General features: G+C 73.3%; 55 protein-coding genes. 28 read left to right on the top strand and 27 right to left on the bottom strand.

Going from position 1 to position 54665, the window contains the following annotated elements; genetic code table 11:
• The first annotated feature begins 110 nt into the window (after positions 1-110).
• Both FGF04_RS32320 and FGF04_RS32315 read left to right on the top strand, forming a co-directional pair.
• The gene (locus FGF04_RS32320; RefSeq protein ID WP_188114326.1) at positions 111-1493 is read left to right on the top strand and encodes an MFS transporter; all 1383 of its coding nucleotides are present in this window, start codon (positions 111-113) and stop codon (positions 1491-1493) included.
• A 103-nt stretch (positions 1494-1596) separates the two neighbouring features.
• Positions 1597-2505, top strand: a complete 909-nt coding sequence (locus FGF04_RS32315; protein ID WP_149514924.1) for an NAD(P)-dependent oxidoreductase — start codon at positions 1597-1599, stop codon at positions 2503-2505.
• A 34-nt stretch (positions 2506-2539) separates the two neighbouring features.
• Here the strand turns inward: FGF04_RS32315 and FGF04_RS32310 are convergent, their stop codons facing one another.
• A complete protein-coding gene (locus tag FGF04_RS32310) occupies positions 2540-2983 on the bottom strand; it encodes a MarR family winged helix-turn-helix transcriptional regulator (protein WP_149514923.1) in 444 nt (147 codons plus the stop codon).
• Positions 2984-3068: 85 nt separating this feature from the next.
• Between FGF04_RS32310 and FGF04_RS32305 the strand changes: the two genes are divergently transcribed.
• Positions 3069-4589: an MFS transporter gene (locus FGF04_RS32305; protein ID WP_149514922.1), complete on the top strand. Its 1521-nt coding sequence runs from the start codon at positions 3069-3071 to the stop codon at positions 4587-4589.
• A gap of 90 nt (positions 4590-4679) precedes the next feature.
• Positions 4680-4964 carry a DUF6332 family protein gene (locus tag FGF04_RS32300; protein WP_149514921.1) on the top strand — a complete coding sequence of 95 codons (285 nt, stop codon included), beginning with the start codon at positions 4680-4682 and terminating at the stop codon, positions 4962-4964.
• On the opposite strand, the gene FGF04_RS32295 is transcribed toward FGF04_RS32300, so the two are convergent.
• The 3 genes from FGF04_RS32295 to FGF04_RS32285 form a co-directional block, all read right to left on the bottom strand.
• A complete protein-coding gene (locus FGF04_RS32295; protein WP_149514920.1) occupies positions 4925-5590 on the bottom strand; it encodes a response regulator transcription factor in 666 nt (221 codons plus the stop codon). The genes FGF04_RS32300 and FGF04_RS32295 overlap by 40 nt on opposite strands.
• Positions 5587-6882 (bottom strand): sensor histidine kinase, encoded by a 1296-nt coding sequence (locus FGF04_RS32290; protein ID WP_149514919.1) that lies wholly within the window; start codon positions 6880-6882, stop codon positions 5587-5589. The genes FGF04_RS32295 and FGF04_RS32290 overlap by 4 nt, the downstream gene beginning before the upstream one ends.
• A 197-nt stretch (positions 6883-7079) precedes the next feature.
• A complete protein-coding gene (locus tag FGF04_RS32285; RefSeq protein ID WP_188114325.1) occupies positions 7080-8306 on the bottom strand; it encodes a geranylgeranyl reductase family protein in 1227 nt (408 codons plus the stop codon).
• A 172-nt stretch (positions 8307-8478) separates the two neighbouring features.
• Between FGF04_RS32285 and FGF04_RS32280 the strand changes: the two genes are divergently transcribed.
• Positions 8479-9834, top strand: a complete 1356-nt coding sequence (locus FGF04_RS32280) for a dipeptidase (RefSeq protein ID WP_149514918.1) — start codon at positions 8479-8481, stop codon at positions 9832-9834.
• A gap of 60 nt (positions 9835-9894) precedes the next feature.
• Here the strand turns inward: FGF04_RS32280 and FGF04_RS32275 are convergent, their stop codons facing one another.
• Both FGF04_RS32275 and FGF04_RS32270 read right to left on the bottom strand, forming a co-directional pair.
• Positions 9895-10935: an NUDIX hydrolase gene (locus tag FGF04_RS32275; protein ID WP_149514917.1), complete on the bottom strand. Its 1041-nt coding sequence runs from the start codon at positions 10933-10935 to the stop codon at positions 9895-9897.
• A gap of 156 nt (positions 10936-11091) precedes the next feature.
• Complete coding sequence (locus FGF04_RS32270; RefSeq protein ID WP_149514916.1) at positions 11092-11286, bottom strand: hypothetical protein; 195 nt, start codon at positions 11284-11286, stop codon at positions 11092-11094.
• A gap of 326 nt (positions 11287-11612) precedes the next feature.
• Between FGF04_RS32270 and FGF04_RS32265 the strand changes: the two genes are divergently transcribed.
• Entirely contained in the window at positions 11613-13691 is a 2079-nt protein-coding gene (locus tag FGF04_RS32265; protein WP_149514915.1) for an NPCBM/NEW2 domain-containing protein, read from the top strand.
• 76 nt (positions 13692-13767) lie between these two features.
• Here FGF04_RS32265 and FGF04_RS32260 read toward each other — a convergent pair whose 3' ends face one another.
• Entirely contained in the window at positions 13768-14718 is a 951-nt protein-coding gene (locus FGF04_RS32260) for an ROK family protein (RefSeq protein WP_149514914.1), read from the bottom strand.
• A gap of 322 nt (positions 14719-15040) precedes the next feature.
• Between FGF04_RS32260 and FGF04_RS32255 the strand changes: the two genes are divergently transcribed.
• On the top strand, positions 15041-16075 hold the full coding sequence (locus tag FGF04_RS32255; protein ID WP_149514913.1) for a LacI family DNA-binding transcriptional regulator: 1035 nt from the start codon (positions 15041-15043) through the stop codon (positions 16073-16075).
• 171 nt (positions 16076-16246) lie between these two features.
• Here FGF04_RS32255 and FGF04_RS32250 read toward each other — a convergent pair whose 3' ends face one another.
• Positions 16247-17569 (bottom strand): DUF6986 family protein, encoded by a 1323-nt coding sequence (locus FGF04_RS32250; RefSeq protein ID WP_149514912.1) that lies wholly within the window; start codon positions 17567-17569, stop codon positions 16247-16249.
• 232 nt (positions 17570-17801) lie between these two features.
• Between FGF04_RS32250 and FGF04_RS32245 the strand changes: the two genes are divergently transcribed.
• Positions 17802-18704, top strand: a complete 903-nt coding sequence (locus FGF04_RS32245) for an endonuclease/exonuclease/phosphatase family protein (RefSeq protein ID WP_149514911.1) — start codon at positions 17802-17804, stop codon at positions 18702-18704.
• Between the two features lie 74 nt (positions 18705-18778).
• Here the strand turns inward: FGF04_RS32245 and FGF04_RS32240 are convergent, their stop codons facing one another.
• The 4 genes from FGF04_RS32240 to FGF04_RS32225 form a co-directional block, all read right to left on the bottom strand.
• On the bottom strand, positions 18779-19741 hold the full coding sequence (locus FGF04_RS32240) for an electron transfer flavoprotein subunit alpha/FixB family protein (RefSeq protein WP_149514910.1): 963 nt from the start codon (positions 19739-19741) through the stop codon (positions 18779-18781).
• A 55-nt stretch (positions 19742-19796) separates the two neighbouring features.
• The gene (locus FGF04_RS32235) at positions 19797-20582 is read right to left on the bottom strand and encodes an electron transfer flavoprotein subunit beta/FixA family protein (protein ID WP_149514909.1); all 786 of its coding nucleotides are present in this window, start codon (positions 20580-20582) and stop codon (positions 19797-19799) included.
• A 225-nt stretch (positions 20583-20807) separates the two neighbouring features.
• Positions 20808-21317, bottom strand: coding sequence for a flavin reductase family protein (locus FGF04_RS32230; RefSeq protein ID WP_149514908.1), 510 nt, complete (start codon positions 21315-21317; stop codon positions 20808-20810).
• Between the two features lie 230 nt (positions 21318-21547).
• The gene (locus FGF04_RS32225; protein WP_149514907.1) at positions 21548-21970 is read right to left on the bottom strand and encodes a TlpA family protein disulfide reductase; all 423 of its coding nucleotides are present in this window, start codon (positions 21968-21970) and stop codon (positions 21548-21550) included.
• A 75-nt stretch (positions 21971-22045) separates the two neighbouring features.
• Here FGF04_RS32225 and FGF04_RS32220 point away from each other — a divergent pair, with 75 nt between their 5' ends.
• Together FGF04_RS32220 and FGF04_RS32215 are read left to right on the top strand one after the other, a co-directional pair.
• Positions 22046-22462, top strand: coding sequence for a DUF4395 domain-containing protein (locus tag FGF04_RS32220; RefSeq protein WP_149514906.1), 417 nt, complete (start codon positions 22046-22048; stop codon positions 22460-22462).
• Between the two features lie 189 nt (positions 22463-22651).
• Positions 22652-23380, top strand: coding sequence for a lysophospholipid acyltransferase family protein (locus FGF04_RS32215; protein WP_149514905.1), 729 nt, complete (start codon positions 22652-22654; stop codon positions 23378-23380).
• Positions 23381-23422: 42 nt separating this feature from the next.
• Here the strand turns inward: FGF04_RS32215 and FGF04_RS32210 are convergent, their stop codons facing one another.
• The 4 genes from FGF04_RS32210 to FGF04_RS32195 all read right to left on the bottom strand — a co-directional run bounded on the left by FGF04_RS32210 (position 23423) and on the right by FGF04_RS32195 (position 27570).
• Positions 23423-24115 (bottom strand): B3/B4 domain-containing protein, encoded by a 693-nt coding sequence (locus tag FGF04_RS32210; protein ID WP_149514904.1) that lies wholly within the window; start codon positions 24113-24115, stop codon positions 23423-23425.
• A gap of 169 nt (positions 24116-24284) precedes the next feature.
• Positions 24285-25355: a threonine aldolase family protein gene (locus FGF04_RS32205; protein WP_149514973.1), complete on the bottom strand. Its 1071-nt coding sequence runs from the start codon at positions 25353-25355 to the stop codon at positions 24285-24287.
• A 17-nt stretch (positions 25356-25372) separates the two neighbouring features.
• Positions 25373-26134, bottom strand: a complete 762-nt coding sequence (locus FGF04_RS32200) for an SDR family oxidoreductase (protein ID WP_188114324.1) — start codon at positions 26132-26134, stop codon at positions 25373-25375.
• A 38-nt stretch (positions 26135-26172) separates the two neighbouring features.
• Positions 26173-27570 (bottom strand): DUF6421 family protein, encoded by a 1398-nt coding sequence (locus tag FGF04_RS32195; protein ID WP_149514902.1) that lies wholly within the window; start codon positions 27568-27570, stop codon positions 26173-26175.
• 410 nt (positions 27571-27980) lie between these two features.
• Here FGF04_RS32195 and FGF04_RS32190 point away from each other — a divergent pair, with 410 nt between their 5' ends.
• On the top strand, positions 27981-28664 hold the full coding sequence (locus FGF04_RS32190) for a glycerophosphodiester phosphodiesterase (RefSeq protein ID WP_149514901.1): 684 nt from the start codon (positions 27981-27983) through the stop codon (positions 28662-28664).
• A 51-nt stretch (positions 28665-28715) separates the two neighbouring features.
• On the opposite strand, the gene FGF04_RS32185 is transcribed toward FGF04_RS32190, so the two are convergent.
• A complete protein-coding gene (locus FGF04_RS32185; RefSeq protein WP_149514900.1) occupies positions 28716-29255 on the bottom strand; it encodes a GNAT family N-acetyltransferase in 540 nt (179 codons plus the stop codon).
• A 69-nt stretch (positions 29256-29324) separates the two neighbouring features.
• Between FGF04_RS32185 and FGF04_RS32180 the strand changes: the two genes are divergently transcribed.
• Entirely contained in the window at positions 29325-29711 is a 387-nt protein-coding gene (locus tag FGF04_RS32180) for a VOC family protein (protein ID WP_149514899.1), read from the top strand.
• Positions 29712-29732: 21 nt separating this feature from the next.
• Here FGF04_RS32180 and FGF04_RS32175 read toward each other — a convergent pair whose 3' ends face one another.
• A complete protein-coding gene (locus tag FGF04_RS32175) occupies positions 29733-30695 on the bottom strand; it encodes a helix-turn-helix domain-containing protein (RefSeq protein WP_149514898.1) in 963 nt (320 codons plus the stop codon).
• Positions 30696-30761: 66 nt separating this feature from the next.
• Here FGF04_RS32175 and FGF04_RS32170 point away from each other — a divergent pair, with 66 nt between their 5' ends.
• Complete coding sequence (locus tag FGF04_RS32170; protein ID WP_149514897.1) at positions 30762-32261, top strand: alpha/beta fold hydrolase; 1500 nt, start codon at positions 30762-30764, stop codon at positions 32259-32261.
• Positions 32262-32285: 24 nt separating this feature from the next.
• Positions 32286-32777: a methyltransferase family protein gene (locus FGF04_RS32165; protein ID WP_149514896.1), complete on the top strand. Its 492-nt coding sequence runs from the start codon at positions 32286-32288 to the stop codon at positions 32775-32777.
• A 51-nt stretch (positions 32778-32828) separates the two neighbouring features.
• On the opposite strand, the gene FGF04_RS32160 is transcribed toward FGF04_RS32165, so the two are convergent.
• Together FGF04_RS32160 and FGF04_RS32155 are read right to left on the bottom strand one after the other, a co-directional pair.
• Positions 32829-33197 carry a VOC family protein gene (locus FGF04_RS32160; RefSeq protein WP_149514895.1) on the bottom strand — a complete coding sequence of 123 codons (369 nt, stop codon included), beginning with the start codon at positions 33195-33197 and terminating at the stop codon, positions 32829-32831.
• A gap of 58 nt (positions 33198-33255) precedes the next feature.
• Positions 33256-34221, bottom strand: coding sequence for an LLM class F420-dependent oxidoreductase (locus FGF04_RS32155; protein WP_149514894.1), 966 nt, complete (start codon positions 34219-34221; stop codon positions 33256-33258).
• 139 nt (positions 34222-34360) lie between these two features.
• Between FGF04_RS32155 and FGF04_RS32150 the strand changes: the two genes are divergently transcribed.
• Positions 34361-34912, top strand: coding sequence for an isochorismatase family cysteine hydrolase (locus FGF04_RS32150; protein WP_149514893.1), 552 nt, complete (start codon positions 34361-34363; stop codon positions 34910-34912).
• 116 nt (positions 34913-35028) lie between these two features.
• Positions 35029-36075, top strand: a complete 1047-nt coding sequence (locus FGF04_RS32145; protein ID WP_149514892.1) for a Ppx/GppA phosphatase family protein — start codon at positions 35029-35031, stop codon at positions 36073-36075.
• A gap of 63 nt (positions 36076-36138) precedes the next feature.
• Here FGF04_RS32145 and FGF04_RS32140 read toward each other — a convergent pair whose 3' ends face one another.
• Together FGF04_RS32140 and FGF04_RS32135 are read right to left on the bottom strand one after the other, a co-directional pair.
• On the bottom strand, positions 36139-36729 hold the full coding sequence (locus FGF04_RS32140) for a MarR family winged helix-turn-helix transcriptional regulator (RefSeq protein WP_149514891.1): 591 nt from the start codon (positions 36727-36729) through the stop codon (positions 36139-36141).
• A complete protein-coding gene (locus tag FGF04_RS32135; protein ID WP_149514890.1) occupies positions 36726-38417 on the bottom strand; it encodes an FUSC family protein in 1692 nt (563 codons plus the stop codon). Before FGF04_RS32135 ends, FGF04_RS32140 begins: the two co-directional genes overlap by 4 nt.
• A 190-nt stretch (positions 38418-38607) precedes the next feature.
• Here FGF04_RS32135 and FGF04_RS32130 point away from each other — a divergent pair, with 190 nt between their 5' ends.
• The 7 genes from FGF04_RS32130 to FGF04_RS32100 all read left to right on the top strand — a co-directional run bounded on the left by FGF04_RS32130 (position 38608) and on the right by FGF04_RS32100 (position 45284).
• Positions 38608-39165, top strand: coding sequence for a DUF5134 domain-containing protein (locus FGF04_RS32130; protein WP_149514889.1), 558 nt, complete (start codon positions 38608-38610; stop codon positions 39163-39165).
• 172 nt (positions 39166-39337) lie between these two features.
• Positions 39338-40270, top strand: a complete 933-nt coding sequence (locus FGF04_RS32125; protein WP_149514888.1) for a M56 family metallopeptidase — start codon at positions 39338-39340, stop codon at positions 40268-40270.
• 110 nt (positions 40271-40380) lie between these two features.
• Positions 40381-41064 carry a phosphatase PAP2 family protein gene (locus tag FGF04_RS32120; RefSeq protein ID WP_149514887.1) on the top strand — a complete coding sequence of 228 codons (684 nt, stop codon included), beginning with the start codon at positions 40381-40383 and terminating at the stop codon, positions 41062-41064.
• A 139-nt stretch (positions 41065-41203) separates the two neighbouring features.
• Positions 41204-41992 carry an SAM-dependent methyltransferase gene (locus tag FGF04_RS32115; protein ID WP_149514886.1) on the top strand — a complete coding sequence of 263 codons (789 nt, stop codon included), beginning with the start codon at positions 41204-41206 and terminating at the stop codon, positions 41990-41992.
• 213 nt (positions 41993-42205) lie between these two features.
• Positions 42206-43525 (top strand): GDSL-type esterase/lipase family protein, encoded by a 1320-nt coding sequence (locus FGF04_RS32110; protein ID WP_149514885.1) that lies wholly within the window; start codon positions 42206-42208, stop codon positions 43523-43525.
• A 216-nt stretch (positions 43526-43741) separates the two neighbouring features.
• The gene (locus FGF04_RS32105) at positions 43742-44530 is read left to right on the top strand and encodes a hypothetical protein (protein WP_149514884.1); all 789 of its coding nucleotides are present in this window, start codon (positions 43742-43744) and stop codon (positions 44528-44530) included.
• 52 nt (positions 44531-44582) lie between these two features.
• Entirely contained in the window at positions 44583-45284 is a 702-nt protein-coding gene (locus FGF04_RS32100; protein ID WP_149514883.1) for an HAD family hydrolase, read from the top strand.
• Positions 45285-45317: 33 nt separating this feature from the next.
• Here FGF04_RS32100 and FGF04_RS32095 read toward each other — a convergent pair whose 3' ends face one another.
• Positions 45318-45563, bottom strand: coding sequence for a DUF2630 family protein (locus FGF04_RS32095; protein WP_149514882.1), 246 nt, complete (start codon positions 45561-45563; stop codon positions 45318-45320).
• A gap of 195 nt (positions 45564-45758) precedes the next feature.
• Between FGF04_RS32095 and FGF04_RS32090 the strand changes: the two genes are divergently transcribed.
• The gene (locus tag FGF04_RS32090) at positions 45759-46508 is read left to right on the top strand and encodes a TetR/AcrR family transcriptional regulator (RefSeq protein WP_149514881.1); all 750 of its coding nucleotides are present in this window, start codon (positions 45759-45761) and stop codon (positions 46506-46508) included.
• Here the strand turns inward: FGF04_RS32090 and FGF04_RS32085 are convergent.
• Positions 46496-47998 carry an LVIVD repeat-containing protein gene (locus FGF04_RS32085; protein WP_149514880.1) on the bottom strand — a complete coding sequence of 501 codons (1503 nt, stop codon included), beginning with the start codon at positions 47996-47998 and terminating at the stop codon, positions 46496-46498. The two genes, FGF04_RS32090 and FGF04_RS32085, sit on opposite strands and share 13 nt — an antisense overlap.
• A 225-nt stretch (positions 47999-48223) precedes the next feature.
• Between FGF04_RS32085 and FGF04_RS32080 the strand changes: the two genes are divergently transcribed.
• The gene (locus tag FGF04_RS32080; RefSeq protein ID WP_149514972.1) at positions 48224-48856 is read left to right on the top strand and encodes a DUF305 domain-containing protein; all 633 of its coding nucleotides are present in this window, start codon (positions 48224-48226) and stop codon (positions 48854-48856) included.
• A gap of 82 nt (positions 48857-48938) precedes the next feature.
• On the opposite strand, the gene FGF04_RS32075 is transcribed toward FGF04_RS32080, so the two are convergent.
• Complete coding sequence (locus FGF04_RS32075; protein ID WP_149514971.1) at positions 48939-49412, bottom strand: DUF6214 family protein; 474 nt, start codon at positions 49410-49412, stop codon at positions 48939-48941.
• A gap of 224 nt (positions 49413-49636) precedes the next feature.
• On the opposite strand from FGF04_RS32075, the gene FGF04_RS32070 reads away from it, so the two are divergent.
• Positions 49637-50992 (top strand): FAD-dependent oxidoreductase, encoded by a 1356-nt coding sequence (locus tag FGF04_RS32070; protein ID WP_149514879.1) that lies wholly within the window; start codon positions 49637-49639, stop codon positions 50990-50992.
• 103 nt (positions 50993-51095) lie between these two features.
• Here FGF04_RS32070 and FGF04_RS32065 read toward each other — a convergent pair whose 3' ends face one another.
• Positions 51096-51455 (bottom strand): ArsR/SmtB family transcription factor, encoded by a 360-nt coding sequence (locus tag FGF04_RS32065; protein ID WP_408055696.1) that lies wholly within the window; start codon positions 51453-51455, stop codon positions 51096-51098.
• A 158-nt stretch (positions 51456-51613) separates the two neighbouring features.
• On the opposite strand from FGF04_RS32065, the gene FGF04_RS32060 reads away from it, so the two are divergent.
• On the top strand, positions 51614-52693 hold the full coding sequence (locus FGF04_RS32060) for an NADH:flavin oxidoreductase/NADH oxidase (RefSeq protein ID WP_149514878.1): 1080 nt from the start codon (positions 51614-51616) through the stop codon (positions 52691-52693).
• Positions 52694-52729: 36 nt separating this feature from the next.
• Here the strand turns inward: FGF04_RS32060 and FGF04_RS32055 are convergent, their stop codons facing one another.
• Complete coding sequence (locus FGF04_RS32055; protein ID WP_149514877.1) at positions 52730-53299, bottom strand: Rv1733c family protein; 570 nt, start codon at positions 53297-53299, stop codon at positions 52730-52732.
• A 233-nt stretch (positions 53300-53532) separates the two neighbouring features.
• On the opposite strand from FGF04_RS32055, the gene FGF04_RS32050 reads away from it, so the two are divergent.
• A complete protein-coding gene (locus tag FGF04_RS32050) occupies positions 53533-54618 on the top strand; it encodes a WD40/YVTN/BNR-like repeat-containing protein (RefSeq protein WP_188114322.1) in 1086 nt (361 codons plus the stop codon).
• Positions 54619-54665: the final 47 nt, after the last annotated feature.

The following is a 54665-nucleotide window of genomic DNA, read 5'->3' as shown; positions in this document are numbered from 1 at the left end:
ACTCGTCGGCCTTCCCCCGATCTTGCTCAATCATGGGCACGCGTTGGTCAATCATGAGCAGACGTTGAACTTTTCTTGGCAAGGCCATCGATACGACCTAGCCTCATTTTGTGCCGCTAATAAACAAAGCCCGCAAGCACAACGCCGTGCCGGGCCGCCGGAACCACCACAACCGTGACGACGCGGACCTCTCCCGGCTCCGTACCGCCCTCACCGTCTTCTTCGCCCTGGACGGCTTCGTCTTCGCGGGCTGGGTCGTCCGCATCCCCGCCGTCAAGGAGCAGACCGGCGCGTCCGCCAGTGCGCTGGGCCTCGCGCTGCTCGGGGTGTCCGCCGGCGCCGTGGTCACGATGATGCTCACCGGGCGCCTGTGCCGCCGCTACGGCAGCCACCCGGTGACCGTCGTCTGCGGCGTCCTGCTCTCGCTCAGCATCGCACTGCCCCCGCTGACCCACTCCGCCCTCGCGCTCGGTGCCGTCCTGCTGGTCTTCGGCGCGGCCTACGGCGGGATCAACGTCGCCTTCAACAGCGCCGCCGTCGACCTGGTGGCCGCGCTGCGGCGTCCGATCATGCCGAGCTTCCACGCCGCCTTCAGTCTGGGCGGCATGGTCGGCGCGGGGCTCGGCGGACTGGTCGCGGGCTCCCTGTCCCCCACGCAGCACCTGCTGGGCCTGACGGTGATCGGGCTGCTGGTGACCGCAGGCGCGGGCCGCGTCCTGCTCCGCTGCCCGGTCCCGGTACCGCCGGACACGGCGGCCGGGACGGACACGGCGGCCGGGACAGGTACGGCAGCCGGGGAAGGGGCCCCGCGCCGGCCGGACGCGCGGACCCGGCGGCCGGACGTCCGGACCCGGCGGCTGGTCGTCGTCTTCGGGCTGATCGCCCTCTGCACGGCGTACGGCGAAGGCGCCCTGGCCGACTGGGGCGCGCTGCACCTGGAACAGGACCTGGGCGCCCACCCGGGTGTCGCCGCGGCGGGCTACACCTGCTTCGCGCTCGCCATGACGATCGGCCGGCTGACCGGGACCAGGCTCCTGGAACGGCTCGGGCTGAGCCGGACCGTCGTCGCCGGAGGCACCATGGCCGCGGCCGGGATGCTGCTCGGTTCGCTCTCCCCTTCCGTGTGGGCGGCCCTGCTCGGGTTCGCCGTCGCCGGACTCGGACTCGCGAACCTCTTCCCCGTGGCCGTCGAACGGGCCGGCGCGCTGGCGGGTCCCAGCGGTGTCGCCACCGCCTCCACCCTCGGATACGGCGGCATGCTCCTGGGACCGCCCGCCATCGGGTTCATGGCGGACTGGTTCTCGCTGTCCACCGCCCTGACCAGCGTGGCCGCGCTCGCGGCGGTGGCGGCGGCCATCGGCTACGGCACACGACGGGTGACCGGGACCGACAGCGGCACGGGCGACGCTGCGGACGGCGGCGCGGACGGCAACAGCGGTGCGCGCAGCGGCAGCGGCGCGAGCAACGGTGCGGACGGCGTTCGCGACACCTGAGGCGCGCCCGCCCCCGTGGCGCCCCCGCACCGCCGCACACGGCACAGTGGTGTGCACCCCGCAGTGGAATCCACCGCACCGAACGGATCAGGAAGTCGATGTCATGACCGACAAGCTCACCGTCAGCGTCCTGGGCACCGGAATCATGGGCGCCGCGATGGCCCGCAACCTCATCGCCGCCGGACACACCGTCCGGGTCTGGAACCGCAGTCGCGACAAGGCCGAACCGCTCGCCGCCGACGGCGCGCACGTCGCCGGCACGCCCGCCGAGGCCGTCGAGGGCGCCGACGCCGTCCTGACCATGCTGTACGACGGTCCGGCCGTGCTGGACGTGATGCGGCAGGCCGCGCCCGCCCTGCGCGCCGGCACCGCGTGGGTGCAGTCGACGACCGCGGGCATCGAGTCCGTCGGCGAACTGGCCGCGTTCGCCCGCGAGAAGGGCCTGGTCTTCTACGACGCGCCCGTGCTCGGCACCCGGCAGCCCGCCGAGGCGGGGCAGCTGACCGTCCTGGCCGCCGGTCCGGAGGAGGGCCGGGACGCCGTGGCCCCGGTCCTCGACGCGGTCGGCGCCCGTACGGTGTGGACCGGGGAGGACGGGGCGGCGGCGAGCGCCACCCGGCTCAAGCTCGTGGCCAACAGCTGGGTCATCGCGGCCACCAACGCCACCGGCGAGAGCCTCGCCCTGGCGAAGGCGCTGGGCGTGGACCCGCAGAGCTTCTTCGACACCATCGCCGGCGGCCCGCTCGACATGGGGTACCTGCACGCCAAGAGCGCCCTCATCCTCGAAGGACGGCTGTCACCGGCGTCCTTCGCCGTGGCGACCGCGGCCAAGGACGCCCGGCTGATCGTCGAGGCGGGCGAGCGGCGCGGGGTACGCCTCGACGTCGCGGCGGCGAGCGCGGAGCGCTTCGACCGGGCCGCCGCGCAGGGGCACGGCGACGAGGACATGGCCGCCGCCTACTTCGCGAGCTTCGACGAAGACGCTGAGGGCACCGAGGGCACCGAGGGCTGAGCCACCCGCGGACCCGGCGGGGCCACGGCGCCCGTCAGGTCCGCGGACCGTCCGTCAGCGTCCGCTCCAGCACCGCCCGCTGGAGCGGCAGCACCCGGCCGTGCAGGTCGCGCCCTCTCTCCGTGAGCGACACGCGTACGCCCCGCCGGTCCTCGGGACACAGGCAGCGCTCCACGAGGCCGTCCCGGTCCAGGCGGGCGATCAGCCGGGACAGGGCGCTCTGGCTCAGGTGCACCCGCTCGGCGATCTCCTGCACGCGGTACGCCGGCCCGCCGTCAGCGGACGTGCCCGCGGCCAGCACGCCGAGGACCTCGAAGTCGCTCGCGCCGAGGCCGTGCCGGTGAAGGGCGCGGTCCAGTTCGCACACGGTCCGCGCATGCACCGCGAGAAGGTCGCGCCACCGCTCCACGAGCCCTTGTCCGGCCCCGTCCCCGGCCGTCTCCCCGATCCCGTCCCCCGGCTTCTCAGCCGCCGTCATAGCCGCACCTTAACAAGACAGCGAAATTATTGCACCGGAATTAAGTGCGCTTGCAATCAATGCACACGCATGTACTGTGAGCCGCATGACCTCTCCGCTCACCGCTCCCGCGTCCCCGGGACACTGGACGCCCCGCCTGTGGGGCACTCTCCTGGTGCTGTGCGCCGCCATGTTCCTGGACGCGCTGGACGTGTCGATGGTCGGCGTCGCCCTGCCGTCCATCGGCTCCGAACTCGACCTCTCCACCTCGACCCTGCAGTGGATCGTCAGCGGCTACATCCTCGGCTACGGCGGCCTGCTGCTCCTCGGCGGCCGCGCCGCCGACCTCCTGGGCCGCCGCCAGGTCTTCCTGGTGGCCCTCGGCGTGTTCGCCCTCGCCTCGCTGCTCGGCGGACTCGTCGACTCCGGACCGCTGCTCATCGCGAGCCGGTTCATCAAGGGGCTGAGTGCCGCGTTCACCGCTCCCGCCGGCCTGTCGATCATCACCACGACGTTCCCGCAGGGCCCGCTGCGCAACCGCGCCCTCTCGATCTACACCACCTGCGCCGCCACCGGCTTCTCCATGGGCCTCGTCCTGTCCGGGCTGCTCACGGAGGCCAGCTGGCGCCTGACCATGCTGCTGCCCGCGCCCATCGCGGTCGTCGCCCTGGTCCTCGGCCTGAAGCTGATCCCGCGCAGCGAGCGCGACCGGACCCACCGCGGCTACGACGTCCCCGGCGCCGTCATCGGCACCGCCTCGATGCTGCTGCTCGTCTTCACCGTCGTCCAGGCACCCGAGGCCGGCTGGACCTCGGCCCGTACGCTGCTGTCGTTCCTCGCGGTAGCGGTCCTGCTCACCGTCTTCGTCCGCGTGGAACTGCGCAGCGCGAGCCCGCTGATCCGGCTGGGGGTGCTGCGCTCCGGCAACCAGGTCCGGGCCCAGCTCGGCGCCATGATGTTCTTCGGCTCGTACGTCGGCTTCCAGTTCCTCGTCACGCTGTACATGCAGTCGCTGCTGGGCTGGTCCGCGCTGCACACCGCCCTCGCCTTCCTGCCCGCGGGCGCGCTGGTGGCGCTCTCGGCGACGAAGATGGGCGCGCTCGTCGACCGGTTCGGGACGCCGCGCCTCCTCGTGCTGGGCTTCGCCCTGATGGTGGTGGGCTACGCGCTGTTCCTGCGCGTCGACCTCGACCCGGTGTACGCGGCGGCGATCCTGCCGTCGATGCTGCTCATCGGCGCGGCCTGCGCGCTGGTCTTCCCCTCGCTCAACATCCAGGCCACCGACGGCGTCGACGACCACGAGCAGGGCATGGTGTCGGGTCTGCTCAACACCTCGGTGCAGGTGGGCGGCGCGATCTTCCTGGCGGTGGTGACGGCCGTCGTGACGGCGAACTCCAGCGACGGCTCCTCGCCGCAGGCCGTCCTCGACAGCTACCGGCCCGGTCTGCTCGTGGTGACCGCGGTCGCCCTGGCGGGCCTGCTCGTCACGGCCACCGGGCTGCGCCGGCGGCGTACACCGCAGACGACGATCCTGGTCGCCTCGTCCGACGCCCCGGTACCGGCACCGCAGCGTGCGGCCGACGAACCCGTGGCGGCGGCCGACGGACAGGTGGCCGTACGCGACTGACCCCGCGCCCCGGCCGGCTGTACGTCCGGCCGGCTGTGCGCCCGGCGGGCTGTGTTGCCCCGCCGGGCGCACGGCTGTGACACTGCGCGTATGGGACACACCAGGGGGCGGCGGACGCAGTCCGAGCGGGACGAGATCACCGTCGAGATCGGGTACGCGCTGGCCAGCGCCCTGTTCGCCGCGGCCGTGGTGTTCGGGGTCCTCGCCGGCCCCGCGCTGCTCTTCGACCTGCCGCGGGCCGTCGAGAAGGCCCTCCTGGGCACCGGGACCGCGCTCGCCGCCGTCCTCTTCCTCGTCCGTGTGGTCTCGGTGCTGCTCCGCTTCCGGCGCGGGACTCAGCCCAGCCAGCCCGGCCGCACCAGCCCCGACTCGTAGGCCAGCACCACCAGTTGGGCCCGGTCCCGGGCGCCGAGTTTGACCATCGTGCGGCTGACGTGGGTCTTGGCCGTGAGGGGGCTGACCACCAGCCGCCGCGCGATCTCGTCGTTCGACAGCCCGATGCCGACCAGCGCCATCACCTCCCGCTCCCGCTCGGTGAGCGCGGCCAGCGCACCGGCCGCCGCCGGCTCCTTGGAGCGGGCCGCGAACTCGGCGATCAGGCGGCGCGTCACCCCCGGCGAGAGCAGCGCGTCGCCCGCGACGACCGCCCTGACGGCGCGCAGGAGTTCGTCCGGCTCGGTGTCCTTGACGAGGAAGCCGGACGCGCCGCAGCGGATCGCCTCGAAGACGTACTCGTCGAGTTCGAAGGTGGTGAGCATGACGACCTTCACGTCCCGCAGGCCCGGGTCGCCGGTGATGCGGCGGGTCGCGGCGAGGCCGTCGAGCACCGGCATGCGGATGTCCATCAGGACGACGTCGGGCCGCAGCGCGTGCACCCCGCGCAGGGCCTCCGTCCCGTCCGCGGCCTCACCGGCGACCTCGATGTCCGGCTGGGCGTCGAGCAGCGCCCTGAAGCCGGCGCGGACCAGCGCCTGGTCGTCGGCGAGCAGTACGCGGATCACCGGTCCTCCTTCTCTGCTTCTGTGGCACTTCCGGCCTTCGAGGGGACGGAGGCGTCCCGCGCTCCCGGCGCACCGCGCAGGGGCAGCACGGCCAGGACCCGGAAGCCGCCGTCGTCGCGCGGTCCGGCCTCGATCGTGCCACCCAGGGCCGCGGCCCGCTCCCGCATTCCGGCGAGTCCGTTGCCGCTGCCGCCCGCCTCCTCGCCCGTCGCGGGGCCGTCGTCGTCGACCCGCAGCCGCAGCGCGTCGCTCGTGCGGTCCACCCGCACGCGCGCGGTCCGCGAACCGGAATGCCGTACGACGTTGGTCAGCGCCTCCTGGACGATGCGGAACGCGGCCAGGTCCGCCCCCGGCGGCAGCTTCCCGGCGCCGGTCCGCCGGTCGCCGGCGCCCCGGTTCTCGACGGCGACGGCCAGGCCGGCGGCCGCGGCCTGCTCGACGAGTTCGGGGAGACGGTCGAGGCCGGGCGCCGGCGCGCGCGGCGCGTCACCGGGCGTGCGGAGCGTGTCGAGCACCTGGCGCACCTCCCCCAGCGCCTCCTTGCTCGCGGCCTTGATGGTGGTGAGCGCGCTGCGCGCCTGCTCCGGGTCCGAGTCGAGCAGCGCGAGGCCCACGCCCGCCTGGACGTTGATGACCGAGATGCTGTGCGCCAGGACGTCGTGCAGTTCACGGGCGATGCGCAGCCGCTCCTCGTCGGCGCGCCGCCCGGCCGCCCGCCGGCGTTCCGCCCGGTCGCGGTCCGCCTGCTCGCGGCGGACGCGGGCAAGTTCGGAGACCGCGAGGATCGCCACCACCCAGGCGGCCGTCGCGACCTCCCCGCCCCACGCGGCGGCCGGGTCGCCCGCGGGCGGCAGCCACCGGTGGAGCGGGTGCCCGACCAGGAGGTGGAGCGCCCACAGGGCGCCGAGCACCGCCCAGGCCGTCCGGCGGTGCCCGGCGACGACCGCGGCGAAGCAGGCGAGGGCGACCGTGAGGAAGACCGGCCCGTACGGGTATCCGGCGCCGAGGTAGACGAGCGCCGAGGCCGCCGTGCCGCACAGCACGAGCCGGGGCCGCCGGTGCCGCCACAGCAGCAGGAGCGCGCCCCCGGCGAGCAGGATGCGCGCGAGGGCGTCGAGCTGCTCCCGCCCGGGCTGCTGCCCGGCCGCGAATTCGCTGCCGAGGAGGACGAACCCGGTGAGCAACAGGGCCGAACGCCAGGGCAGGCGCAGGTGCGCGGCGCCCTCTTCCTCCCCGTCGCGGTGGCCCCACCACGAGGGTCCGTGCCACCGGTGCGTGCGCCGCTCGTCCATGGCCGTCACGCTAGACGCCAGGAGCGGCCGGGGGCGTCGGCCGGGCGGAGCGATCACGCGTACTCCCGGGGCAGTACGCGTGATCGGCCGGGTCGCCGGGCCCACCGCGGGCCCCGGTCACGCACCGCCGCTCCGGCCCGGGACCGGTACTCACACTCGTTCCCAGCCCCGTCCGGTCAGCGGTCAGCGGTCAGCGGTCAGCGGTCGAGCCTCGTCAGGGCGCGCTCCGCCATCGGGTGCGAGCGCACCATCTCCCCCAGCGAGGTGGCTCCGCGGGTGATGCCCGCGAACGCCTTCCAGGCCGGCCGGAAACCGGTGAGCGCGGCGTGGAACACCCCGGGCCGGCGCTCGAAGATCGCGAGCATCCGCTTGCCGATGCTCATCTCCACGCCCAGCCCCGCCTTGATGGCGAAGGCGTAGTTCAGCGCCTGCCGCCGGGTGTCCACGGCGTCGTGGGCCTCCGCGATCCGGACCGCCCACTCCCCCGCGAGGCGCCCGGAGCGCAGCGCGAAGGAGATGCCCTCGCGGGTCCACGGCTCCAGCAGCCCCGCCGCGTCCCCGCACACCAGCACCCGCCCGCGCGACAGCGGCGAGTCGTCGGCGCGGCAGCGCGTGAGGTGCCCGGACGAGATGCTGGGCTCGAAGCCGGCGAGACCGAGCCGGGCGATGAAGTCCTCCAGGTACCGCTTGGTGGCGGCTCCCTCGCCGCGGGCCGAGATCACCCCGACGGTGAGGGTGTCGCCCTTGGGGAACACCCAGCCGTAACTGCCGGGAAGGGGGCCCCAGTCGATGAGGACACGGCCCTTCCAGTCCTCCGCGACGGTCTCCGGCACCGGGATCTCCGCCTCCAGGCCGAGGTCGACCTGGTCGAGCTTCACCCCGACATGGGCTCCTATCCGGCTGGCGCTGCCGTCCGCGCCGACCACCGCCCGCGCCAGCAGCGTCTCGCCGTCCTGGAGGACGACGGCGACCGAGCGCCGGTCGGGGACGGCCGAGCCGTGCTGCTCGACCCGCGAGACCGTGGCCCCCGTACGCAGCTCGGCGCCCGCCTTCTGCGCGTGCTCGACGAGTTGCTGGTCGAACTCGGGCCGGTTGATGAGCCCGAAGAGCATCTGCTTGGAGCGCCGCGTCCGCGCGAACTTCCCCTCCAGCGAGAACGTGACCGCGTGGACCCGGTCCCGGAAGGGCAGTTCGAAGCCGGGCGGCAGCGCGTCACGGCTCGGTCCGATGATGCCGCCGCCGCACGTTTTGTAGCGGGGCAGTTCCGCTTTCTCCAGCAACAGGACGCGCCGTCCCGCGACCGCCGCCGCATAGGCCGCCGAGGCGCCCGCGGGGCCCGCCCCGACCACGACGACGTCCCACACATGCTGCCCGTCGTCCTGCCCTCGGTCCTGCCCGTCGTCCGAAGAGTTCTCGCTGCTCACGATGGTCTGCTGCTCCGATCCAGCCGCCTGCCGCACCTGCTCCACGCATCCTACGGCGGCGTCCGGCGAAGACCGCTGTGGGAGGATCGGCAGCGCATGCAGCGCACATCCTTACGCGCGCATCCGCACCCGTAACCATACGTACAACGTCGCACCCACGAGGAGCGTGCCCATGTCGTCGAATCCGGTCGCCGAGACCGTCGCCTCCCTCATGCCCAGGGCGAAGGAGGAGCTCACCGAGCTGGTGGCCTTCAAGTCGGTGGCGGACTTCGACCAGTTCCCGCGCAGTGAGAGCGAGGGCGCCGCGAACTGGGTCGCCGACGCGCTGCGCGCCGAAGGCTTCGAAGACGTCGCCCTGCTCGACACCCCGGACGGCACGCAGTCCGTGTACGGCCACCTGCCCGGCCCCGAGGGCTCGAAGACCGTCCTGCTGTACGCGCACTACGACGTGCAGCCGCCGCTCGACGAGGCCGGCTGGCAGACGCCGCCGTTCGAGCTGACCGAGCGCGACGGCCGCTGGTACGGGCGCGGGGCCGCCGACTGCAAGGGCGGCCTGATCATGCACCTGCTGGCGCTGCGCGCCCTCAAGGCGAACGGCGGTGTCCCGGTCGGCGTCAAGGTGATAGCCGAGGGGTCGGAGGAGCAGGGCACGGGCGGCCTGGAGCGGTACGCCGAGGAACACCCGGAGCTGCTCGACGCCGACGCGATCGTCATCGGGGACTCCGGCAACTTCCGGGTCGGCGTGCCGACGGTCACCACCGTGCTGCGTGGCATGACCCTCGTCCGCGTCGAGGTCGACACCCTCGAAGGCAACCTGCACTCGGGGCAGTTCGGCGGCGCGGCGCCCGACGCGCTGGGCGCGCTGATCCGCGTACTGGACTCCCTGCGCGCCGAGGACGGCTCGACGACGATCGACGGGCTGACGGGCACCGCGCGGTGGGACGGCCTGCAGTACGACGAGGAGCAGTTCCGCAAGGACGCCAAGGTGCTCGACGGCGTCGGGCTGATCGGTTCCGGCACGGTCGCCGACCGCATCTGGGCGCGGCCCGCCGTGACCGTGCTCGGCATCGACTGCCCGCCGGTCGTCGGCGCCACCCCGTCCGTGCAGGCGGGCGCCCGCGCGCTGGTGAGCCTGCGGGTGCCGCCGGGCGTGGACGCGGCGGAGGCCACCAAGCTGCTGGAGGCCCACCTGGTGGCCCGCACTCCGTGGGGGGCGCGGGTGAGCACCGAGCAGATCGGGCAGGGGCAGCCGTTCCGCGCCGACACCACGAGTCCCGCGTACGCGGCGATGGCGGAGGCCATGGGCGTCGCGTACGACGGGGCCGAGATGCAGTACGCGGGGCAGGGCGGGTCCATCCCGCTGTGCAACACCCTCGGGTCGCTGTACCCGCGGGCGGAGATCCTGCTGATCGGGCTGAGCGAGCCGGAGGCGCAGATCCACGCCGTGAACGAGAGCGTGTCGCCCGAAGAACTGGAGCGGCTCGCGGTCGCCGAGGCGCTGTTCCTCACGAAGTACGCCGCCGGCTGAGGGGGTCGGTGGGCGCGCCCTTCGGCCGGGCGCGCCCACGCCCTTGCCCCTTGGCCCCGGCTACCCTCTGGGCACGCCCGCCTCCAGGTACAGCGCCGCCCCCCGCTCCCGCGCGCGCAGCGCCCAGCGCAGGCGTTCGTAGCGGATCGGCGGGAGGAGCGTGGCGGCCTCCTCCTCCGTGACGAAGCGCCAGCCGCGCAGTTCGGGGCCCGGCAGCAGCATGGGGTGGGCCGCGCCGCCTTCGAGCCGGCCGCCGTCGTAGAGGAGGCGCAGACCGCCGTAGCCGGGAGGCACCGGCGGTTCCCAGTCGACGACCAGCAGGCGGGGGTCGTCGGTGAGGKGGATGCCGGTCTCCTCGGCCACCTCGCGGACGCCCGCGCGCGCGGGTGCCTCACCGGACTCGACGACGCCGCCGGGGAACTCCCAGCCGGCCTTGTACGTCGGGTCGACGAGCAGCACCCTGTCCTGCTCGTCGAAGAGGAGCACCCCCGCCGCCACGGTCTCCGAGGTCGGCTCGGGGGTCTGCACGATGTCGCAGACCGGCACGGACCCGCCGTTCAGCGCCTCGGCGACGCGCACGGCGGTCTCGTACGGGGTCAGCGTGCCGTTGTCGACGGGGTGGGCGTCCGTGGTGAGCCAGCCGGCGAGGGCGGCGCGGTAGGGCTCGATCTGGTCGTACGACCACTGGCGCACCCGTATCTCCCCGTCCGGGAGGTCCGGCGGGACCTCCCGGGCGGCTATTCGCTCGCGCAGGATCGTTTCCGCCGGGGCGAGGAGCACATGGCGGACCGCGATCCGGCGGGAGGCGAGGCCGCCGAAGATCTCGTCGCGGTAGTCCTGCCGGAGCAGGGTCATGGGAACCACGAGCACACCGCCGAGTTCGGAGAGCATCGCGGCCGCGGTGTCCACCACGAGCCGCCGCCAGATCGGCAGGTCCTGGAAGTCGCCGACCTCGGCGAGGCGCTTGGCGGGCAGCAGGCGCGCCAGCTCGGTACCGATGATCTCCGGGTCGAACAGCGTGCTGTTCGGGATCAGGTCGATCAGTTCCCGTGCGGTGGTGGTCTTCCCCGCACCGAACGCACCGTTGATCCAGACGATCACGGTTCCCCCTCTGCTGTGTGGCCCCCTGAGGCTTGCCCGCTCCACCCTGCCATGGAAACCAGGTCCTGATGAGGTCGCGTTCGAGGGGTCGGACACGCACGGAGCCCGGCTCCTCGCGGGGCCGGGCTCGGGGGCGGAACAGGGAGGAAGGGCCGGTCAGCCGTCGTGCTCCACGATGCCGTCGCCCATGTCCAGGCTGTCGTCACCGACCGTCTGCCCGACGGCGGTGAGGGTGTCCTGGAGCGGGAGATCACCGAGGGCGCCGCCGTCGAGCGAGTGGGACGGGGTGACGGCCGCCACGACGAAGCCGGTGGCGAGGGAGGCGATGGCCAGCATGCTGCGCTTCTTCATACCGCTTCAACTACGGAACGGCCCAGGAGTCACGGCCGGATCCCGACACACCGGACGACACCGATCGCACCGGTCGCACCGAACGCACCGACCGCACTGGTCGGGACCGTCGCGACGGTCCCGACGGGTTCGTCCCGCAGAACGACGGAGCACGCACGTTCCGACAGGAGTACGCAGATCCCGAGATCTGACGGGATGTCGACCACGCACTACCGCACCTCTTCCACCACACTGCGACAGGACCTACCGTGAACGCACATGGCATGAATGACGCGGACATGTAAAGACGCGGACATCCACTCCTGTTGCGAGTACGGAGGAACGTAATGACGCGGCATCTTCCCACCCGTACGACTCACCGAAGAGCGGCCGGAATACTGGCCGCGGGGCTGCTCGCCGGCCTGGGACCGGCCGGGCCCGCCCTCGCGGCCGGCCCGGGGACACCGGCCCGGGCGCCGGCCCCCACGTCCGCCTCACCGGCCGCGTCCGTCGCCCCGGCCCCGGACGACGGCCTCGCCCTCACCCCTCCCATGGGCTTCAACAACTGGAACTCCACGCAGTGCCGTGCGGAGTTCGACGAGGAGATGGTCAAGGGGATCGCGGACATCTTCGTCGACAAGGGGCTCAAGGACGCCGGGTACGAGTACGTCAACCTCGACGACTGCTGGGCGCTGCCCGCCCGCGACGCCGACGGGAAGCTGGTGCCGGACCCGGCCCGCTTCCCCGGCGGGATCAAGGCGGTCGCGGACTATGTGCACGCCAAGGGGCTCAAGCTGGGCATCTACACCAGCGCGGGCACGAAGACCTGCAACGACGCGGGATTTCCCGGAGCGCTCGGCCACGAGTACAGCGACGCCCGGCAGTTCGCGGACTGGGGTGTCGACTACCTCAAGTACGACAACTGCAACAACCAGGGCGTGGACGCCAGACAGCGCTACACGACGATGCGCGACGCCCTGAAGGCCGCCTCCGCGACCACGGGCCGCCCCATCGTGTACAGCATCTGCGAGTGGGGCGAGAACAGGCCCTGGGAGTGGGCGGCGGACGTCGGCCAGCTGTGGCGCACCACCGGGGACATCAGTGACAACTGGGGCTCGATGCTCTCGATCATGAAGCAGAACCTCCCGCTCGCGCGGTACGCGGGTCCCGGACACTGGAACGACCCCGACATGCTGGAGGTCGGCAACGGCGGGATGACGGACACGGAGTACCGCACGCACTTCTCGATGTGGTCGGTCATGGCCGCCCCTCTCCTCATCGGCTCGGACCTGCGGTCCGCCTCCGACGAGACCTTCGAGATCCTCGGCAACGAGGAGGTCATAGCGGTCGACCAGGACCCGCTCGGCAAGCAGGGCACCGTGCTCTCCTCCGAGGACGGCCGCTGGGTCGTGGCCAAGGAACTGGCGGACGGCAGCCGCGCCGTCGCCCTCTTCAACGAGACCGGCAGCCCCCAGCGCATCGCCACGAGCGCGAAGGCCGTCGGGCTGCCCGGAGCGGCTGCCTACACGCTGCGCGACCTGTGGCGGCACAAGAGCTACAACACGGCGGGCACGATCTCGGCGACCGTCCCCGCCCACGGCACGGTCCTCGTCCGCGTCTCGGCCGACGGAGACTGGGCCGAGAACCCGCCGGCCGTCGAACTCGCCCTGGACGGTGGCACGTTGCTCGAAGCGGGGCGTCCCGCCGCGCTGACGGCGTCGGTCACCGACCTGGGCCGTACACCGGCGAAGCACGTCTCCGTCTCCCTGACCGGGCCCAGGGGCTGGACCGTGCGGGCCACGTCACCGACCAGGGCGAACGTCCTGGCGACCGGCAGGGTGCTGCGCACCGGGTGGCGGGTGACCGCCCCCGCGGGCACGCCCCCGGGGTCGTACGACCTGACACTGAGGGCGGGGTACCGCTCTCCGGCCGGGGAGCGGGCCGGGAACGTACTGCCGGTGAGGACGACCGTCGTGGTGGCCCCGCCCTCCGGCACCTCGGAGCTCGGCGGTCTTCCCTGGCTGTCGGCCACCAACGGCTGGGGGCCCGTCGAACGGGACACCAGCAACGGCGAGGCAGCAGCGGGTGACGGCACGCCCCTCACGATCGGCGGAACCGTGTACGCCTCCGGGCTCGGCGTCCACGCGGACAGCACCGTCGAGTTCTACACGGGCGGGGCCTGCCGGACCGTCACGGCGCAGGTCGGTGTCGACGACGAGGAGGGCGCCGACGGGTCCGTCGTCTTCGAGATCTGGGCCGACGGCACGAAGGCGGCCACCACCGGCGTCCTGACCAACGCCGACGCGGCGCAGTCCCTCTCGGCCGATGTGAGCGGCGCACGGACGATACGCCTCGTCGTCACGGACGCCGGCGACGGCATCACCTCAGACCACGGCGACTGGGCGAACGCCCGCCTCACCTGCTGACAACGCTCCCCACCCACCCGCACCTCACCACACGAGCCGAACCCCTCCGCCCCCTCCCCAAAAGACAGACGGCGGCTCAGCCGCCAACAACGGCCGCGTTCGGCCGCCGACTGAGCGCAGCCGCCGCACCCACCAGCCCCGCATCCGTACCCATCTGAGCCGGCGTCACCGTGAGCCGCTGCACGAACGACAGCGCGGCATAGTCCCGCAGGGCGGCCCGCAGCGGCGCGAACAGCACCTCGCCCGCCTTGCCCACCCCTCCGCCGATCACCGCGATGTCGATCTCCACGAGGGTCGCCGTCGCCGCGATGCCCGCGGCCAGCGCCTGCGCCGCACGCTCGAAGGAGGCCGTCGCGACCGGATCGCCCGCCCGGGCGGCGGCGGCCACCGCCGCCGCGGACGCGTCGCCCTCGGGCCCCGGCCGCCAGCCGCCCTCGACGGCGCGGCGCGCGATGTTCGGGCCGCTGGCGATGCGCTCGACGCAGCCGCGGGACCCGCACGGGCACAGGTCGCCGTCGAGGTCCACGCTGATGTGGCCGATGTGCCCGGAGTTGCCCGTGGGCCCGGGGTGCAGCTTCCCGTTCAGGACCAGACCGCCGCCGACCCCCGTGGAGACGACCATGCAGAGGGCGTTGTCGTGGCCGCGGGCCGCCCCCTGCCAGTGCTCGGCCGCCGTGATCGCCACGCCGTCGCCGATCAGTTCGACGGGCAGGCCGTCCGCCACGGCGCGGACCCGTTCGACGAGGGGGTAGTCGCGCCAGCCGGGCACGTTCACCGGGCTCACCGTGCCCGCCGAGGCGTCCACGGGCCCGGCGCTGCCGATGCCGACCGCGGTGACCCCGTTCCACAGCGGCGCTGCGGTCAGCTCGCCGAGCACGGCCTCCACGGCCCGCATGACGGTGTCACCGTGCTCCTGCGCGGGCGTGGGCCGCTGGGCGCGCAGCAGGATCCGGCCTTGGCCGTCCACCAGCGCTCCGGCGATCTTGGTGCCGCCGATGTCGAGCGCGGCCACGAGGTCGGTGTGCATCAGAGTCAAGTCTCCCGATCGGATCCCGGTCGGTCCGGTTGGACCATGAGGAAAGGGCAGGCCGGTCGCACGGTGGGCCAGATCCTGTCGTCGGACCCCCGCCGGCCGGCCCCAGGGGCGGACGACGGGAATCCGACCACAGGACCCAGGGCGCCGGAGAATGCGTTGGACAGTCTCTCTCGCATCTGACAACGTTGTCCAGGCTCTATGCTCGACGCCACATCCCGATCCGGCGGCCCACCGGGTCCGTCGGGACCGACGCAGCCCCACGGACCAGCGGCCGACCACCGGCCCGACGGACTACAGGACAGGACAGCGCATCGTGGCCGAGACCGCCCGCCGAACCGAGAGCCGTTACGGCAACCGTCCGACCATGAAGGACGTCGCCGCGCGTGCCGGGGTCGGCCTGAAGACGGTATCGCGCGTAGTCAACGGCGAGCCGGGTGTCACCCCCGACACCGAGCGCCGGGTGCAGGAGGCCATCGACGCGCTGGGCTTCCGGCGCAACGACAGCGCGCGGGTGCTGCGCAAGGGCCGCACCGCCAGCATCGGCCTCGTCCTGGAGGACCTGGCGGACCCGTTCTACGGCCCGCTGAGCCGGGCGGTGGAGGAGGTGGCCCGCGCCCACGGCGCCCTGCTCATCAACGGCTCCAGCGCCGAGGACCCGGAGCGCGAGCAGGAGCTGGTCCTCGCGCTGTGCGCCCGCCGGGTGGACGGCCTGGTCGTCATCCCGGCCGGTGACGACCACCGCTATCTGGAGCCCGAGATAAAGGCGGGCGTCGCCACGGTGTTCGTGGACCGCCCCGCGGGGCAGATCGACGCGGACGTCGTGCTCTCCGACAGCTTCGGCGGTGCGCGCGACGGCGTCGCCCACCTCATCGCGCACGGCCACCGCCGCATCGGGTTCATCGGCGACATGCCCCGCATCCACACCGCCGCCGAGCGCCTGCGCGGCTATCGCGCCGCCATGGACGACGCCGGCATTCCGGTGGAGCCCGCCTGGATGTCCCTGGGCGTCACCGGCCCGGAGCGGGTGCGCCGGGCGGCCGAGACGATGCTGTCCGGCCCCTCCCCCGTGACTGCGGTCTTCGCCGGCAACAACCGGGTGACGGTCACGGTCGTCCGCGTCATCACCGAGCGCGCCCGGCCGGTCGCCCTGGTCGGCTTCGACGACATCGAGCTCGCCGACCTGCTGCAGCCCGGGGTGACCGTGGTGGCCCAGGACGCGGCCCAGCTCGGCCGCACCGCCGCCGACCGCCTCTTCCGCCAGCTCGACGGCTCCCTCGTCGCCCCCGAGCGCATCGAACTGCCGACCCGCCTGATCACCCGCGGCTCGGGCGAACTGCCCCCCGCCTGACGGCCGGCCGCCGGCTACAGGGGGCAGGGCCGGCTCCACCGGAACCGTCCGCACGGGACCGGCCCGCCCACGGGCACAACAACCCCGCGCGGGACGGCCCCGCGGTGGCCGGCGCGGGCCGCGGTGGACCGGTGCGGGCCGCAGTAACCGGCGCAGGCCGTCGCGCGTCCGCTACTTGGGTGAGACCGTGAGGTCGGCCCGGCGGGGCGCCGCGTACCCCTCCAGGTCCGCGCGGGTGAACCCGGTCGCCCGGGCCACCTCCGCGATGTCGAGGGCGCCGCAGTCCAGGCCGCGCAGCAGGTACCCGCTGAGCGCCTTGGCGGTGGCGGGCTCGTCCATCACGTCGCCGCCCGCGCGGGCCGCGTACGCGACGAGCCGGGCCGCGGCCTGCTCGAACCCCTCGCGGTAGAAGGCGAAGACGGCCGCGTACCGGGTGGGGAGGTGCCCGGGGTGCATGTCCCAGCCCTGGTAGTAGGCGCGGGCGAGCGCGCGGCGGGTGAGTCCGTGGTGCAGCCGCCAGGCGTCGTGCACCTTCGCCGTCGGGCCGACGGGCAGCACGTTGGTGGAGCCGTCCGAGACGCGTACGCCGGTGCCGGCGGCCGCGACCTGCATGACCGCCTTGGCGTGGTCGGCGGCCGGGTGGTCGCTGGCCTGGTACGCGGCCGAGACGCCGAGGCAGGCGCTGTAGTCGAAGGTTCCGTAGTGCAGTCCGGTGGCGCGCCCCTCGGCGGCCTGGATCATCCGGGCCACGGTCGCGGTGCCGTCGGCGGCGAGGACCGCCTGGCTGGTCTCGATCTGGATCTCGAACCCGATCCGGCCCGGTTCGAGGCCGTGCGCCTTCTCGAACTCCTCCAGCAGCCGCACCATCGCGGTGACCTGCTCGGCGTACGTCACCTTGGGCAGGGTCAGCACCAGGCCGCCGGGCAGCCCGCCGGCCTCCATCAGCCCGGTGAGGAAGACGTCGAGCGTGCGGATGCCCCGGTCGCGGACCGGTGCCTCCATGCACTTCATGCGGATGCCCATGCAGGGCGGGGCCGTGCCGTCCCGGTACGCCTCCGCGACCAGCCGGGCCGCGCGGGCGGCGGCCTCGTCCTCCTCGTCGTCGGGGCGCGGGCCGTAGCCGTCCTCGAAGTCGATGCGCACGTCTTCCACCGGCTCGCGCTCCAGTTTGGCCCGGACGCGGTCGTACACGGGCTGCGCGAGGTCGTCGGAGAGGCCGAGGACGGCGGCGAAGGAGGCGGCGTCCGGCGCGTGCTCGTCGAGGGCGGCCAGCGCCCGGTCGCCCCAGGAGCGGACGGTGTCGGCGGCGAAGACGTCGCCCGGCACGTACACGGTGTGGACGGGCTGGCGGGTGCCGGGGTCCCCGGGGTAGCGGCGCTCCAGCTCGGCGTCCACCGGGGCCAGGGAGGCGCCGATCCGCTCGCCGACGGCCGCGGCGAGGCTCGTCGCCACCTTCTCCCGGCGGCCCTGCCCGCCCTGATGCCCCTGGTCCATTCCATGCCCTCCGATGCGCCGCCCCACGGAATCAACAATCTGTTGAACGAAGGTAGTCATGGACCTCCGGCCGGTCAACACCCCTTCCCCTCCCGTGCCACCTCGGGTTACGTTCCCATCCACCCCCACGACTTCCTCCGGGATCCACCCGGAGCCATAGCCATGTTCACGCCAAGAATCGATACTGCGACCCGCACGACTCGCCCGGCGTCCGCCACAGAAGGAGCATGCCGTGCCCCGTCGCAGTCCCGTCACGCGCCGCCTCGGGCTGCAGGCCGCGATCGCCGCCGCGGTCGCCCTCCCGGTGTCCAGCACCGCGCTCTCCAGGACGTCCGCCTCGGCGTCGGACCGCCGCGGCGGCCTGGACGTCATGTCGTTCAACCTGCGCTTCGCGAGCGAGGAGGAGCCGCACAGCTGGGCCACCCGGCGCCCTGTGATGCGCGAGCTGCTGCGCCGCGCGCGCCCTCATGTGCTCGGCACCCAGGAGGGCCTGTACGGGCAGGTGCGGGACGTCGCGGCGGACCTGGGCCCGCACCACGAGTGGATCGGCACCGGCCGCGCGGGAGGCAGCCGCGAGGAGTTCATGGCGGTCTTCTACGACACCCGCAGGCTCGAACCCGTGGAGTACGACCACTTCTGGCTCTCCGACACCCCGGAGGTGATCGGCTCCAACACCTGGGGCGCCGCGTACGTGCGCATGGTGACCTGGGTGCGCTTCCGCGATCTGCGGGACGGCGGGCGGGAGTTCCACGTCCTCAACACCCACCTCGACAACGAGAGCCAGTACGCACGGCTGCGTTCCGCGTCGCTGATCGCACGGCGGATCGCCGGCCTCGACCGGACCCTGCCCGTCGTCGTCACCGGCGACTTCAACGCCGCGGCCCACCACAACCCGGTCCACGACACCCTGCTGGGCGCCGGGCTGGTCGACACCTGGGACACGGCGGCCGAGCGCGGCGAGGCGTACGGCACCTTCCACGGGTACCGGCCACCGGTCCCGGGCGGCGACCGCATCGACTGGATACTCGCCACGCCGGGGGTGACCGCGCACCGGGCGTCCGTCGACACCTTCTGCGCGGACGGGCGGTTCCCCAGCGACCACCTGCCCGTACGGGCCTCCCTGACCCTGGCGTGAGACACGGGAAAGGGGCCCCGGCGACCGTGACGGTCGCCGGGGCCCCTTCGCCGGTTCTGCGCTTCGGGAGACGCTCAGCCCTTGCGGGTCTTGATCTCCTCGGTGAGCTGCGGGACGACCTCGAAGAGGTCGCCGACCACGCCGTAGTCGACCAGGTCGAAGATCGGCGCCTCGGCGTCCTTGTTGACCGCGACGATCGTCTTCGACGTCTGCATGCCGGCGCGGTGCTGGATCGCGCCGGAGATGCCGGAGGCGATGTACAGCTGCGGGGACACGCTCTTGCCGGTCTGGCCGACCTGGTTGGTGTGCGGGTACCAGCCCGCGTCTACCGCGGCGCGCGAGGCGCCGACGGCCGCGCCGAGGGAGTCGGCGAGGGCCTCGATGATGCCGAAGTTCTCGGCGCCGTTGACGCCGCGCCCGCCGGAGACCACGATCGCGGCCTCGGTCAGCTCCGGGCGGCCCGTCGACTCGCGCGGGGTGCGGCCGGTGACCTTGGTGCCGGTCGCGGCCGCGGAGAAGGTGACGGACAGCGCCTCGACGGCGCCCGCGGCCGGGGCGGCCTCCACGGCGGCGCTGTTGGGCTTCACCGTGATGACCGGGGTGCCCTTGGAGACCCGGGTCTTGGTGGTGTACGAGGCGGCGAACACCGACTGGGTGGCGACCGGACCGGAGTCACCGGCCTCGATGTCGACGGCGTCGGTGATGACGCCGGAGCCGATGCGCAGCGCCAGACGGGCGGCGACCTCCTTGGCCTCGGTCGAGGAGGGGAACAGGACGGCGGCCGGGGAGACCGCCTCGACGGCGGCCTGCAGCGCGTCGACCTTCGGTACGACCAGGTAGTCGGCGTACTCGGAGGCGTCATCGGTGAGGACCTTGACCGCGCCGTGCTCGGCGAGCGCGGCGGCGGTGTCGGCGGCGCCGTTGCCCAGCGCGACGGCGACGGGCTCGCCGATGCGGCGGGCCAGCGTCAGCAGCTCCAGGGTGGGCTTGCGGACGGCACCGTCCACGTGGTCGACGTAGACGAGGACTTCAGCCATGGGACTTCTTCTCTCCTGCTTGCGGAAGACGAGGGATGGGCGGCGACGATCGGGCTCAGACGAACTTCTGGCCCGCGAGGAACTCGGCCAGCTGCTTGCCGCCCTCGCCCTCGTCCTTGACGATCGTGCCCGCGGTGCGCGCGGGGCGCTCGGCCGCGGAGTCGACCGCGGTCCAGGAGCCCTCCAGGCCGACCTCGTCCGCCTCGATGCCGAGGTCCGACAGGTCCCAGGACTCGACCGGCTTCTTCTTGGCCGCCATGATGCCCTTGAAGGACGGGTAGCGGGCCTCACCCGACTGGTCGGTGACCGACACGACCGCGGGGAGCGAGGCCTCCAGCTGCTCGGAGGCGGTGTCGCCGTCGCGGCGGCCCTTGACGACACCGTCCTCGACCGAGACCTCGGAGAGCAGCGTGACCTGCGGGACACCCAGACGCTCGGCGACCAGGGCCGGCAGGACGCCCATGGTGCCGTCGGTGGAGGCCATGCCGGAGACGACCAGGTCGTAGCCGGCCTTCTCGATCGCCTTGGCCAGCACCAGCGACGTACCGATGGCGTCGGTGCCGTGCAGGTCGTCGTCCTCGACGTGGATGGCCTTGTCCGCGCCCATGGACAGCGCCTTGCGCAGGGCGTCCTTGGCGTCCTCGGGGCCGACGGTCAGCACGGTGATCTCCGCGTCGTCCGCCTCGTCGGCGATCTGCAGGGCCTGCTCGACCGCGTACTCGTCGAGCTCCGACAGCAGGCCGTCCACGTCGTCACGGTCGACGGTCAGGTCCTCGGCGAAGTGCCGGTCGCCGGTGGCGTCGGGCACGTACTTCACAGTGACAACGATCCTCAAGCTCACGCCGGCTCTCCTACTGCATCGTCTTTTCTGGGCTGCCTGCTCACGGGCAGCATATGCGCCTGGAGCGGCCGTTCCCGGTGGGGGCCACCCACGCTCCCGACGAATATTACTCGCCAGTACGCACCAGCTACGCTCCCGCAGCTCATGCCCTCTAAGCAAGCGCTTTGAACTGTGACCTGCGCAACGCAGCGTAATCGGAACCCGACGCCCGCGCAGGCGGGGGCCTCAATCCCGCAGCCCGTTGAACCGCCCCTGGTGGTAGAGGAGGGGGCGGCCGTCACCGGCGGGATCACCCAGCACCACCTCGGCGAGCACGATGCGGTGGTCCCCCGCCGGGACCCGCGTCACCACCTTGCACACGAGCCACGCGAGGACGCCGTCGAGCACGGGCACGCCCTCGGGTCCCTCGCGCCAGGCGGTGGACCCGCCGAAGCGGTCGGCGCCGCTGCGGGCGAAGGTGGCGGCCAGCTCCTCCTGGTGCTCACCGAGCACATGGACGCCCACGTGGTCCGTGCGCGACACCGCCAGCCAGCTGGAGGCGCCGGTGCCGATGCCGAACGAGATCAGCGGGGGTTCGGCGGACACGGAGGCGAGCGAGGTGGCGGTGAAGCCCACGGGGCCGTCGTCGCCGCGCGCGGTGATCACGGCGACACCGGCCGCGTGCCGGCGGAAGACGGAGCGGAGCAGGTCCGGGGAGGCGAGCCGGGAGGTGCGGAGATCGGGCGTGGCCGTCATGGAGGGGTCCTTCTGCGTGAAACCGGGAACGGGGGCCTGGGCTGCTCAGCAGCCCGGACAGCGCCGGCCCGCGCCGCGGACGGCGGCCGGGGCACACACGCGTCCGCGCCGGGCGGACTCGGAGGGGGGCGGTTCCACGGGCATACGGTCAGGCTGACGATAGGTGCCTGATGCAGTCAAGTGCGTCCCGGCATCTGGGAGAAGCGTCACCGCGGGCCTCCGGACTGTGATCAGGGGTTCGGGACCGCCTCGCCGAGCGCGGCGATCACGTCGGCCTTGCGCGGCTGCCCCGTCGCGCGGCGCACGACACGGCCGTCGGCGTCGAGGACGAGCACGGTCGGCGTCTTCAGGATGTCGAGTTCGCGTACGAGGGCCAGGCGGTCCTCCGCGTCGATCTCGACATGCCGCACGCCCGGGACGAGCCCGGCCACCTCGCCGAGCACTCTGCGGGTGGCCCTGCAGGGTGCGCAGAAGGCACTGGAGAACTGGACCAGGGTCGCCCGCTCCCCGAGCTCCTCACCCAGTTCGGCCGCCCCCAGCCGCTTCCCGCCGTCGCGTCCGCGCACCCTCACCCTCCCGCTCCGCCGCCGGTTCAGCACTCCGTAGGCGCTCGCCGCCGCGAGCACCAGCACACACACCACCAGTCCGGTCATCTCCCACGTCAGCGTTCACGCGACTGCAAAGATTCCCGCCGTCCTGGAAAGATCTGCATACGGAATGATTGCTTCATGGACATCGACGTGAGAGGGCCGCGCTTCGGCGCGGCCGTGACGACCGCGGTTCTGGCGGTCGTGCTGATCACCGGCAGCGCCTGGCTGCTGGCCTGGCAGACGCTGGCGTTCGCGCTGGGCGCGGCGGGCGGCGTCGGCCGCTCGCCGTACGGCTGGGTGTTCCGCCGGGTGGTCCGTCCGCGGCTCGGGCCGCCGACGGAGTTCGAGGCGCCCGAACCGCCGCGGTTCGCGCAGGCGGTCGGCCTGGCGTTCGCCGTGGTGGGGCTCCTCGGCCTGACGGTGGGGCCCGAGTGGCTGGGGCTCGCGGCCACCGGGGCGGCGCTCGCGGCGGCGTTTCTCAATGCGGCGTTCGGGTACTGCCTCGGGTGCGAGATGTACCTGCTCGTACGGCGCGTGGGGGTTCGCGCGAAGTAACGGCGGCGTAAAACGCCGAGGTGGATCAAGGGATGACGTGACGAGAATCTCGCCCCTCCCGGGCACCAGGGCTGGTCACCCGTCCGTTCTTCGGGCACGATCTGCGCAATGCCGTAAACCTACGGCAGCGTAAGTTTCCGCCGGGAGCCTCCTTCCCGGGCAGACCGGAGAGAAGGGTCCACGCCGTTCATGGCTGAGCTTGCCTACCGTCCCGCCATCGGTCTCGCCCAGACCTTGTTCAAGGCCTGGGACCTGAAGATCGACCTCCAGGGGTCGGAGAACATCCCGCGCTCGGGTGGTGCGGTGCTGGTGAGCAACCACATCAGCTATCTCGACTTCATCTTCGACGGCCTCGCCGCCCTGCCGCAGAAGCGCCTGGTGCGCTTCATGGCGAAGGAGTCGGTGTTCCGGCACAAGGTCTCCGGTCCGCTGATGCGCAACATGAAGCACATCCCGGTGGACCGCAAGCAGGGCGAGACGGCGTACGCGCACGCGCTGCAGTCGCTGCGCTCGGGCGAGATCGTCGGTGTCTTCCCCGAGGCCACGATCTCCCAGTCGTTCACGCTGAAGAGCTTCAAGTCGGGTGCCGCGCGCATGGCCCAGGAGGCCGGTGTCCCGCTGATCCCGATGGCCCTGTGGGGTACGCAGCGGCTGTGGACCAAGGGCCACCCGAAGAACTTCCGGCGCAGCCACATCCCGATCACCATCCGGGTCGGCGAGGCGATCGAGGCGTCCCGCGACAAGTACGCGGGCGCCATCACCCGGCAGCTGCGCGAGCGGGTCCAGGAGCTCCTGGAGGCCGCGCAGCGCGCCTACCCGGTGCGCCCCAAGGGGCCGGACGACACGTGGTGGATGCCGGCGCACCTCGGCGGCACCGCCCCGACCCCCGAAGAGGTGAAGGCCGCCGAGGCCCGCTGAGCCGCTGGCACTGTCGCGGTCGCGGTCGCGGTCGCGGGGACGCTACCGGGGCGCCCGGACGCTGATCCGCGCCCCCGGGCTGAACTTCTCCAGGAGTTCGGCGAGTTCGGCGCCCGCCGCCTCGATCTCGGCGACCGGCATCGGAGCCAGGCCCTCCAGCAGGAAGACCGCCGAGGCCGACTCCTCCGTGAGGCGGGTGCGCGGCCCCTGGCGCCAGTTCCAGCGGCGGCAGGTGACCCCCTCCTCGTCGCACCACACCACCTCGCCGGCGTCGGGGTGCTCGACGGCCTCCTCGCCGCCGGAGACGGTCACGAAGTCCTCGTCGCCGGTGGCCCGTACGAGCCGCATCCCGCCGCGCACGCGGTCGAGGTCCTCGCCGCCGACCGGGATCAGGTGGGCGACGCTGATCGCGTTGTAGAGGTCGACGAGCACGTTGATGCGGGGCAGGCCGCCGTCCGCGAGCGCACGCCTGGCCAGCGCCTCCGCGGAGTTGCGGGTGCGGGACGGTTTCGAGCCGAAGGCCGTGTACACGGCGCGCCAGGCCGCCATGTGCGGGTCCTCGTGCGGCGCCCGCCCGGCCAGCCGTACGGCGAGACGGCGGGCCGCGTCGTCCAGGAGCTGTGAACTTCCCTCGGTGCTGGGCCCGTTGACCAGGTCGTACGCCTCGACGACGACATGGGTGAAGCCGGGCGCCAGGGCACGGACCTCGTCGGAGACGGTGAGCGGGAGAGTCATCGTCGCTGTGCCTGCCTTGGTTCGGAGTGCGGCGGGGAGGAGTTCCCCCAGGTGCGGCCGGTCGCGGGCGGCCCCGAGGGCGCGCGGAACCGCCGGATGCGGTTCAGCGTACAGCACCGGACAGTCCAGCTCATTGGACCGCGTCACCATGCGGTCGGTGGTGGGCCCGCTAGCGGGCCATCTCCTCCTTGAGCGCCGCCACGAAACCGTCGACGTCGTCCTCGGTCGTGTCGAAGGAGCACATCCAGCGGACGTCCCCCGCGGCCTCGTCCCAGAAGTAGAAGCGGTAGCGCTTCTGCAGGCGCTCGCTGACGTCGTGCGGCAGCCGGGCGAAGACCGCGTTGGCCTGCACGGCGTGCAGGATCTCCACGCCGTGCACCGCGCGCGCCCCCTCGGCGAGGCGCTGGGCCATCTCGTTGGCGTGGCGGGCGTTGCGCAGCCACAGGTCCTTGGCGAGCAGGGCCTCCAGCTGCACCGACACGAAGCGCATCTTGGAGGCGAGCTGCATCGACAGCTTGCGCAGGTGCTTCATGTGGCTGACGGCGTCCCTGTTCAGGACGACGACCGCCTCGCCGAACAGCGCGCCGTTCTTCGTGCCGCCGAAGGACAGGACGTCCACGCCCACCGCGTTGGTGAACGCGCGCATCGGTACGTCCAGCGAGGCGGCCGCGTTGGCTATCCGGGCGCCGTCGAGGTGCACCTTCATGCCGTGCCCGTGGGCGTGCTCGCAGATCGCGCGGATCTCCTCGGGCGTGTAGACGGTGCCCAGTTCGGTGTTCTGGGTGATCGACACGACCTGGGGCATGGCCCGGTGCTCGTCGTCCCAGCCGTACGCCTGCCGGTCGATCAGCTCGGGTGTGAGCTTGCCGTCCGGTGTGGGCACCGTGAGCAGCTTGAGGCCGCCCATGCGCTCGGGGGCGCCGCCCTCGTCGACGTTGATGTGCGCGCTCTCCGCGCAGATCACCGCGCCCCAGCGGTCGGTGAGCGCCTGCAGCGCCACGACGTTGGCGCCCGTGCCGTTGAAGACGGGGAACGCCTCGGCGCCCGCGCCGAAGTGCCCGCGCATCACCTGCTGGAGGTGGCCGGTGTAGTCGTCCTCGCCGTACGCGACCTGGTGCCCGCCGTTGGCCAGGGCCAGGGCGGCGAGCACCTCGGGGTGGGCGCCCGCGTAGTTGTCGCTGGCGAAGCCGCGCACCTGCGGGTCGTGGCGCCGCCGGGCGTCCGTCCTCGGCGGGTTCACGGCCTCGCGGCCGGGGTTCACGGCTTCTCGGTCAGCCACAGGCGCTTTCCGTTCACTTCGGCGGCGGGCCGCTGCCAGACGTCCACGATGGCTTCCGCCAGGTCCTTGACGTCGGTGAAGCCCGCGAACTTGGCGTTCGGGCGCTCGGCGCGCATCGCGTCGTGCACCAGGGCCTTGACCACCAGGATGGCGGCCGCGGACGTCGGCCCGTCGGCGCCCTCGGACTTGCCCGCCTTGCGGAAGTAGTCGGCCATGGCGAGGGTCCACGCCTCGGCGGCGGCCTTGGCGGCCGCGTAGGCGGCGTTGCCCGCGGTGGGCTTGCCGGCGCCCGCGGCGCTGATCAGGACGTACCGGCCGCGGTCGCTGCGCTGCAGCGCCTCGTGGAAGGCGAGGGAGGTGTGCTGCACGGTGCGGATGAGCAGCATCTCCAGGAGGTCCCAGTCGTCGAGACTCGTCTTGGTGAAGGTCTCGCTGCCGCGCCAGCCGCCGACGAGGTGGACCAGGCCGTCGACGCGCCCGAAGTCCTTGTCGATGCGGGCGGCCCACTCCCTGGCGGAGTTCCGGTCGAACAGGTCGACCGTGTCGCCGACGACGGTGGCGCCGCCGTGGGCGTAGCGGGCCGCGTCCACGGCCTCGGCCAGCCGCTCCGGGTCGTTGTCGGAGCCGACCACGGTGGCACCCGCCTCGGCGAGCCGCAGCAGGGTCGCCCGGCCCACGGGCCCGCCCGCGCCGGCCACCGCGATCACGGCACCGCTCAGTGCCCCGTTCCCGTTCCCCATCGTCCTCGCCTCCTGAGCAGTGGTACGGACGTGGTCGCTCACGCGGCCACCCGCTCGGCACTCGCCGCCGTGATGCCCCGGGTCGAGGCGATCACGTTCTTCAGCTTCTTGGAGAGTGCCTCGTAGAACATGCTCAGGGGAAATTCGTCGGGAAGCACGTCGTCCACCAGTTTCCGCGGCGGCAGCGTCAGGTCCAGGGCGTCGGGGCCCTTGGCCCAGCGGGAGCCCGGATGCGGGGCGAGGTACTGGGAGACCAGGTCGTACGCGGCGAACCAGTGGACCAGTTTCGGACGGTCGATGCCGTCGCGGTACAGCTTCTCGATCTCGGCGCACAGCTGGTTGGTGACCTGCGGGGCGCGCTGCCAGTCGATGAACAGCTTGTTGTCGGTCCAGCGCACCACGTCGTGCTTGTGCAGGTAGGCGAAGAGCAGCTGGCCGCCGAGGCCGTCGTAGTTGCGGACCCGGTCACCGGTCACGGGGAAGCGGAACATCCGGTCGAACAGCACCGCGTACTGGACGTCGCGGCCCTGCGGGACACCGTCGGCCTCCAGCTTCACGGCCTCCTTGAAGGCGGTGAGGTCGCAGCGCAGCTCCTCCAGGCCGTACATCCAGAACGGCTGGCGCTGCTTGATCATGAAGGGGTCGAAGGGCAGGTCGCCGTGGCTGTGGGTGCGGTCGTGGACCATGTCCCACAGGACGAAGGCCTGCTCGCAGCGCGTCTGGTCGCCGACCATCTCGCTGATGTCGTCGGGCAGTTCGAGGCCGAGGGTGGCGACGGCGGCCTCGGTGACCTTACGGAAGCGGGCGGCCTCGCGGTCGCAGAAGATACCGCCCCAGCTGAATCGTTCCGGCGCCTCGCGCACGGCGATGGTCTCCGGGAAGAGAACGGCCGAGTTGGTGTCGTAGCCGGCCGTGAAGTCCTCGAAGCTGATGCCGCAGAACAGCGGGTTGTCGTAGCGGGTGCGCTCCAGCTCGGCCAGCCAGTCGGGCCAGACCATGCGCAGGACGACCGCCTCGAAGTTGCGGTCGGGGTTGCCGTTCTGCGTGTACATGGGGAACAGGACCAGGTGCTCCAGGCCGTCCTCGCGGTGCGCTGCGGGCTGGAAGGCCAGCAGCGAGTCGAGGAAGTCGGGCACCCCGAAGCCGCCCTCGGCCCAGCGGCCCAGGTCCTGCACGAGGGCCGCGTGGTACTCGGCGTCGTGCGGGACGAGCGGCGACAGCTCCTGGACGCAGTCGACGACCCGGCGCACCACCAGGCCGGCCTCGGCCGGGTCGGGGGCCGACTCGGCGTCGAAGTCGATCGACCCGTCCTTGGCCTGCCATGGCCGGATCTGCTCCACGGCATCCTTGAGCACGGGCCAGGCAGGGTGGTTCACCACCCTGCTCCGGGAAGGAATCTGCTCCTCCGCACCCACCTGCACAAGAATTTCCGTCATGACCCATCCTCCACGGGAGAACCTCGCGTATGGACACCGTATGTGTCCGACACTCACCGCCACAAGTGGAGGTTCGGGAGATTATCCTGCCCCCTCGCATGTTCACCGCTGTTTTTCCTGCGGAACAGGGTGAGAGCGCATACTTCCGCCGCCTGCTGGGTAGGGCCCGGAGTTCGGGCGGCCCGGCGGCGCGGTCCGGTCAACCCGTCGGGAACTCGCCCACGCGCGGGTGAGCCCGAAAAGGGGCGCGAGGGCGCGGCAGGGCCCGTGCACCCGGCCGGAAGGCTCTGTTCCCGGCCACCGGAGCGGGTCCGTCGGCCGGTCGGCGCACTAGGCTGCGGCCTGCCGCGCGGGTGTGCGACCGCAGCGCGCGGCAGCCGAGCCGCCGTCGACGGAAGCGGAGTCACCCCTTGAACTTCCTCACCATCGGTCATCGCGGAATCATGGGTGTCGAACCGGAGAACACCCTTCGTTCCTTCACCGCCGCCCAGCAGGCGGGCCTCGACCTGATCGAGCTGGACCTGCACCTGAGCAAGGACGGCGCGCTCGTCGTCATGCACGACGCCGACGTGGACCGTACGACCGACGGTTCGGGGCCGATCGCCGAGAAGACCCTCGCCGAACTGCGCGTGCTCGACGCCGGACGCGGTGAGCGCGTCCCGGTGTTCGAGGAGGTCCTGGACGCCGTCACGGCCCCGCTCCAGGCCGAGATCAAGGACGTGGCCGCGGCCCGGGCCCTGGCCGAGGTCATGAACCGGCGCGACCTGGTCGGCCGGGTCGAGGTGCTGTCCTTCCACGACGAGGCCATCGCCGAGATCGCACGGCTGGTGCCCGGTGTCCGTACGGCGCTGGTCGCCAGCCGCTACGGCACCGACGTCGTCGACCGGGCCACCGCGGTCGGCGCCACCACGCTCGTGCTCAACATCCGGCGGCTGACCCTGGAGGTCGTCGAGCGGGCCCGCAAGGCGGACCTGCGGATCATCGGCTGGGTGGTGAACACCCAGGACCATCTGCGGCTGGTGCGCGCGCTGGAACTGGACGGCGCGACCACCGACTACCCGGAGATCAAACGCACCGGCCGCTTCACGGCGTAGCGGCCGTAGCGGCCATAGCCGTCGGCGGCCGGGCGGCCCGCGGCGCGGCGCTCACGCGAGCGGCTTCACCAGGAGCTCGAACCGCAGGTCGTCGCGTTGCGGGATGCCGAACCGCTCGTCGCCGTACGGAAAGGGCGTCGTCTGCCCCGTACGGCGGTAGCCGCGCCGCTCGTACCAGGCGATGAGTTCCTCGCGCACGGAGATCACGGTCATGTGCATCTCCGTGACGCCCCAGGTCTCCCGGGCCAGCCGCTCCGCCTCGGCGATGATCACCTTGCCCAGGCCCGCCCCCTGGAGCGCGGGGCTCACCGCGAACATGCCGAAGTAGGCGTACGTACCGCGGTGTTCGAGGTGGCAGCAGGCGACGACCGTGCCCTCGCGCTCGACGGTCAGCAGCCGGCTGCCGGGGGACTCGACGGCCGCGAGGACGCCCTCCGGGTCCGTCCGCTGCCCCCGCAGGATGTCCGCCTCGGTGGTCCAGCCGGCGCGGCTGGAGTCCCCGCGGTAGGCCGATTCGACCAGGGCGACCAGGGTGTCCACGTCGGAGGCGGCGGCGTCGCGGAAGGTCAGTCCGTCGGGGACGGTGTGCATGGGGCGCTTCTCCATCTCGGGCGCGGCTCGGACAGGGAAGAGGGTAACGCCAGCCCTAAGCTCGGACGCATGGTGCACGTACTGAGCAGCCGGACCTTGCTCCGCCCCAGCGACCCCGAGCGCTCCCGTGTCTTCTACGGCGAGAAACTGGGCCTGCCCGTCTACCGCGAGTTCGGTACGGGGCCCGAGCGCGGCACCGTCTACTTCCTCGGCGGCGGTTTCCTGGAGGTCTCGGGACGCGGCGGCGAACCGCCCTCCTCCGCCGTCAGGCTGTGGATGCAGGTCGCGGACGCGACGGCGGCGTACGAGGAACTCCTGGCCGCGGGCGTCGAGGTGCGCCGGCCGCCGGTGAAGGAGCCGTGGGGGCTCATCGAGATGTGGCTCGCGGACCCGGACGGGACGCAGATCGTCATCACCGAGGTCCCGGCGGACCATCCGCTGCGCTACCGGCCCTGAGCCACGCCCGCAGCCGCCCGTTCAGCTCCCGGCCGTGCCCGCGGTGAGGGCCTCGCGCAGCCAGGCGTCCGCGGCGCCCAGGGTCGGGTCCGGCGTCAGCTCCCCCGCCAGCCGCCAGTAGCGGGCCATCACCGGGTGGTCCGCGGCCGCGAGACCGGCGCGGAGCGTGCGGCGGAAGGCGGGGGTGTCGCGGGTGCCCGCGGCGCGGGCGTGGGCCGCGGCGTAGCAGTCCAGCGCCTCGCCGGGACCGGGGTCCCGGCCGGTCCGCAGGGCGGCCTCCACCAGCAGGTACGCCTCGTGCAGCCCGTCGTAGAGCAGGTCCGGGTGGGCGGCCGTGACGGGCCGGTGGGAGGCCAGGCAGTGGTCGGTGGCGGCCGTCGCCAGGGCGTGCAGGCGGGCGAAGGCGAGGACCTGGTCCGGGGTGGGGTCCACCGGGGGCCGCGGGACGGCGGCATCGGTGACGGCCCTGCGCAGCCGGGCGCAGAGGCGCGGCGGCAGCACGCGCCGCCAGTAGTGCGCGAGGGCGGAGGTGCTGGGCGGGGCGCCGGCCGCCCCGATCAGTTCGAGGTGCTCCGCGAGCCGCTCCGGGGCGCTGTCCCGCAGGGCCCTCAGCGCGGCCTCGCGCCAGCGCAGGGCGGCGAGTTCGGTGCCCAGGTCGTCCAGCCGGCGCGCCACGACGGCGGCCAGGGCGTCGCCGCTGTCACCGCCGTCACCGCCCGCGTGGTGCTCGCCGGTCCCGCCTGCGGCGCCGTCGTCCGTGCGGGCGAGGACCCGTGCGATCTCGGGGACGGACACGCCGAGCGAGCGCAAGGCGCGGATCGTGCGCAGCCGGGCCGGTGCCCCGGGCCCGTACCGGCGGTGGCCGCCGTCGCTGCGCGACGCCTCCGGCAGCAGGCCGCGGTCGGAGTAGAAGCGCACCGTCTTGACCGTGGTCCCGGTCCGCGCGGCGAGTTCGCCGATGCTCAGGGTGACGTCCGGCGGCAAGGGTTGAACCTCCCTCAGGGGGAGTTCCTAGGTTACCCGGGACCGATCCGCCCCCTGGAGGTGCGCATGTCCACGTTCGTCCTGGTCTCCGGCCCGTTCACCGACGGACGCGTCTGGAGCGAAGTGGTCGCGCGGTTGCGGGAGTCGGGCGCCGGAGCGCATCCGGTGACACCGGACCGGCGGCCCGGCGCCGACCTGGAGACGCACGTCGAGGACGTGGTCCGCGTGCTCGACCGCCTGCACCGGGAGTCGCCGCGGGACGAGGTGGTGCTGGTGGGCCACGGCTACGGCATCCACCCCGTGCTGGGCGCGGCGGACCGCCGCCCGGAGCGGGTCGCGCGGATCGTGCACCTGGACGCCGGGATGCCGCAGGACGGGGACGCGGCACGGGCCCTGGTGCCGGACCCGTCGGTGCAAGAACTGCTCGACTCGGACGACGCCTCGGGACCGGTCCCGGCGCCCGGGCCGGCGGACTGGCAGCGTTGGGGCAGCACGGAGGGCCTGTCGCGGGAGCGGCTGGAGCTGCTGAGCCGGCTGGCGGCGCCGCAGCCGCGGCGCACGCTGACGCAGCCGTTGCGGCTGACCGGCGCCGCGGCGGCCCTGCCGAGCAGCGGCATCCTGTGCACGGCCGGCGGGACGACCGTCGAACTGGTCGAGGCGCTGGTGCGCACCGGTCCGCCGCAGCTGCGCAGACTGGCCGATCCACGGGTGGGCTTCTTCGAACTGCCCACCGGCCACTGGCCGATGCTCTCCTGCCCGGACGAACTGGCAGAGGTGCTGCTCCGCGCGGCCGCGGGCGAGGGGCGGCGGCTGACCGTGCCCGAGGACGCGGCGCCGCTTTCCGGGTCCTTCCTGCTCGACGTCCCGGAGCGGCGGCGGGTGCGGCGCGGACGGGTGGACCTCCACCTGCCGGAACCGGCGGACGGGGAGGGACCGCGGCCCGCCGTGCTGTTCGTGCACGGTGGACCGGTGCCGCCCGACCTCGTCCCGGCGCCGCGCGACGCGCCGTTCTACCTCGGGTACGCCCGCCTCGCGGCGGGTCTCGGCCTGGTGGGCGCCGTCGTGGAGCACCGCCTGCACGGCATCACCGACTACGCGAGAGCCGCGGACGACGTGGCCGAAGCCCTCGGACTCCTGCGGTCCGACCCCCGCGTGGACGAGCGGCGCGTCGCCCTGTGGATCTTCTCCGGTGCGGGCCTGCTCGCCGCGGACTGGCTGACCGCCCCGCCGCCGTGGCTGCGCTGCCTCGCCCTCACCTATCCGGTCCTGGCCCCGCTGCCCGGCTGGGGCGCGGTCGGCCCCCGCTTCCACCCGGTGGACGCGCTCCGCGCCGACGGCGGGACTCCGCCCCTCGTGCTCACCCGGGCGGGCCTGGAGACACCGCTGATCGCGGCCACGGTGGCGCGGTTCACGGCCGCCGCGCACGCGGCGGAGGCTCCGCTCGAACTCGTCGACGTACCGGACGGCCGGCACGGCTTCGAGCTCCACGAGCCGACGGACGGGACGCGTGAGGCAGTGGTCCGGGCCGTGCGCGCGGTGGCGGCACATCTGGGGCGGCCGTCGTGATGCACTGGGTCCGAGGTGACTTCCATGCGTCGGACGAAAGCCGCTCTGGGCAGTGCCGTGTTCCTCGTCCTCACCCCGGGGACCGTCGCCGGTCTGGTGCCCTGGTGGCTCACCGGATGGCGGCAGGGGGACGCGTACGCCCTGCCGCTGCGGTGGGCCGGAGGGGCTCTGCTCGCCGCCGGCGGCGCGGTGCTGCTGCACGCGTTCGGCCGCTTCGTCGTGGAGGGCCTGGGCACCCCGGCGCCGGTCGCGCCCACGGAACACCTGGTCGTGGGCGGCCTCTACCGGTACGTCCGCAATCCGATGTACCTGGCCGTCCTGGCCGCCCTCGCCGGACAGGCGCTGCTCCTCGGCCGGCCCGTCCTCCTGGGGTACGGGGCCGCGGTGGGCGTCGCCGTCGCGGCGTTCGTCCACTGGTACGAGGAGCCCGCGCTCGCCCGCCGCCACGGGGCGCGGTACGAGGAGTACCGCGAGGCGGTGCCCGCCTGGGTGCCGCGCCCGGTCAGGCGGCGCTGAGCGGACGCCACCGGGCGGGCGGCACGCGGGCGGGCACCGCGCGGGCGGACGTCAGCCCGTGACCAGACAGAAGGGGTGACCCGCCGGGTCAGCGTAGACCCGGAAGCCCCGGCTGCCGTCCTTGTCGTCCAGGTCGAGCGGGGTGGCTCCGAGGGCCAGCACCTGCTCCTGGGCCGCGTCGATGTCCGGCACCTTGAGGTCGAGGTGGAGCTGCTGCGAGCCGTCCTCGCTCGGCCACCGCGGCGGGCGGTGGCCGGGGGCCCGCTGGAAGGCGATGCGGTGGCCGCCGGGCGCGTACAGGTCGTACCAGTCGTCGCTGTCCCGCCGGACCTCGCCGCCCAGGACGCCCGCGTAGAACTCCGCGAGGGCGGCCGGGTCGGGGCAGTCGACCGCTACGAGGCAGTACGTGGCGATGGCCATGCCGGTCCTTTCGCTGTCGGGCCCACCGGGGGTGCGGTGGGCTCCGGTGTCCTCGGACTCACAGGTTCCGCAGTTCGGGCAGCAGTTCCTTCTCGGCCCACTCCAGGAAGGGGTACTGCTGGTCGCCGCCGATCTGCACCAGGGCGACCTCGGTGAAGCCCGCCTCGGCGTAGGGGCGCACGGCCTCGACGACGGCGTCCACGTCGTCGCCGCACGGGATGCCCTCGGCGACGTCCTCGGGGCGGACGAACTGCGTGGCCGTGTCGAAGGACGCCGGGCCGGGGAGTTCGGCGTTGACCGGCCAGCCGCCGAGCGACCAGCGGAACTGCTCGTGGGCCCGCGCCACGGCGGCGTCCTTGTCGGTGTCGAAGCAGAGGGGCAGCTGGCCCACCCTGGGCTTGCCGGCGCCGCCGTGCCGGTCGAAGGACTCGATCAGCTCGGCCTTCGGCTCGGTGGCGATCACCAGGTCGGCCAGCCGGCCGGCGAGGGCGCAGGAGCGCTCGCCGGAGACGGCGACACCGATGGCGGGCGGCTCGTCCGGCAGGTCGAAGAGCCGGGCGTTCTCCACGTCGAAGTGCGTGCCGTGGTGGTTGACGTTCCCGCCCTCGAAGAGCGCGCGGATGATCTCGACGGCCTCTTCGAGCATCTCCAGGCGCACGTGCGCGGCGGGCCAGCCGCCGCCGACCACGTGCTCGTTGAGGTTCTCCCCCGATCCGAGCCCGAGCCGGAAGCGGCCCTCGGCGAGCAGCTGCAGGGTCGCGGCCTTCTGGGCGACGACCGCCGGGTGGTAACGGGTCGTCGGGCAGGTCACGTACGTCATGAGCGGGATCGTGGAGGTGGCCTGCGCGGCGGCTCCGAGGACGCTCCACGCGTACGGCGCATGACCCTGTTCCGTCAGCCAGGGGAAGTAGTGGTCGGACGTCACCGAGAAGTCGAAGCCGGCCTTCTCGGCGGCCACCACGTGCTGGACGAGGTCACGGGGTCCGGCCTGCTCGGTCATCATCGTGTATCCGATTTGCACCATATGTTCCTAGTAGCCGGTCGGGGGTACCCGAAACGTCCCCCGTAGAGCGCCCCCCGGGTTCCCGTCCTGCGGCGATCCAGTCGTCGGCGCGGGCACGGACCCGGCGCACCCCCCCCCACGAGAGCGGAAGCACGGACAGATGGAAGAGCCCCGGACCGGGAAGACCGCGCTGATCGTCATCGACATGATCAGCACCTACGACCACGAGGACGCCGAGCAGTTGCTCCCGGCGGCGCGCAAGGCGCTGCCCGCGGTGGCCCGCCTCCTGGAGCGGGCCAGGGAACGGGACGTGCCGGTGATCTACGTCAACGACAACTTCGGCCAGTGGCGTTCGCACCTCGGCGAGATCATGGAGGAGGCGCTCGCGGGCCCGCACGCCGACCTCGTCGAACCGATCCGCCCCGACGACAAGTCGCTGTTCGTCGTGAAGGCGCGGCACTCGATCTTCTACGAGACGCCGCTGACCTACCTGCTGAATCAACTCGGCGTCGGCCACGTGGTGTTGTGCGGCCAGCTGACGGAGCAGTGCGTGCTGTACTCCGCGCTCGACGCCCACATCCGGCAGTTGGAGGTGACGATCCCCGAGGACGCGGTCGCCCACATCCACGCCGACCTCGCGGACGCGGCGCTGCGGATGATGGAGCGGAACATGGGCGCGGAGATCAGCTCGGCGGAGACGGCACGCCTCTGACCACTCCGCGGCCCCTCTCCCCCGCCTCGCTCCAGCTCCGACTCCCGCTCCGGATCTCCACCGGATCACCTCGCCGGTCGAGGTGTGCCCGACGGGATCCGGGGTACCCGAAGGGGATGCGCATGGGTGTACTCGACGTCGGCTCCAACACGGTGCGGCTGGTGATCGCGGAGACGAGCGGTGCGGTTCCGCTCCCCGTGCACACCGCCAAGCGCCGGCTGCGGCTGTCGGCCCACGTCGAGCGGGGCCTCCACCTGCCCCCGGAGCAGGTGGACCGGCTGGTCGAGGCGGTGGCGGACGCCCGTGACGAGGGCCGGCGCTGGGGGGTGGAGCAGCCCTTCGCCTTCGCCACGGCGATCGTGCGGGACGCCCCGAACCGCGCCGAGGTCCTGGGCCGGGTCGCCGCGGAGGCCGGGGTGCCGCTGCACGTCCTGCCCGGCGAGGTGGAGGCGGAGCTGACCTTCCTGGCCGCGCGGCGCTGGATGGGCTGGCGCGCGGGGCCGCTGGCCCTGCTGGACATCGGGGGCGGCTCCTTCGAGGTGGCCTTCGGCCGCAGCCGGCTGCCCGACTTCGCGATCGCCCTGCCCCTGGGCGCCAACCGCCTGACCCGTGACTTCTTCCGCGGCCAGGACCCGCCGTCCCCGCAGCGCACCAGGCTGCTGCGCCGGCACGTACGCCACCAGCTGCGCGACGTCGCGGCCCGCATCCGGTGGGAGGCGCCGCGGACGGTGGTCGTCACCTCCCGGATGTTCCAGCAGCTGGGCCGGCTCTGCGGGGCGGCCCCCGGACGCTCCGGGCCGTTCACCCCCCGGACCATGACCCGCGTCGACCTCGGCAGGGCGGTGGACCGCCTGGCGGCCCTGCCCGCCGCGGAGCGCGCCCTCCTGCCAGGCATCTCCCTCGCCCGCGCCGGCCAGTCGCTGGCCGGCGCGATCGTCGCCCACACCACGATGAAGCTGATGGGCATCGACGAGGTGACCATCTGCCCCTGGGCGCTGCGCGAAGGGGTGATGCTGCGCTGCATCGAGGACGGCAGCTCCGACTGGTGGGACGCGTACGGCCTGGAGACCCAGGAGACGCGGCCGGCGCAGGCGGCCAGGGGGCCGCTCCTGCTCCACCCCCTGCGCGGGACCGCGGCGGAGGCCGTGGGTGCCGAGAGGTGACTCCCATAGGCGCCCGGAACAGTAGAGGGACACGGGGCGGGCGCCACCGCGGGTGATGCGGGCTCAGCCGCGGGGCGCGCGGAGCCGGCCCTCCAGCTGGACCAGGAGGTCGCCGAGCAGGCCGGCCAGTTCGCGCTGCCGGGTGCCGTCCAGGCCGGACAGGGCCGCCGTCTCGTACGAGAGCTGCGCGGGAAGGGTGCCGTCCACGAGGGCGCGTCCGGCGTCCGTCAGGCGGACGTGGGCGACGCGGCGGTCACGGGTGTCCCCGCGGCGCTCGACGAGGCCGCGCTCGGTCAGCTGCTTGAGCCGTTTGGTGACGGCAGCGCCGGAGGAGAAGGTCTCGCGGGCCAGGTCGCCGGGGGTCAGTTCGAGGCCGGTCCGGCGCAGCGCGCCGAGCAGGTCGAACTCGGGGCGGGTGAGTCCGGCGTGCCGCAGCGGCGCGTCCTCGGCCTGCTGGAGCAGCGCGGCGCAGCGGTTGATCCGCCCGATGACCTCCATGGGCCCGGTGTCGAGGCCGGGGTGGACCGCCTGCCACTGCCGGACCACCGCGGCGACGGTGTCCCCCGCCGCGGGCCGGTCCGCCCCGGTGTCCTCGGCCGGCCCGCCGTCGAGGGCTCCCGCCCCGGCCGTTCCGCGCCCGTTCGCTGCCGTCATGCCTGTACGTCCTCCAGAAGGTGCGGTCCCTGCCGTCGTACCGTCGCCGCGAGCGTACGGTGTCCGCCGCGTTCGGCCAGCACCACCCGCTCCTCCGGCAGGGCGCGCTGCCACCATTCGCCGGCCGCCGCGTCCGCGGTGGCCCGCAGCTCGACGAGCGCGGCGGCCAGCCGGCGGCGGGCGGACTCCAGCGCGCCGGGTTCCGCGCGCCCGGCGGCGAGCAGCCGTGCGGCGTGCTCACGGGCCCGCTCCACGGCGTCGAGGGCCTCCTCGATCCGGTCCACGGACCGCCGGTTGGTGACGGCGACGGCGGCCACGAACCCGACGGACGCGCCGACCAGCGTGTCCACGACCCGGTCCGTGATCAGGGCGCCCGTCCCCTGGAAGCCGGTGAACTCGGTGATCAGCAGCGCCATCGGGGTGACGCAGACGCTGCCCAGCCAGTAGTTGCGGGTGATCAGGGCCTCGGCGCCGAAGTTGAAGGCGAGGCAGCACAGGACCAGTGCGGCGGGGCCCAGGTGGGCGAGCGGGGCGACGGCCGCGAAGAGGAGGACGCCGACGAGGTTGCCGACCACCCGCTGCACCCCGCGGCTCCAGGTGAGGGTGAGGTTCGCCTGGTAGAGCGAGGCGGCGGTGACCAGGGCCCAGTACGGGCGGCCGACACCGAGCGCCAGCGAGACGTACCCGGCGAGCGCGCAGCCGAGCGCGGTGCGCAGGGCGAGCGGGAGGAGGGGACGGAGCCGGTCGCCCGGCCGTTGCCTCGGGGCGGCCAGCTCGGCCTCGACGCCGAGCAGTTCGTCGGCGTCCCGGCCCGGTGCCACGTGGGGCACGGGGTGCGTGCCGCGCAGGCCGTGCGCCCAGGAGCGCAGGAGAGCGGGGTCCGTGTCCGCCGGGGCGGCGAGCGCGACCTCGGCCCGTACGAGGAGCCGGCCCAGGGTGCGGCGGGGCTCCGGGCGGGCGCCGGTGGCGAGGAGCGACTGCCAGGCGGCGTGCACGGCGGCGGCCGCGGCGGCCCGGGCCCGCGCGGGGCCGCCGTCCGCGGCTTCGGCGCCGGTGCCGGTGCCAGCGGTGGCGGTCGTGGTCGCGGACGCCTCGACGTAGGCGGCGGCCGCGTGCAGGGCGCGGGCCGTGGCCCGGCGTTCGGGGCCGTGCGGGCGCACGAGGCCCGGCGCCATGCCGACGAGCCACGCCCAGGCGCCCGCCGCGGCGGCGAGGGCGAGGTGGCCGGGGACCTGGTGCAGTGCCTGCGGGGCGAAGAGGGAGGCGGAGCTGATGAAGGTGAAGATCACCGGCCCGGGCGGGCCGATGCGCGTCAGGTCGGTCACCGCCTTCTGCGCGGCGGCGAGCAGCGCGCCGACGGCGACCAGGACCGCGGCGGAGGACGTCAGCGACGCCGTGACCAGCGCGACGGCGACCGAGGCCAGCATGCCGAGCACGACCAGGCCGAGGGCCCGGCCGCGCGCCGCGTACGGCAGGTTGTGGGCGTAGAGCGCGCAGAGCGAGCCGGCCATGGTGGACAGGGCGAGGTCCAGCCGGCCGAGCGCCAGCAGCGTCAGGTTCGGGACGCCGACCGCCACGACCACGCTCAGCGCGGGTTTGTACCAGATGTCGGAGGGACGGTTGAGCCGCAGGACGCCCGCGAGGGGGAGTCGGCGGACGCGGGCGTGGCGGGGTCGGGCACTGCTCATACCCATAAGATTAACAGGTGTTTTACTCGTAAAAGATGTACGTTCGCGAACCGGGGGGCTCGCGGCGCACTCCCGCGCGCTCCCCCGGCGTACACCCTTGCGCTTGCCCGCGCTCGCTTGCGGTGCGTCCGGGAAGGGCATTCCTTGGACCGGACCGTCCGAGAACACCGTCGATCGGGGGAGGTGCGCGGTGCACGGACCGGAGTCGTCCGGCTGGCTGCTCGTCGCGCTGTGCGCGGGGACCGGGGCGTACTGCCTGGTGCGGATGCGCAGCAGGATCGAGGAGCAGCGGCGCACCGCGGGCGGTGAGGCGTTGATGGGCTTCGGGATGGCGGCGATGGCGGTGCCCGCGGCCGTGACGGCGCCGCCGCGCTGGGCCTGGGCCCTCTACACCGTCGTGTTCGGCGCGGCGGCCGTGCGGGCGCTGTGGGCCCTGCGGGCAGCGCGGGCGGCGCGGGGCGGCGGCCACCACCTGCACCACATGGTGGGCGCCTGCGCCATGGTCTACATGGCCGCGGTGATGGCGGGCGGCACGCACTCCGGGGTGCCGGTCCTCACCGGGGCGCTGCTCGTGTACTTCACGGCGTACGTGCTGCGGACCGGGGCACGGCTGGTCCCGGTCGCGGCCGCAACCGTCGCACCGGCGGGCGGGGGGCGCCCACCCGGCTGGGGCGACCGCGCGGAACTGGCCGGCGCGTGCAGACTCTCGATGGGCATGGGAATGCTGGCGATGCTGCTCACGATGTGACGGGCCGTGCCCCGTCAGAGCTCGCCCCGTCAGGGGCGCGGGGAACTGCGCGCTCAGCCCCCACCCACCCGCACCCGGACACGCACCGAACCGTCGGAGACACCCCGTGGTCTGCGTCACTTGCCCCGGCAGGCCGTATCCCGCCGCGCCGCGGCCCTCATAGGCTGCCTCCATGATGGTCCCCGCGGCACTGCTGCTGCTCGGCGCGCTGGTCGCCGTCCTCGCTCCGCGGCTGCTCGCGCGGACCGACTGGCAGGACCGCGAACCGGTGGTCGCCCTGTGGGCCTGGCAGTGCGTGGTCGTGGCCGTACTGCTCTGCTGCGCGCTGTCGATGACCCTGAGCGCGGCCGCCGCCTGGCAGGCCGTGCGCGGCCATGTCTTCGCCCCCGCCCCGCACGGCGTGGTGGAGGCGTACGCGCTCGGCGGCGGCCCCTGGGCCGTGGCCACGACGGTGGTCCTCGCCCTCGGCGCAGCGTGGAGCGCGACCATGCTGGCCCGCGAGATCACCCGGGCCAGGTCCGCGCGCCGGCGCCGGCGCAGCGAACTGGCGCTGCGCGCCCCGCTGCTGCCCGGCGAGGAGCCCGGCGGCGAGCGCCTGGTCGTCCTGGAGGCGGACCGGCCCGACGCCTGGTGGTTACCGGGCGCCGCGCCCCAACTGGTCGTCACCACCGCCGCGTTGCGCCGTCTGAAGGGGCAGCAGCTGGACGCTGTACTCGCCCACGAGCAGGGGCACGCACGCGCCCGGCACGACTGGCTGCTGCACTCCTCGGCCGCGCTGGCCAACGGCTTCCCGCAGGTCCCGGTGTTCGCGGCGTTCCGCGACGAGATGCACCGGCTGGTCGAGCTCGCCGCGGACGACATGGCGTCGCGCCGCTTCGGCCGGCTCACCATCGCCCTCGCGCTGGTGCAACTCAACGAGGACAGCGGGGTGTTCGGCCCATGCCCGACCCCGCAGGCCCATGTCCCGCGGCGGGTCGAACGGCTGCTCACGCCGCCGGACCGGCTCCGGCCCGTCCACCGGCTGCGGCTCACCGCGGTCTCCCTGCTGGTGCCGGTGGTGCCGGTCCTGGTGGCCTTCGGGCCCGGGCTGCGGGCACTCGGGTAACCGGGATTCCCCACGCGGGTAATCCGGATTCCACGCGCGGGTGACCCGGATTCCACGTACGGGCCACCCCGGGTTCGCCTCCGGCCCCCTCGGTCGGCAAGGATCGGTGCATGCACTCCCCCGTCGACTCGCCGCCCCACGCGACAGGCCCCGGGATCGCCCTGCGCGTCGCCGCGGCCCTCGTCCCGCCCACCGCGCTGCTGCTCGTCCTGGTCGCCGTCTCCTGGGACCCGCTGATGGCCCTGGACGGCGACATCGCCCGCACCACGCACCGCTGGGCGGTCGCCGAGCCGGACCTGACCCAGGCGTTCCGCATCCTCACCGACTGGGTGTGGGACCCCTGGACCATGCGCGCGCTGGTCGCCGTCGCCGTGCTGTGGCTGGTGCTGCACCACGGCGCCTGGTGGCTCGCGCTGTGGCTGACGGCGGCCTGCCTGCTCGGCTCCCTGCTCTCGCAGGGCATCAAGGCGGCCGTCGACCGCGAGCGCCCCGTGTGGCCCGACCCGGTGGACTCCGCCCACTTCGCGGCCTTCCCCTCCGGGCACGCCATGACGGCCGCGGTGGCGTGCGGCCTGCTGCTGTGGCTGCTGCGCCTGTACGGCGCCGGGCGCGTCCTGTGGCGCAGCGCGCTGGCCGTGGCGGTGGTGTCCGTCGTCGGAGTGGGCCTGACCCGGATCTGGCTGGGCGTGCACTGGTCGTCGGACGTGCTCGGCGGCTGGCTGCTGGGCGCGCTGACGGTGGCGCTGACGGTGGCCTCGTACGCCCGGTTCCGCGGGACCGGCGCACCGCGCTGACACCACCGGGGCGGTCCCGGCCGAACGGCCGTGGACCCCCCGCCACTTCAGTCCCGCGCGACGCGCATGATGTACTCCACCACGGCGGCCGAACAGTCGGTCCGCCCCTCCTTTCACTGGCGCGCGCGATGGAGTTGCCATGCCGACCGAACCCCAGCGGTTTTCCGAGATCGTCACCGACAGGGCGCACCCCGCGCGGGTCTACGACTGGCTGCTGGGCGGCAAGGACAACTACCCGGTCGACGAGGCCGTCGGGAAGCAGCTCCCGCCCGAGGCCAAGGACGCGGCCCGGCAGAACCGGCAGTTCATGCACCGGGCGGCCGGCTGGCTCGCCGCGCAGGGCGTCGACCAGTTCCTGGACATCGGTACCGGCATCCCCACCGAGCCCAACCTCCACCAGATCGTGCAGGACGTCGTGCCGACGGCGAAGGTCGTCTACACCGACAACGACCCGATCGTCCTGCGGCACGCCGAGGCGCTGCTGATCAGCCGCGCCGAGGGGGTCACCGACTACATCGAGGCCGACGTACGGCAGCCGGAGGGGATCGTCGAGCACGCCCGGCGCACCCTGGACTTCGACCGCCCGATCGCGCTGTCGCTGATCGCCCTGATGCACTTCATCCCCGACGAGCAGGACGCGCACGCGATCGTCCGCTCCCTGGTCTCCACGCTGCCTTCGGGCAGTTACCTGGTGCTGTCGCACGCCGCCTCCGACCTGTACCCGGAGCTCTCCGCGCAGGTCACCGCCGAGTACGCCAAGGGCGGCATCAAGCTCGGCTTCCGCACCCGCGCCGAGGTGGAGCGCTTCTTCGACGGCCTCGACCTGGTCGCGCCCGGTCTGGTGACCGCGACGGAGTGGGACCCCGCGGGCCCGGTGGAGGGGGCCGAGGGCAGCGGGATCTACGTGGGGGTGGCCCGCATCCCGTAACGCGTTTCGTGGCGCGTCCCATGAGGTGCGCGGCGCGTGATGCGTGCGGCGCGTGAGGGGGCCCGTCCGGTGCGGTGGCACGTCCGTCCCACGGGCACGGGCCGTCACGTCTGACCCGGGAGTCCCCTGGGCAGGTCATACGGGACCGAGCCCAGCGGTCCCGGCGGAGCCGTACGTCACGTGCCGGGGCCGCACCCTGCCGAAGGGACCCCCATGCATCCTTTCCGTACCCCCTCGCTGCGGCGCGCCGCGGTGGCCCTGGCCCTGACCCTCGCGGCGTCCGGATCGGCGGTCTCCGCCACCACGGCGTCCGCCTCGGGCGACGGGTCCCGGGCCGCGACGAACGGGCGGGCGTGGTTCACGTCCTGGGCCCAGTCCCAGCAGGAACCCGCCCCGACTCCCCTGCGGGACCAGTCGGTTCGCATGATCACCCATCTCAGCCAGGGCGGCGGGGCGCTGCGCGTCCGGATCCAGAACACCTTCGGCACGGCCCCGCTGACCGTCGACGCGGCCACCGTCGGCCGGAGCGCCGAGGACGGCGGGGGCGGCGCCGGCGCGGCGATCGAGGGCGCCGTCCGCACCGTCACCTTCGACGGCCGGCCCGAGGTCGTCGTACCGCCCGGCGGTGAGGTGTGGAGCGACCCCGCGGCCCTGCGGACCGGTCCGCAGGACGACGTGGCGGTCTCCCTGTCCGTGTCCGGCACGGTCACACCGGGCAGACACAGCAGCGCCTTCCGCACCAACTACCTCACCCCGCCCGGCTCCGGCGACCACACGGCCGACGCGAGCGGCTCGGCGTACACGCAGACGACCGGCTCCACCTATCTGGTCAGCGCCGTCGACGTGCGCAACCCGGCCCTCAAGGGCACGGTCGTCGCGTTCGGCAGCTCGGTGGTCGACGGGACCGGCAGCACCGACTGCGGGGCCGGCTGCACGCCGGAGGGGACCGACCACCGGTGGACGGACGAACTCGCCCGCCGGGTCACCGCCGAACTCCCGCGCTCCCGGCAGTTCGCCGTCGCCAACGCGGGGGTCGGCGGCACGACCAGCTCCGCGGCCTGCCCGCGCAACCCGGCCGGGATCAAGGGCCTCGACGCGGCGTCCCGGCTGGACCGTGACGTGCTCGGCCTGCACGGGGTGACCGGGGTCGTGTACTACTACGGCACGAACGACCTCGCCAACGGCTGCGATGCCGGGCAGATACTGGACAGCTACCGCGAGGTGTTCGGGCGCCTGCGCGCCGCCGGGGTCGAGGTGTACGTCACACCCATCACCCCGCGTCCCGGTTACACCGACGGCAACAACCTCGACCGGCACGCGGTGGGCACCTTCGTCAAGAAGCGGAACTCCTGCGACGGGACCTGCGACGGCGTGACGGACTTCGACCAGGTGCTCAAGGACCCGCTGAAGCCCAACAGCATCGCCCCGGCCTACGACACCGGCGACGGGATCCACGCCAACATCGCCGGTCAGCGCGCGCTGGCCGACTTCCTCCCGCTGCCGATGCTCCTGCCCGCCGCGTCACGCCGCTGACGCACGCCGACGGGCCGACCGGCCGGCCGGTGATTGTTTGCACCCCGACGGTCACCGGACCGGTTTCGGAATTTTCCGTTTCGGACCAATCCGTTTGGCACCGTGGCCACGGATCACTCGCGCAGACCGGTGGCGCGCGCGACCGGGGTGCCCGTACGAGGGGCGTCCCGGTCGGGCTACCGTCGGTACAACACGATCGAAGCGGAAGGCAGTTGCATGGCAGGCAAGGCGGGCGACGACGGCCCCATACGCCCGGAGCCCGGTACGGATCTCCTGGACCGCGCCGCGGCCGAACCCACAAAGGCGGCCGAACCCGCGCAGGCAGCCGAACCCACAAAAGCGGACGAGCCCGCGCAGGTGCGCGACTTCGCGGGCGCGGACACGGGCGGTGCGCCGGTGTTCGTCGACCCGAGCGGCCGGCGGGCCGGCCGGATGCGCCGGATGGGCTGGCTCGTGGCGGCCGGCTGCGTGTGCTCGGCCGCGACCCTGGGCCTCGTGGTCACCGACCGCGACTCCACCGCGCCCTGGCTCAGCATCCCCGGCCTGCTCGGCACCGACGACGTGAACCGCGGTGCGGAGGTGGCGGGGGAACCGGAACGGTCCGGGTCCGGCAGCCCGGCCGCCGACAACCCCGCGACCAGCGCCGCACGACCCCCGGCCTGGCAGGAAGACGTGGCCACCACGGGCGCGGAGGCGATGACCGGCCCGCGGCCGCAGAAGAGCGGCGCCGGCAGCGCGCCGGACGCGAAGTCCTCGTCCGCCCCGGCCGCCGGGGCGGAGGGCACCGCCGGACCGGAGGACGCAGGGTCGGCGAGCTCCGGGGGCACGGAGGCGTCCGCCGGCCTGCCGAGCCGGTCCCCGGACACGGGCGAGGAGCCCGCGACGCAGCCGGGTTCGCAGGCTCCCGAGCCGGAGACCCCGGCGGAGCCCGCTCCGTCGGAGTCCGCCTCGACGGGGCTGATCGGCGGCCTGGTGGACGCGGTCTCGGGCCTGTTCGGCAGGTGACCGCCCGGGCGGCCGACGATCGGCGGGGCCCGGCCGTGGGTACGGTCCCCGCATGGACGCCGTGCTGTTCGACTTCTCCGGGACCCTCTTCCGCATCGAATCCGCCGAGTCCTGGCTGCGCGCCGTACTGAGCGACGCCGAAGTGCCCCTGCCCGAGCACGAGTTGTCCCGGGTGGCGGAGGAGCTGGAGGCGGTGGGCGCGCTGCCCGGCGCGGCTCCCCACGCGGTGCCGGTGCCCGCCGGACTGGTCCCGCTGTGGAGCGAGCGCGACCGGAGCGCCGAGCTGCACCGGGCCGCGTACACCGGTGTCTGCCGCCAGGTGGCGCTGCCCGCCGCGGAGCTGTACGACGCGCTGTACGACCGGCACATGAGCCCGGCGGCCTGGCGCCCGTACGCCGACGCGCGCGAGGTGCTGCGCACCCTGCGCGGGCGCGGGACCGCCGTCGGCGTGGTCAGCAACATCGGCTGGGACCTGCGTCCCGTCTTCCGCGCGCACGGCCTGGACGCGTACGTCGACGCCTACGTCCTGTCGTACGAGCACGGGGTGCAGAAGCCGGACGTACGGCTCTTCGCGGCCGCCTGCGAAGCGCTCGGGGCCGATCAGCGCGCCACGCTGATGGTCGGGGACGACCGGAGGGCCGACGGCGGAGCGGCGGCCCTGGGGTGCGCGGTGCACTTCGTGGAGCACCTGCCGGTGGCCGAGCGGCCCGACGGGCTGCGGCCGGTGCTGGACCTGGTGGCGCGCGGGGCCTGAGCGGCGGCCCCGCCGGCCGCCGTCGACCAGGGGTCAGTTGCGGTAGTTCTCGACCTGGGAGGCGGGGCGCACCCGCGCCTCGTCCGGGTCCTCGCCGAACTCGGACTTCGCGCGCCGCTGGCGCAGCAGGTCCCAGCACTGGTCCAGATCGCGCTCCAGCTGTCCGAGCCGCTGCTGCTCGGTCGCGCTGTCGATCTCCCCGGACGCGAGGGCGTCCCGGAGCTTGCGCTCGTCGTCGACCATCGCCGTGATCCTGGCCAGGATCTGTTCTTGGTCCATGCGCGTACGCCTCCTCGGCACTTCCCCCCACTGTAGGGAACGGGCGGCGCCCCTGCGACAGGACGGCTCCGTCCGTCCGGGACGATCCCCCGCGTCGCCCCGGACGGACGGCGGCCCGGACGGGTCCCCGCGGGGGCCTGACCGGACGCGCTGCGTATAGTTGGCTGGCAGCCAGTCAACGCAGGAGTACATAGGATGTCCCCTCGCAGCGCATCGGTCAATGAAGAGTTGCGGCGGCGTTCCCGCGAGAGGCTCCTGCAGGCGGCGCTGGAGCTGGTCAGCGAGCGGGGCTACGACGCCACGACGCTGGGCGACATCGCGGACCGCGCGGGCTCGGCCCGGGGTCTGGTCTCGTACTACTTCCCCGGCAAGCGTCTGCTCGTCCAGTCCGCCGTGCACCGGCTGATGCACCGCACGCTGGAGGAGGCGCTGGAGCGCGAGCCGCGTACCGAGGACGGCCGGGAGCGGATGGCGCGGGCCATCGACGCGATCCTGGGCCTGGCCCGGGACCATCCCGTGGTGATGCGCCAGCACATGGCGGGCATCCTGCAGGGTGAGGGCTTCAAGCAGTGTCCGGAGCAGCGCCGGCTGGCCGAGCTGCTGAGCGACACCATGTCCCGCTACGGCTCGTCGGACACCGCCGCCGACTACCCCATGCTGCGGGCGCTGCTGATGGGCGCGGTGTTCGCGGCCCTGGTGCCGGGGGTCCCGATGCCGGTGCCGGTGCTGCGCGGCGAGCTGTTCCGGCGCTACGGGCTCGAATGGGAGCGGGGCGTCCCGCCGGATGCCGGAGCACCCGGCGGGACGTACCACGAGGACCTCTCACGGTTCTTCGCCCCCGGGAGCCGCGAGCCGCACGACCCTCACGAGGACGGTCACGGGCGGGACCACGGCCACGGGGGTGGGCGGAACCAGGAGGCGGACGGGGCGGGTCAGTCGAAGTAGTCCGGCTGCGTCTGGACGTTCAGCTCGCTCTGCCGGTTCTTCTTCGCCGGGTCCGTACGGCGGTCGTCGATCCTCAGGACGTCGAAGCCCTTGGCGATGTCGTTCGAGTAGATGTAGCCGTTGTAGTAGTACGCGGACCAGGAGCCGCCGGTGACCATGGTCGTGGTGCTCAGCGGACCGCGCTCGAAGTAGGCGATCTCCTTGGGCTTCGAGGAGTTGGTGAAGTCCCAGACGGAGATGCCGCCCTGGTACCAGGCCTGGACCATGATGTCCTTGCCCTTGACCGGGATCAGCGAGCCGTTGTGGGCCACGCAGTTCTCGGTGTCGGCCTGGTGGCGCGGGATCTTGTAGTAGCTCTTGAAGACGAGCTTGCGCTTGTCGCCCTTGCCGACGATGTCGTAGATGCCGTCCGCGCCGCGGTCCGGGCCCACGGCCTCGTTGCAGGTGGCCGCGCCGCCGCCGCCCAGCTCGTCGGTGAAGACGACCTTGTTGGCCTTCTGGTTGAAGGTCGCCGAGTGCCAGAACGCGAAGTTCACGTTGTCCTGGACCTGGTCGATGACCTTCGGGTTCTCCGGGTCCTTGATGGAGAACAGGATGCCGTCGCCCATGCAGGCGCCCGCCGCGAGGTCCTTGGAGGGCAGCACGGTGATGTCGTGGCAGCCGGTGGTCTTGGAGACGCCCGGGTTGGTGGGTCCGCCCGGGTTGCCGCCGCCGTCCGGTCCCTCACCGGGGAACAGGACGGGGAAGTTGACGACCGCGGCCTTCTCGGGGGCCTTGCGGGGCACCTTGATGACCGAGATGCCGTCGTGCGGCGGCTGGCAGTCGGGGAACGTGGCGCTCGGCGAGTACGAGGACACGTAGATGTAGACGTTCTTGCGCTCCGGCACCAGCGTGTGGGTGTGGGAGCCGCAGGCGGTCTCGACGGCGGCGACGTACTTCGGGTTCTTCTTGTCGCTGATGTCGAAGACCTTCATGCCCTCCCAGGAGGACTTCTCCGTCGCGGGCTGCGTGGTGCTGCTGCAGGAGTTGTCGCTGCGCGAGGAGTCCGTGGACAGGAAGAGCAGGTCGCCGGAGACGGTGATGTCGTTCTGCGAGCCCGGGCAGAGCACCTGGGAGACCGTCTTCGGGGCCTTCGGGTTGCTGATGTCGAAGATGCGGAAGCCGTCGTAGTTGCCGGCGAACGCGTACTTGCCCTGGAAGGCGAGGTCCGAGTTGGTGCCGGGCAGCGCGTCCTTGGGGATGTTCGTGAGGTGCTTGATGTTGTCCGAGTGGACGATCTCGTCCTGCCCGGGTATCTCGCCGTCCGCGATCGCCGCCCTGGCCTCGGCGGCCACGCCCTTGGAGACCTTTTCCGGCGTCGCCGGGGTGTCCCCGGGGTCGGGGGTCGCGACCGCGGGACCCGCCGTGAGCAGTGCGGCCAGCAGGCCGGCCGCGGTGGCGGCAACGCCCAGACGTCTGCGCCGCGTTCGGAGATTGTTCAACAGGGTCACTGCGTCCTCCCTTGTCGCCGTTCGCAGTCGAACGGTTCAGGTACCACCGCAGTATCGTCTTCAGCATGCACAGATCAACAGGCGGCAACGCATTCGTAATGAATGTTTTTGATCAACGGCGTGCCGAAGCGTGCTAGGACGGTCCTCGGCACTCACGAGGTGCCCGGACCCACCAGGCGTCTGCCGATTCACGTGCCACAGGAGGTCACCGTGCCCGCTCGCCGTATGTCCCGCCGTCTGATCACGGCGTCCGTGACGGTCGCCGTCCTCGCGCTCGGCGGCTGCACCGGTTCGGACGACGACACCAAGTCCGCACCGGCCACGGGCCCTTCGGTGATCGCGCCCGGCAAGCCGGGCGAGGCCGCCGAGACGCTCTCGGCGAAGGACGCCGCGGAGCAGCGCTCCGACGACGACACCCCCAACTCGGCGGACCTCGACTACGCCCGGATGATGATCGAGCATCACCGGCAGGCCATCGAGATGACCGAACTCGCCCCGAAACGGGCCAAGTCGACCCAGGTCAAGCGGCTGGCCGAGCGGATCTCGGCCTCGCAGGGCCCCGAGGTGAAGACGATGGAGGCCTGGCTCAAGAACCACGGCGGCGACAGGAAGAGCGAGGGCCACCACCACGACGTGATGCCGGGCATGGCGAGCGACACGCAGCTGAAGACGCTGCGCGCGGCGAAGGGCGCGGCGTTCGACGAGCTCTTCCTGAAGCTGATGATCACTCACCACAACGGTGCGATCACCATGGCCACGGACGTCCTGTCCCAGGGCAACAACATCCAGATCGGCGAGATGGCCGACGACGTCATAGCCCAGCAGACGACCGAGATCAGCCGCATGCGCGAGATGTGACGGCACGCGCCCCGTCAGGGGCGCGGGGAACTGCGCGACCGGCCACGACGCACCCGCACCCGAAAATCGACGGGCCGCGCGCTCAGCGCCTCGCGCGCCGGGGCGAAAGCAGCCCCGCATCCCGCGCCCCGGCGATCAACCGCAGCGCGTGCCGCCGGCTGTGCCCCGTCGCGGCCATCACCGCGAGCACCGGATCCCGCCCCGCCCGCTGACCGGCCAGGTACGCGTCCGCGACGAGGCGGCGGCTCCCGGCGCCCCGCGGCACCGCGGGGCGCGCGTGCCGCCTGACGGGCCCGGCGGCGCCGTCGAGGGCGCCCGACGGCGCGGCGGCGCCCCCGCAGGCCGCCAGGAGCGGACCCTCGATCCAGTCCGGCAGCACCGCCAGGTCGTCGAGGGAGAGCGCGGGCCGGGCGCGTACGTCCTCCACGGAGACGCTGTCCCCGCACACCGCCGCGAGCAGGTGCACACCGGCGCCGTCGGTGAAGCTCAGCCGGACGTCGCACCAGGTCGTGGCCGTGTCGTTCTCGCGCACCTCCCAGGCGCGCAGCACCGACACCGCCCCGTCCGGCTCATCACGATCAGAAAGATTAAGAAAGGATGTTTCCAGCACGCAGGCAACGTAACCGGGCGATCACACCCATTGCGGACATACGCGCGGGCGGCGTCCGCGTCCACACCGTCGGCGCAGCGTCGCGTCCCGCCCCTCCCCCGGCGCGCGGCGCGGTGCGATGCTGGAAGCACCAGCGAGCTCCCCGTTCTCCTCGGGGAAGGAGTCGTGCCGTGCTGCAGGTCGCCGTCGTCGGCTCGGGGCCCAGCGGGGTGTACGCCGCGCAGGGTCTCGTCGAGCAGGAACGGGTGCCCGGGGTCAAGGTCGACGTCCTGGACCGGCTGCCGTGCCCGTACGGCCTGGTGCGCTACGGCGTGGCGCCGGACCACGAGAAGATCAAGTCGCTGCAGGGCACGCTGCGCACCGTCCTGGAGCACGAGCGGGTGCGGTTCCTCGGCGGTGTCCGGGTGGGCCCGGACGGGGKGCCGGCCGCCCGCCTGCGGGAGCTGTACCACGCGGTCGTGTACTGCGTGGGCGCCGCCACCGACCGGCACCTCGGCGTGCCCGGGGAGGAGCTGCCGGGCAGCTGGTCGGCGACCGACTTCGTGTCCTGGTACAGCGCGCACCCCGACGTCGTGTCCGACGGCTTCGTGGCCGGTGCGCGCACGGCGGTCGTCATCGGCGTGGGGAACGTGGCGGTGGACGTGACGCGGATCCTGGCCCGCGGCGCCGCGGAACTGAGCCCGACCGACATGCCCCAGGCGGCGCTCGCCGCGCTGTCGGACAGCCGGGTGCGGGAGATCTGGACGGTGGGGCGGCGCGGCCCCTCCCAGGCCCGTTTCACCACCAAGGAGCTGCGGGAGCTGGGCGGCCTGCCGGACACCGGCGTCCTGGTGGACCCGGCGGAGCTGGCGCTCGACCCGGCGTACGCGGATCCGTCCGGCCTGCCCGCAGTCCAGCGCCGCAACGTCGAGGTGCTGCGCGAGTGGGCCGGACGGGCGCCGGCCGCCGGGTCGCGGCGGATCCGGCTGCGGTTCTTCCTACGGCCGGTCGCGCTGCTGTCGGACGCGGCGGGACGGGTGGGCGCGGTCCGCTTCGAACGGACCCTCCCGGACGGCCATGGCGGCGTGACGGGCACGGGGCACTACGAGGACATCGGGGCGCAGCTGGTGCTGCGCTCGGTCGGCTATCGCGGTGTCCCGCTGGCGGGCCTGCCGTTCGACGCGGAGCGCGGCACCGTCCCGCACCGCGCGGGCCGGGTGCTGCGCGAGGGCGCGGTCGCGCCCGGCGAGTACGTGGCCGGCTGGATCAAGCGCGGCCCGACGGGCGTCATCGGGACCAACCGCCCCTGCGCGAAGGAGACGGTGGCCTCGCTCCTGGAGGACGCTCCCGGCCTCGCCCGGCGCGACGTCCCGCCCGATCCGCTCGCGGCCCTGCGCGCGGAGGGCCTGGATCCGGTCGACTGGTCGGGCTGGCAGTCCATCGAACGGGCGGAGGCGGACCTGGGCGCGTCCCTGGGCAGAGGAGTGGTCAAACTCCCGGACTGGCGTGCCCTCATGCAGGCGGCCAGAGGCCAGGGCGCCCGTTAGGGGGCCCTTCAGGGGCGCGGGGAACTGCGCGACCGGCCACGACGCACCCGCACGTCACCACGCACCCCCTCGCCCGCCCCCTCCCGCCGAAGGCGACAAGGGGCTAGCGGCTCCCGAGCCGCACAGCCTGCCGCGCAGCCGCGGCGAGCACGCTGTCGAGGAGCCCGGGGAACAGCCCGTCGAGATCGTCCCGCCGCACCCCGTTCATCTTGGCGGTCCCCCGGTAGACCTGCCGGATCACGCCGGACTCGCGCAGCACCCGGAAGTGGTGCGTCGTCGTGGACTTGGTGACCGGCAGGTCGAAGTGCGAGCAGGACAACTCGCCCCCGTCGGCGGCCAGTTCCCGTACGACCTGCAGCCGTAGCGGATCGGAGAGCGCGTGCAGCACGGCTTCCAGCCGGATCTCCGCGCGCTGGGGGTGCGGCAGATCGCGGCTGCTGCCGGTCGGGGCGGCGATCGTCACAGCGGCTCCAGTCCGTCGGGTCCGGGATCCGGAGATCTGCCCGGAGTCCCTCCTCGTACCAGGATTGTACGAGGCCTCTCGTAGTTTGACATCCGCCGTACTACGATGTCTATCGTACGAGAAGACAACCCGGCACCGTCCCATGATTGGAGTCCGCCGTGAGCGCGCTCTTCGAGCCCTACACCCTGCGCGAGCTGACCGTCCCGAACCGGGTGTGGATGCCGCCGATGTGCCAGTACTCGGCCGCGCCGGAGGGCCCGTCGGTCGGTGCCCCCACCGACTGGCACCTCACGCACTACGGGGCACGCGCCACCGGCGGTACGGGCCTGATCATCGTCGAGGCCACCGCGGTCAGCCCCGAGGGCCGGATCTCACCGTACGACCTGGGCATCTGGAACGACACGCAGGTCGAGGCGTTCCGGCGGATCACGCGCTTCCTGGTCTCCCAGGGCACGGTCCCCGCGATCCAGCTCGCGCACGCCGGCCGCAAGGCCTCGACGGACCGCACCTGGAAGGGTGGCGGGCCGGTCGGCCCCGAGGACCACGGCTGGCAGCCGCTCGGCCCGAGCCCGGTGGCCTTCGACGAGAAGCACCCGGTGCCGACCGAGCTGACGGTGGACGGAATCCGCGAGGTCGTCGGCCAGTTCGCCGACGCCGCTCGGCGGGCCCTGGACGCCGGTTTCGAGATCGCCGAGATCCACGGCGCGCACGGCTACCTGATCGGTGAGTTCCTCTCCCCGCACTCCAACCGGCGCACGGACGCGTACGGCGGCTCGTACGAGAACCGGGTGCGCTTCGCCCTGGAGGTCGTCGACGCCGTGCGCGAGGTGTGGCCCGACGACAAGCCGCTGTTCTTCCGCATCTCCGCCACCGACTGGCTGGAGGAGAACGGCTGGACCGCCGACGACACGGTCCGCCTCGCCGGCGAGCTGACCGCCCACGGCGTCGACCTGGTCGACGTGTCCACGGGCGGCAACGCGGCCGGCGTGCGCATCCCCGTCGGCCCCGGCTACCAGGTCCCCTTCGCCGCGCGCGTCAAGAACGAGACGTCCATGGCGGTCGCCGCCGTCGGTCTCATCACCGACGTCGAGCAGGCCGAGAAGATCCTCGCCAACGGCGAGGCGGACGCCGTGCTGCTCGGCCGGGAACTGCTGCGCAACCCCTCGTGGGCGCGGCACGCGGCCCGCGGGCTCGGTGCCGACGTGCACGTGCCGGACCAGTACCACCGCTCGGTCTGACGCGACCGGTGACCGGCTGGGGCGGGCGGGCCCGCCTCAGCCGGTCTTCCACCTCCACTGGGGACCGACCCGCGCCCACTCCGTGTCCCACAGGTCCAGCCGCCGCCGCTCCAGGCGGTCCCGGACCAGCCGCCCGCAGCCCAGGGGCACGACCGCCGCGGCCGCGCCCGCCAGGGTGCCGATCAGTCCCGCCCGCAGGGCCGCCTGGGCCTCGGTGACGGGCCTAGTGACGAGGCGGCCGCGCGGGTCGGTCCACACGGTGACCGGGGTGCCCGCCGTGCTGCCGGGCACGACCCGGGTCTGCCCCAGGTGGGCGGAGCCGTCCGGCGCCCGCCAGCGGACCTCGGCCCACACCCGCTCGGTGCCGGCCGCCCTGCCGGGCGCGTGCCCGGTGAGGTGCGCCGTCACGGGCCGCCACTCGACCCGCTCGCGCGCCAGGCCCTGTTCGACCGACCGTGTCACCGAGAAGCCCGCGAGCGTCCCGGTGAGCAGGGCGAGGAACCACACGGCGAGCACGGTCCAGGCCTCCAGCCTGTCGCTGCGCCGCCGCAGCGGATTGGGCCGCCAGCGCCACAGCAACGCCCTCGGACCACGCAAAGCCGCCATCGGGGCCCCTCTCGTCGTGCCGGTCTCCTCGTGGCGTCCGGCGGCGCGCCGGACGCCACCGGACGCGCTCCCGTACGGACGCGGGCGCCCGATTGCTCACTTGCCGCCCATCCGCTGCCCACCCGCCGCCCGCACGCTGCTCACCTGCGCCGATACGCCGCCGGAGGGTGACTGTCAGTGCCGGGGTGCAGACTGACCGGTACCTGAGACAACGACGTCCGGAGGTGGCCGGTATGACCGGGGTCCTGCTCGCCGTGGGCACACGCAAGGGGCTGTTCGTGGCACGACGGCGCGACGGCGCCTGGAAGTTCGACGAGAGTCCGTACTTCAACGCACAGGCGGTCTACTCGATCGCGATCGACACCCGCGGCGACGTGCCGCGGCTGCTCGTCGGGGGCGACAGCGCCCACTGGGGCCCGTCGGTCTTCCACTCCGACGACCTGGGCCGCACCTGGACCGAGCCGGCCAAGGCCGCCGTCAAGTTCCCCAAGGACACCGGTGCTTCGCTGGAGCGGGTCTGGCAGCTCCACCCGTCGGCCTCCGAGCCGGACGTGGTGTACGCGGGCACGGAGCCGGCGGCGCTGTACCGCTCGGCGGACCGCGGCGAGTCCTTCGAGCTCGTCCGCCCGCTCTGGGAGCACCCCACGCGCTCGCGGTGGGTGCCGGGCGGCGGCGGTGAGGGCCTGCACACGATCCTGACCGACGCCCGCGACCCGCAGGCGATGACGGTCGCGGTCTCCACGGCCGGCGTCTTCCGCACGCAGGACGGCGGGGACAGCTGGGCGCCGTCCAACTCCGGCGTGTCGGCGGTGTTCCTGCCCGATCCGGACCCGGAGTTCGGCCAGTGCGTCCACAAGGTCGCCCGGGACGCGGCAACGCCGGACCGGCTCTACCTGCAGAACCACTGGGGCGTGTACCGCAGCGACGACGCGGGGGCGCACTGGACGGACATCGGCAAGGGCCTGCCGTCCACGTTCGGCTTCGCCGCGGCCGCCCATCCCCACCGCGGCGACACCGCCTACGTGTTCCCCATCACCGCCGACTCGGACCGGGTCCCGGCGGACCGCCGATGTCGGGTCTTCCGTACGTCGGACGCGGGCAAGAGCTGGGAGCCGCTGTCGGCGGGGCTGCCGCAGGAGGACCACTACGGCACGGTGCTGCGCGACGCCCTGTGCACGGACGACGCGGACCCGGCCGGCGTGTACTTCGGCAACCGCAACGGCGAGGTGTTCGCGTCGGCCGACGACGGGGACAGCTGGCGGCAGCTGGCGTCCCATCTGCCGGATGTACTCTGCGTGCGGGCCGCGGTGATCGACTGATTCCCAGGACGTCGGACCTCAGGCCTCGGACCCCGGCCCCCGGTCCC

Origin of the sequence: Streptomyces apricus, from assembly GCF_008369065.1 — a bacterium.
In the GTDB taxonomy this organism is placed as follows: domain Bacteria; phylum Actinomycetota; class Actinomycetes; order Streptomycetales; family Streptomycetaceae; genus Streptomyces; species Streptomyces apricus.
The sequence above is the reverse complement of the archived record's forward strand: the minus strand, read 5'-3'. Positions and strand labels throughout refer to the sequence as shown.

Bases quoted from the DNA above. Each gene is read 5' to 3' on its own strand.
- FGF04_RS32240 (WP_149514910.1), bottom strand. From the start codon at position 19,741: ATGGCTGAAGTCCTCGTCTACGTCGACCACGTGGACGGTGCCGTCCGC.
- FGF04_RS32305 (WP_149514922.1), top strand. From the start codon at position 3,069: ATGACCTCTCCGCTCACCGCTCCCGCGTCCCCGGGACACTGGACGCCC.
- FGF04_RS32260 (WP_149514914.1), bottom strand. From the start codon at position 14,718: ATGCACACCGACCTCGTGGCCGCGCTCGACATCGGCGGCACCAAGATC.
- FGF04_RS32080 (WP_149514972.1), top strand. From the start codon at position 48,224: ATGTCCCGCCGTCTGATCACGGCGTCCGTGACGGTCGCCGTCCTCGCG.
- FGF04_RS32310 (WP_149514923.1), bottom strand. From the start codon at position 2,983: ATGACGGCGGCTGAGAAGCCGGGGGACGGGATCGGGGAGACGGCCGGG.
- FGF04_RS32090 (WP_149514881.1), top strand. From the start codon at position 45,759: ATGTCCCCTCGCAGCGCATCGGTCAATGAAGAGTTGCGGCGGCGTTCC.
- FGF04_RS32215 (WP_149514905.1), top strand. From the start codon at position 22,652: ATGGCTGAGCTTGCCTACCGTCCCGCCATCGGTCTCGCCCAGACCTTG.
- FGF04_RS32105 (WP_149514884.1), top strand. From the start codon at position 43,742: ATGGCAGGCAAGGCGGGCGACGACGGCCCCATACGCCCGGAGCCCGGT.
- FGF04_RS32170 (WP_149514897.1), top strand. From the start codon at position 30,762: ATGTCCACGTTCGTCCTGGTCTCCGGCCCGTTCACCGACGGACGCGTC.
- FGF04_RS32160 (WP_149514895.1), bottom strand. From the start codon at position 33,197: ATGGCCATCGCCACGTACTGCCTCGTAGCGGTCGACTGCCCCGACCCG.
- FGF04_RS32315 (WP_149514924.1), top strand. From the start codon at position 1,597: ATGACCGACAAGCTCACCGTCAGCGTCCTGGGCACCGGAATCATGGGC.
- FGF04_RS32185 (WP_149514900.1), bottom strand. From the start codon at position 29,255: ATGCACACCGTCCCCGACGGACTGACCTTCCGCGACGCCGCCGCCTCC.
- FGF04_RS32250 (WP_149514912.1), bottom strand. From the start codon at position 17,569: ATGGACCAGGGGCATCAGGGCGGGCAGGGCCGCCGGGAGAAGGTGGCG.
- FGF04_RS32120 (WP_149514887.1), top strand. From the start codon at position 40,381: ATGCACTCCCCCGTCGACTCGCCGCCCCACGCGACAGGCCCCGGGATC.
- FGF04_RS32100 (WP_149514883.1), top strand. From the start codon at position 44,583: ATGGACGCCGTGCTGTTCGACTTCTCCGGGACCCTCTTCCGCATCGAA.
- FGF04_RS32270 (WP_149514916.1), bottom strand. From the start codon at position 11,286: ATGAAGAAGCGCAGCATGCTGGCCATCGCCTCCCTCGCCACCGGCTTC.
- FGF04_RS32155 (WP_149514894.1), bottom strand. From the start codon at position 34,221: ATGGTGCAAATCGGATACACGATGATGACCGAGCAGGCCGGACCCCGT.
- FGF04_RS32150 (WP_149514893.1), top strand. From the start codon at position 34,361: ATGGAAGAGCCCCGGACCGGGAAGACCGCGCTGATCGTCATCGACATG.
- FGF04_RS32290 (WP_149514919.1), bottom strand. From the start codon at position 6,882: ATGGACGAGCGGCGCACGCACCGGTGGCACGGACCCTCGTGGTGGGGC.
- FGF04_RS32265 (WP_149514915.1), top strand. From the start codon at position 11,613: ATGACGCGGCATCTTCCCACCCGTACGACTCACCGAAGAGCGGCCGGA.
- FGF04_RS32095 (WP_149514882.1), bottom strand. From the start codon at position 45,563: ATGGACCAAGAACAGATCCTGGCCAGGATCACGGCGATGGTCGACGAC.
- FGF04_RS32165 (WP_149514896.1), top strand. From the start codon at position 32,286: ATGCGTCGGACGAAAGCCGCTCTGGGCAGTGCCGTGTTCCTCGTCCTC.
- FGF04_RS32210 (WP_149514904.1), bottom strand. From the start codon at position 24,115: ATGACTCTCCCGCTCACCGTCTCCGACGAGGTCCGTGCCCTGGCGCCC.
- FGF04_RS32125 (WP_149514888.1), top strand. From the start codon at position 39,338: ATGATGGTCCCCGCGGCACTGCTGCTGCTCGGCGCGCTGGTCGCCGTC.
- FGF04_RS32180 (WP_149514899.1), top strand. From the start codon at position 29,325: ATGGTGCACGTACTGAGCAGCCGGACCTTGCTCCGCCCCAGCGACCCC.
- FGF04_RS32300 (WP_149514921.1), top strand. From the start codon at position 4,680: ATGGGACACACCAGGGGGCGGCGGACGCAGTCCGAGCGGGACGAGATC.
- FGF04_RS32225 (WP_149514907.1), bottom strand. From the start codon at position 21,970: ATGACCGGACTGGTGGTGTGTGTGCTGGTGCTCGCGGCGGCGAGCGCC.
- FGF04_RS32200 (WP_188114324.1), bottom strand. From the start codon at position 26,134: ATGGGGAACGGGAACGGGGCACTGAGCGGTGCCGTGATCGCGGTGGCC.
- FGF04_RS32115 (WP_149514886.1), top strand. From the start codon at position 41,204: ATGCCGACCGAACCCCAGCGGTTTTCCGAGATCGTCACCGACAGGGCG.
- FGF04_RS32220 (WP_149514906.1), top strand. From the start codon at position 22,046: ATGGACATCGACGTGAGAGGGCCGCGCTTCGGCGCGGCCGTGACGACC.
- FGF04_RS32280 (WP_149514918.1), top strand. From the start codon at position 8,479: ATGTCGTCGAATCCGGTCGCCGAGACCGTCGCCTCCCTCATGCCCAGG.
- FGF04_RS32140 (WP_149514891.1), bottom strand. From the start codon at position 36,729: ATGACGGCAGCGAACGGGCGCGGAACGGCCGGGGCGGGAGCCCTCGAC.
- FGF04_RS32110 (WP_149514885.1), top strand. From the start codon at position 42,206: ATGCATCCTTTCCGTACCCCCTCGCTGCGGCGCGCCGCGGTGGCCCTG.
- FGF04_RS32230 (WP_149514908.1), bottom strand. From the start codon at position 21,317: ATGACGGCCACGCCCGATCTCCGCACCTCCCGGCTCGCCTCCCCGGAC.
- FGF04_RS32135 (WP_149514890.1), bottom strand. From the start codon at position 38,417: ATGAGCAGTGCCCGACCCCGCCACGCCCGCGTCCGCCGACTCCCCCTC.
- FGF04_RS32145 (WP_149514892.1), top strand. From the start codon at position 35,029: ATGCGCATGGGTGTACTCGACGTCGGCTCCAACACGGTGCGGCTGGTG.
- FGF04_RS32050 (WP_188114322.1), top strand. From the start codon at position 53,533: ATGACCGGGGTCCTGCTCGCCGTGGGCACACGCAAGGGGCTGTTCGTG.
- FGF04_RS32055 (WP_149514877.1), bottom strand. From the start codon at position 53,299: ATGGCGGCTTTGCGTGGTCCGAGGGCGTTGCTGTGGCGCTGGCGGCCC.
- FGF04_RS32195 (WP_149514902.1), bottom strand. From the start codon at position 27,570: ATGACGGAAATTCTTGTGCAGGTGGGTGCGGAGGAGCAGATTCCTTCC.